This window comes from Trinickia sp. EG282A (assembly GCF_040965455.1).
Taxonomy (GTDB): Bacteria; Pseudomonadota; Gammaproteobacteria; order Burkholderiales; family Burkholderiaceae; genus Trinickia; species Trinickia symbiotica.
In genome coordinates this window covers 346029-403238 of sequence record NZ_JBFRCC010000004.1, presented here as the reverse complement: position 1 = coordinate 403238, position 57210 = coordinate 346029, and the positions used below count along the sequence as shown (strand labels likewise).

The following is a 57210-nucleotide window of genomic DNA, read 5'->3' as shown; positions in this document are numbered from 1 at the left end:
GCGCCGGATCGAGCGGCGCTTGCAAGTCAACGGATTCACCGATTTGCAGCAGTACCGCGACTACCTCCACGTGCATCCCGAGGAAACGGCCGCGCTGCTGCAGGATATGCTCATCAGCGTGACTAACTTTTTCCGCGATAAAGAAGCCTACGAGGCGCTGCGCAAAGAGGTGTTGCCGATCGTCTTTCGAAACCGCACGGCCGAGGAACCGGTACGCGTCTGGGCGGCGGGATGCGCGACTGGAGAAGAAGCCTATTCGATCGCCATGCTGCTGCAGGAGGCGTCGGCGCAGACAGCGGAACATGTGCCGTTCCAGGTGTTCGCCACCGACATCGACGAACGCGCGATCAATATCGCACGGGACGGCCTTTATCCCGAATCGATCGCCGCCGACGTCGACGCCACGCGCATGAAGCAATTCTTCTCCAAGGAAGGCGCGCATTTCCGGATCAAGAAAGAACTCCGCGAGCGCGTGCTGTTCGCATTGCACAACGTGCTCAGCGATCCGCCGTTCTCCCGGCTCGATCTCGTCTGCTGCCGCAATCTGCTGATCTATCTGGATCGCGAAGCGCAGATCGACATCCTGCGCACGTTCCATTTCGCGTTGCGGCCCGGCGGTCATCTCTTCCTGGGCACATCGGAGGCGGCCGATACGGTCGGCGGTCTTTTTGCCGTCGTCGACAAAAAGGCGCGCATCTTCCGCGCGAACGTCGCTGTCCGTACGGACACCCCTTTGCCGATCGCGGCATCGGGTGCGCACGGCGTGCGCCCCACGTTGTCGGTGCTGCAGCCGCCGGGCAAGCGCAAGTTCTCGTTCGGCGACCTCCATCAGCGGCTCGTCGAGCAATACGCGCCGCCGAGCGTACTCGTGAACCGGGACTCGGAGATCGTCCATTTGTCCGACCGCGCGGGCCGGTTCCTTCATTACGCCGGAGGCGAGCCGTCGCACAACATTCTTGCGGCGGTGCGACCCGAGCTCAGGCTCGAGCTCAGGACCGCGATCTATCAGGCGTTGCAGACGCAACGCAGCGTCGAGGCGCGACGCGTGCGGATGGACCGAGAGGGGCGATCTTTCTTCGTCAATATGATCGCGCGACCCGTTCATGACGACGAAGCGAATGCCGATTTCATCCTCGTCCTCTTCGACGAAGTCGAGGACAGCATGGTCGGCTCGAACGGTGCACAAACGGACGATCAGCGCGATCCGATCATCGCCCAGCTCGAGCGCGAACTGCAGCGGACAAAAGAGCAGTTGCAGGCGACGATCGAGCAGTCCGAGACGTCGACAGAGGAACTCAAGGCCTCGAACGAGGAGTTGCAGGCGATCAACGAAGAGCTGCGTTCCGCGACCGAGGAGCTCGAGACGAGCAAGGAGGAGTTGCAGTCCATCAACGAGGAACTGACCACCGTCAACGCCGAGCTCAAAGCAAAAGTGGAAGAAACGAGCAAGATCAACGACGATCTGCAAAATCTCATCACGGCCAACGACATCGGCACGATCTTCGTCGACCGCAACATGAGGATCAAGCGCTTCACGCCACGGGCGACGGACGTTTTCAGCATCATCTCGTCCGACGTCGGACGCTCGCTGCTCGACATCACGCACCGGCTCGAATACGACAGGCTCGCCGACGATGCCGCCGAGGCGTTCGATTCGCTGCGCCTCATCGAACGCGAATTGAAAAGCACTGACGGACGGTGGTACCTCGCGCGCTTCCTGCCCTACCGCACAACGGAGGACCGCATCGACGGCGCCGTGCTCTCGTTCGTCGACATCACCTCGCGCCGCGCCGCCGAGGAGCAGCTACGCGAGGCGGGGCAAGCAGGCCTCGACGAAGTCGAGCGCCGCCGCGATGAGTTTCTCGCCGTTGTTTCGCATGAGCTCAAGCATCCGCTCAATCTGATCAGCGCCAGCGCCGAGCTGATCGCGCGCGCGCCCGATGCGCGGCAGAACAGCGCGATTTCGCGTGCTGCGAACACGATACGACGTACTGTCATGGGGCAAGCGCAGATTATCGACGACCTGCTCGACATGTCGCGGCTGCGCACGGGCAAGCTCTCGATCACGCGCAGCGCCGTCGATCTGAAGGAAGTCGTTCAGCGCATCTCGCACACCGTGCAGGAAGAGGCACAACGCAACAACATCGATTTCCGACTTTCCTTGCCTGACGAGCCAGTCGCGATCAATGCGGACCTCACGCGCATCGAGCAGGTCGTCTGGAATCTCGTCAGCAATGCGATGAAATTCACGGATGCCAACGGCAAGATCTCCGTCGAGCTCACGCTCGATGAGCACGCGGCAAGACTTTCCGTCAGCGATAACGGCATCGGCATTGATGCGAGCATGCTCCCGCAAATTTTCAACATGTTCCAGCAAGGCCGCACGAATACGGCGGCCAAGCGCGGCGGACTCGGCATTGGCCTTTCTCTCGTCAAGGAGCTCGTTGCCGTGCATGGCGGGCGAGTGGACGCGCACTCCGATGGCCTCGGTCTCGGCGCAACGTTCACCGTGGAGTTGCCGCGCATCGTCGGCGCGGCGACGGATGCGGGGGGCGCAGCGTACCCATCTACCTTCCTCAACGGGGCGGACATCCTGCTCGTCGACGACGACACTGAAACGGTTGAGACTTTTAAACTGCTGCTCGAAATGGAGGGCGCGAGTGTCGCCGTCGCGACAAACGGCGCGCAGGCGCTCGAGATGCTCGACAGCACACCGCCCTCATTGATCTTGTCCGATCTCGGCATGCCCGGCATGAGCGGTTTCGAGTTTATCGAGGCCGTGAGGCGGCGCCCCGAGTTGGCCCATATCAAGGCGGTTGCGTTGAGCGGCTTCGGAAGGCAAGGGGATGTGGAAGACGCGCTGCATGCAGGCTTCGATGCGCATCTCACGAAGCCGGTCATGCTCGACGCGCTGCTGAGCACCATTGCTCGGCTGCGCGCGAGATGACGAGACGCGCGGCTGCCCGATGAAAATCCCCGGCGGTTTGTAGGACGAGGCTGACAGAGGTACCACCTGGCCTACGGAAGGTTCAGTGCCGTCTGATTTCCAAAACGTGACGGGCGGCCGATACTGCAGACATGGAGATCTGATTATCCGTTGATTGGGCAGCAAGGCAGCAACGGATGACAGCACCATACCACTGCGCCAAGGAGAGCCGCGATGAGCCACGATCCGAATCTCGATCATGCGACCGACGCCGACCACGTCCTGGCGCTCGCGCGGAGCGCCGGGCTGCTGGTTACGCTCGACGGGCAGATCGGACGAGAGAAATATCAAAGCGTCGCCGGCTCGTTGACCGCGTTCATGCGCTTCGTCGATGCGTTGCGCCAGATCCTGATCGAAGGCGCTGCGGCGTGACTCAATACCGGTAATGCAAGCGATGCGCGCACAGCTGTACGATGCATTTGCGCACGGGATGGACGCCTTGGCCACAGATTGTTTGCTTCACGCTTTAGCCGTTTCTTTTTTAGCGACATCCCTGGGCAACCATTTACACATCACTAGCGCCATCACAGCGAAAGCCAAGGCGGCTCCGAGCTGCGAATCCGCACCACGCTCGCTTAATAACCCCCCCAGTGTTGCGCCGGCGGGATATCCAGCTAAGTTGATACTTGATGAGACGGCTAACGTGCCAGTTGCTCGAACCTTGGGCAGTACCGCCTGACGCAGAGTCAGCAAACCGACATCCAGCAGACCGACTGCAATGCCAAGTGGCACAAACGCCGCGATCAGCCCGGGGACGTTGGTAAATGTGAATAGTCCGACAAGGCCTATCACGGTCAGCACTGCGCCCGCGAACATTAAGCGTCGTTCGACGCCTGACGTTACGTAGTGACCGGCCACCAGGGAGGCGATAATGCCTGCCGCGCCGGCTACGGACCAGCTAATGCCGACCCAAGAAACGTCCAAGTTATATCGGGCGGTAATGAGTAGGGGTGATGCAACCACGAGAATGCCGATTGCTACTTGATAGAAGAAGTACACACCGGAGAGTTGACGCAAAACAGGCTGTACCCACACTTCTCGCATCGCGTTTACAACATCGCGAAGCTGCATGCCACCACCCGGTTCGTGAATCGAGCGTCCACAGCTCAACGCGACGACTGCTGCAAACATCAGTACGGCGCCGACTGCGGCCACGCTCATTCGGCCTCCGAACACGATTACGGCCAATCCGGCGAGGGCTGGGCCGGCCATATCGGACACTGCGGACAGGGTGGAATCCAGACCGTTGGCACGGCCGCGCAACCTTGCCGCGAGGGCGAACGAAATATAGCTACGCATGGCGACGTTGCCAAACGCACTCGTAATCGACGATAGGAGCGCCAGCCCATAAAGCAACCAGAGGCCCGATGGTCCTGTTGACGCGGCCAAACCAATACCCATTGCGGCGAGACCCTTGATTGCATAGTCGGCCGCCATCCAGCCCGTGACATTGCGGCCCTGGAGAAAAGACCCGCTAAAAGGGCTCAGTACCAAGCCCGGTAGCGTCGCAAGCAGCACTGCCACGCCAGCCGCCGAAGGCTCACGTAGGTCCGCAACGATGAAGATGACAAGCGTGACATCAAACATCACTTGTCCAACGCGCCCAACGAGCGTCGATACGGCAAGGCGGGCAAACCGCTGGTCTTTGAGAACATCCCAATAACTCATCTCGACGTGGCTTCCTCGATTATGCTGGCGAGCAGCGTGCGAACCCTCTCCGGATTTCGAGCCAGGGAACATGGCCGACGCCCCAAGCGACGCCTATCGACGCGCAATGGACGTCTGGCTGCGCAAAATGCCTCGACGCCATGAATAACGCCGTTGACCGCACTCAGCCGATCCGAGGATGAATTTTCGGACGAACTGAAGGCAAGAAACGGCGCATCAATTCCGAGATGGGCTCGAGGCCGGGTTTCGGGAACAGTTCTCACTCGTCGCGCCGTAGGCCCGCCAGCCAGCCGGGGAGCTGTTTGGCTTCGAGCGCCCCGGGGCTATTCTTTTATTCGCGGCCGGGAATTCACCGAAGAAAACATTCAATCGCTTGATGTTGCCGAACGATCCGTGCGATGGTGCCGTTATCGAGAATCAATTTCGGCCTTCAATCGAAACCGTTCGACATGAAAACCCTGACCGACCAGCTCTCGCACTACGCGGCCTACCATCGCGATCGGCGCAACATCGCCACGCATTTCATCGGCATTCCGATGATCGTGCTCGCGGTGGCAATACTGCTGAGCCGCCCTTCATCGACCTTCGGCGTGCTGCCGTTCGTCGTCTCGCCGGCTTGGGCACTGTTCATCGGAGCGACGCTTTATTACCTGCGGCTCGACATTTCGCTGGGCCTCGCCATGGCGGTATTCTCGGCCGTCTGCGTTTCGATCGGCGAATGGGCTACACATGGCTCGTTCGCGCTCTGGCTCGCCTCGGGCACGGCGCTCTTCGTCGTCGGCTGGGTCTTTCAGTTCGTCGGCCACGCCGCCTATGAGCACAGGAAGCCCGCGTTCGCCGACGACCTGATCGGCCTTCTGATCGGCCCGCTTTTCGTGCTCGCCGAAGCATTGTTCGGGCTCGGATGGAGGCCCGGACTGCGTGCCGCGATCGAAAAGCATAGCGGCCCGACCGTCGTCAATGCGCGGCGCGGCCAAGCCGATTGAGACACAGAATGAACGAGCCAAACTCGCACGCCCAAGCGGTCAGAGAAGACCGCATTCTTGGTGCGACTCCTTACGGTGTGGGCCGCCATGCTTCGCGGGTCGCCTCAGCGCGGCGTCATCGTATTGACATACAACGATGAGTGAGTCGCTTAATGCTGCTCGAAACGGGCAAAACGCTTCTCCACTGCCTGCTCTTCACTCGCGAAATCGGTCACGCGCGCCGCGGGCGGACCACGGCGCAGCCATTCCAGCATTCGGTCGACTTGATTGGCGGACCCTTGCACCATCGCCTCCACGGATCCGTCGGGGAGGTTCGCCACCCAGCCTGTAATGCCGAGCTCGTGGGCACGTCGCACCGTAGCGTGCCGGAACCCGACGCCTTGCACGGCACCGCGCAGATGCACATAGTAAGTTTCGATCCTCGTATTCAAATCGGGGGCTGTCATAGCCAACGCTCCAATGCTTTCGCTCCAAGCGGGCATTTTAGACGCCGTCGACGCTGGCGTTCGGCAACCGGGCGATTCATGCGCGCGCAATACGTCTAAAGAAAGCGGACGCGAGCGCCGTTAATGCACTGATTGCGTAAGCGCGATCACTCATTAACGCGAGAGGAGACCCTACGGTGAGTCAGCGACGCCGCGCAGCAAACGTAAAGATCAGTCGCGAGAAAGTCATCGGTCGGCGCCTGGAGGCACGAGCTCGCGCGCCTGTCGCCAGCGAACAAGGGGGCGCGTTCTTTCGCCGCTATTTCGAAGGCCATCCCCTTCCGATGCTGGTCTACGATGTTGCGACCCGCACCGTCGCCGCCGCAAACAAGGCGGCGATACGCCTATATGGCTACTCGCGCGAAGAGTTCGCTGGCTTGCCGATCACCGAACTGCGTCCGCCCGAAGACCGCGCGCCCTTTCTCGAAGACTTCGATGCGCTCGTTTCCCGCGATGGCCCGGCCAGCGGTACAAGGGGCGTGCGCCGGCATATCCGCAAGGACGGCACGCTGTTCAGCGTCGAGCCCACGTATCACATGATGAGGTACGCAGGCCGCCGCAGCTGTTTCGTCGTCGTCATCGACGTCACCGAAAAAGAGCAGTCGCGCGAATTGCTGAGTCGGCAGGCCGACGTGGACTCGCTTACGTCGTTGCCGAACCGCAAACGTTTCAATGAACGGCTCGAACAGGCGATCGACGACGCGCGACGCAACAACACGGGCGTGGCGCTCGTGTTCATGGACGTCGATCACTTCAAGGACGTCAACGACAGCTTGGGGCATGGCGTCGGAGACCGTCTGCTTCAGGAGATTGCCTCGCGGCTCTCGTCATGCGTCGGCCCGTCCGATACCGTCGCGCGCTATGGCGGCGACGAGTTTGTCATGGTCGTGCTCGAAAACGGCGCAAATAGCGATAGTGTGGCTGGCGGTGCTTGCCAATGCGACCGTCAGAGCGAGGTCATCGCGCACGTCATGCGCGTGTTCGCTGCTCCCATCGCGATCGACGATACGGAGTTCCATGTCGAAACGAGCATCGGGGTCGCCTGCTTCCCTGCCGACGGCGACGATGCCGAGACCTTGCTGCGCCGCGCCGATCTCGCGATGTTCCGCGCTAAATCCAACGGGCGCAACGGTCTGCAGCGCTTCACGCCCGCGCTCGGCAAGCAGGCAGACGAAAGGCTTTCGCTTTCTCGACGCATGCGCGTCGCGCTTTCGAACGGCGAATTCAGGCTCGACTATCAACCGCAGGTCGATCTGCAAACACACCGCGTGACCGGCGTCGAAGCGCTGCTGCGCTGGCACGATGCTGAGCACGGCTCCGTCAGTCCGGCCACGTTCATTCCGATCGCGGAGGAAAATGGACTCATCGCGCCGATCGGCGAATGGGTCGTGCAACAGGCCTGCTTTCAAGCACAGGCGTGGCAGGAAAGCCTGCCTGGCTTGCGCATGTCGGTCAATCTGTCGCCCCGTCAGCTCGCGCGTGGCGACATCGTGTGCGTGATTCAACGCGCGTTGGCGCGCGCGCAACTCGCGCCGCAACTGCTCGAAGTCGAGATCACGGAAGGGGCGCTCCTCAATGCCGGGTCAGCGGAACTCCTCGAAACGCTACGCGCGATGAACGTCGACATCGCCATCGACGATTTCGGCACCGGCTATTCGAGTCTCTCCCGGCTGCGCCGATTCCGGGCCGAGCGCCTGAAGCTCGACATGTCGTTCGTGCGCGGCATCGGCGTGCATCGCGAAGACGAGGTCATTACGCGCGCCATCCTGTCGCTCGGGCGTGAGCTCGGCTTCAGCGTCGTCGCGGAGGGCGTCGAGACCGACCTGCAGCTCGCGTTCTTGCGCCGCCACGGTTGCGACGTCGTGCAGGGTTACCGCTTCGCTCGACCGATGCCCGCGGTGGACGCGTACACGTTCATCCACCGCTTCAACGCGGGCTCGCTCGTGCCAAGCTGAAACACCGCTCTCGTTCCCGCTTCCTACCAACGCCGTGCGCGTCCGCGTTTAGAATCGCAACACGCTTGGAATCGCCAGCGATGCGATAGGTGCGTCGCATCGGTTTGCAACGGATAAGGAACCCCTCAGATGACCGCCACATCACGCGATCTCGTGCTCGTCACGGGCGCATCGGGCTTCGTCGGCTCGGCCGTCGCGCGCGCAGCGCTCGCGCGCGGCTTCGCCGTGCGCGTGCTGGTGCGTGCGACGAGCCCGCGCACAAATCTTGAATCGCTCGATGCGCAAGTCGTCGTCGGCGATATGCGCGACGAGGCCTCTATGCGAGTTGCCTTGCGCGGCGTGCGCTATCTGCTTCATGTGGCCGCGGATTACCGCCTCTGGGCGCCCAACCCGAGCGAGATCGAGCGCGCGAACCTCGAAGGCGCCGAGGCGACGATGCGGGCCGCACTCGCCGAAGGCGTGGAGCGCATCGTCTACACGAGCAGCGTCGCCACGCTGAAAGTCACGAGCGAAGGCCGTGTCGCCGACGAAACGATGCCACTCGCGCCGGAACAAGCCATCGGCGTCTACAAGCGCAGCAAAGTGCTCGCCGAGCGCGCCGTCGAGCGCATGATCGCCGAAAAGCACCTGCCGGCCGTCATCGTCAATCCGTCCACGCCGATCGGTCCGCGCGACGTGCGACCGACGCCGACCGGACGCATCATCGTGGAAGCGGCGCTCGGCAAAATTCCCGCGTTCGTCGACACGGGACTCAATCTCGTGCACGTCGACGACGTCGCCGCGGGCCACTTGCTCGCGCTCGAGCGCGGGCGCATCGGCGAGCGTTACATCCTCGGCGGCGAAAACCTGCCGCTGCAGCAAATGCTCGCCGACATCGCGACGCGAACCGGCCGCAAACCGCCCACCATCAGCCTGCCGCGCTTGCCGCTCTATCCCATCGCATTCGGCGCCGAATGCGTCGCCAAGATCACGAAGCGCGAACCGTTCGTGACCATCGACGGACTCAAAATGGCGAAGAACAAGATGTATTTCAGTTCGGCAAAGGCAGAGCGCGAGCTGGGGTATCGCTCGCGCCCATATCGGGAAGGGCTGCACGACGCGCTCGACTGGTTCCGCGAGGCCGGCTATTTGAAAGCTTGAGGCTGAGAGATAGAGGCGCAGGCGAAGCGAAGGGCCGCCTCGTGCATTTTGTTACAACCTTGATCGGCATCGCGCGGGAAATGCGTCCGCGCGCCGTTAAAATCGCGGACTCTTCTCGCGAACGAGAACGCGCATGAACCTTCACGAACAGATCGGGGCGCTTGAAGCAAGCATCGATCAGATCAATGAGCTCAACCGGGCCGCCCAAGCGGCGCTCGCGGCGGCCGCACAGCGTGAACCCGAGAAGGCTGATGCGGCCGCCTCGACGGCCCAGATGCCCGGAATCCCCGAAACGCCAGGCACTCACGACGAAAGACCTACGCTGCGCGTTGGCCGGCCATCGCAAAACGAGTTGACGCTCACGATCGGCTCGCAGAGCGTCACGCTGCGCCCCGAGCAGATCGGTCAACTCGTCGAAGAGCTCGCCAATGCGCGAGCATCGATGTTGCCCGAGGTGCCGACGACGATTGCGCAGGGATGGCAATTCGTATCGACGAAAAACCCGATCGTCGCCGTGCAAAAACAGGCGAACGGCGACCGGTTGCTCGTCGCTCGCCACACCGGGCACGGCTGGGTGCCGTTTACGTTCTCGCCCGATATGGTCATCCAGCTCTATATGATGCTGTCGAAGTAGCGGCCGGGGCTCGCCCCCTCATTCATTCGCCCGCCTCTGCCGCAGCGCTTGCGCCTTCGCAGCGTAGGTGCGAGCCATGAAACGAGGCAACGTCAACGATCTTGCACGGGCGCCTGCACGCGTGCCTTCCATTGGCCGCCCTTGCCGCGCCAATAGCGGATGGCGGACGCCAACGTCGCCCCGACGTAAAAGAGCGCGACGAGCGGCAGCGCCGGCGCCCAATACGGCGAACGACCGTAATAACGAAGCATCGGCGTGTAGGCGCAGCACATCGCGGCCCATGCGATCCAGGCTGGCCACCCCGGCGCGCCGAGCACGAGCGCGACGACGGGAGGCACAAGATAGATCACCGTCATGCCCGCGAGCGTGCCCGCGAGCAGCCACGGCGAATAGTGCAGCTGCGTGAAAGCCGTGCGCGCGATCATGTTCCAGATCTCGCGCGGGCTATCGTACGGACGCAGCGAGACGCTCTCGGCCGCGACGTCGAGCCGAATCGAATGGCCGCCCGAGCCGCGATGCTTGATGCGCGCGGCGAGGCTGCAATCGTCGATGAGTTCCGCGCGGATCGATTCGATCCCGCCGGCCTCCTCCAGCGCCGAACGCTTCACGAGCATGCATCCACCCGCCGCGGCGGCCGTCTTGTTGCGCGCATCGTTGACCCAGGCGAACGGATACAGCTTCGCGAAGAAGAACACGAACGCGGGGATCAGCGCTTTTTCCCAGAACGAGTCACAGCGCAGCCGCACCATCAGTGAGACCAGGTCGCGCTCTTCGTTCGTTGCGCGCGCAACGAGTTGCGGCACGGCGTCGGCCGGATGACCGATATCGGCGTCGGTCAGCAACAAGTAGTCGGCTTCGAGACCGAGCGAGGCCACTGCCGCGATGCCTTGCGATTGCGCCCATACTTTGCCCGACCATCCCGCGGGGAGAGGCTTCGCCGCCACGACGCTGAGCCGCTCGGCGCGCCCGAGCGCGAGCGCCGCGGCGCGCGCTGCATCGGCCGTCCCATCGGTGCTGTGATCGTCGACGACGATCACGTGGAAGCGGCCCGCGTAGTCCTGGGCGAGCAGCGATGCGAGCGCGTCGCCGATCACGTCGGCTTCGTTGCGCGCGGGGACGACCGCCACGACCGCGGGCCACGTGAGTCTCGGCTCGAAGACGACGGGCACCGGCGGCCGCGCGCGCCAGAAGCCGCCGCGCGCGAAGAGCAGCACGCACCAGACGATGAGCGAGAGGAGAGACACGCTGAAAAGCAGGGTCGTCACCATACGCGCGTCCTCGCCTGCATGAAAAAGGCATCGCGGCCGCCGGCGCGCGAATGCTCGGAGCAATCGAGGTTAATCCTGCTGACCAGGGAACGAAACGAAAGGGACGAGCGCATCCGGTAATAAAAATGTAAGGTTGACGGCGACGAGACCGGTAGTTTAATGGGGTTTACCGCGAAGGCGGCGCGAGCGCACCGGTGCGCAATTCGCGGCTCACGGGCACGCGCAATGCGCAAGCCCAATAGCAGCGCTATTGCCCTGTCTGCAACGCTCGAAAGCCGCTTTGAAGCGCTTGCGGCCCGATCGCGATAGAATGCGCGTTTGGATTCAGTCTGCCGGCTTCACGCCCGCTTTTAATAATAGTTGGATCAGGGCGATCAACGAGCCGCAACAAGTCGGCTTATTCGATACCCCGATCCAGTCGGAGTTCGCCAGAACATGCGAGTCATCCTTGCTCAGCCGCGCGGTTTTTGTGCGGGAGTCGTCCGCGCGATCGAGATCGTCGATCGCGCGTTGCAGCGGCACGGCGCACCGGTCTATGTGCGCCATGAGATCGTGCACAACCGCCACGTCGTCGAGAATTTGCGCAGCAAGGGAGCGCGTTTCGTCGAAGAGCTCAACGAAGTGCCGCACGGGGCCGTGACCGTGTTCAGCGCGCATGGCGTCGCTCAAAGCGTCGAGCGCGACGCGCAAGAGCGCGGCCTCGACGTGCTCGATGCCACCTGCCCGCTCGTGACGAAAGTCCATGTGCAGGGGCGCCAGTACGTGGCCGCCGGCCGCACGCTGATCCTGATCGGTCATGCGGGGCACCCCGAAGTCGAAGGCACGATCGGCCAGATTCCAGGCGAAGTGCTGCTCGTGCAGAGCGAAGCGGAAGTCGCGCAACTCGATCTGCCCGACGATACGCCGCTCGCCTATGTCACGCAGACGACCCTCTCGGTCGACGACACGCGCGGCATCATCGATGCGCTCATGCGGCGCTTCTCCGACATCGTCGGTCCCGACACGCGCGACATCTGCTACGCGACGCAAAACCGCCAGGCGGCGGTGCGCGAGTTGAGCGAGCATGTCGATGTGCTGCTGGTCGTCGGTGCGACGAACAGCTCGAACTCGAACCGCCTGCGCGAGATCGGCGCCGAAAGCGGCGTGCCCAGCTATCTCGTCGCGGACGGTTCCGAAGTGAAGCGCGAATGGTTCGCCAATGCGCAGACCGTCGGCATCACGGCGGGCGCGTCGGCGCCTGAGGAAATGGTCGAAAACGTCATCGACGCGCTGCGCGCGCTCGGTCCCGTCGAAGTCGAGACGATGGCCGGCCGCGAGGAGAAAGTCGAATTCAAGCTGCCGTCGAAGCTCGCCGAGCCCGTCGCTGCACGATAAGTTCAAGGAGGACGCTTTGTCGATCCCACTGTTGCAGAAAGTCCGTGTCGGCGCCTATATCGCGCGCCAACACTTCTCGGGTAATAAACGCTATCCGCTCGCGCTGATGCTCGAGCCGCTCTTTCGCTGCAACCTTGCATGCAATGGCTGCGGCAAGATCGATTACCCGGACCCGATCCTGAATCAGCGCCTTTCCGTCGAAGAGTGCCTCGGCGCCGTCGATGAGTGCGGTGCACCCGTCGTCTCGATCGCGGGCGGCGAGCCGCTGCTGCACAAAGAGATGCCCGAGATCGTGCGCGGCATCATCAAGCGCAAGCGCTTCGTCTATCTCTGCACGAACGCGCTCCTGATGGAAAAGAAGATGGACGACTACGAGCCGAGCCCGTACTTCGTCTGGTCGGTCCATCTCGATGGCGACAAGGCGATGCACGACCACTCGGTGTCGCAGGACGGCGTCTATGACAAGGCTGTCGCCGCGATTCGCGAAGCGAAGCGCCGCGGCTTCCGCGTCAACATCAACTGCACGCTCTTCAACGATGCGCAACCGGAGCGCGTCGCGGCGTTCTTCGATACGCTGCACCCGATGGGCGTCGATGGCATCACCGTCTCGCCGGGCTACGCCTATGAGCGCGCGCCGGACCAGCAGCACTTCCTCAATCGCGACAAGACGAAGCAGCTCTTCCGCGAAATCTTCAAGCGCGGCGCGCGCGGCAAGAACTGGTCGTTCAGCCAATCCGCGCTGTTCCTCGACTTCCTGGCCGGCAACCAAACCTACCATTGCACGCCGTGGGGCAATCCCGCGCGTACCGTGTTCGGTTGGCAGCGCCCCTGCTATCTCGTCGGCGAAGGCTATGCGAAGACCTTCAAGGAACTGATGGAAGAGACCGACTGGGACGCTTACGGAACCGGCAATTACGAAAAGTGCGCCGATTGCATGGTGCATAGCGGCTTCGAAGCGACGGCCGTGATGGATACGGTCGCGCATCCGCTGAAGGCGCTCGGCGTCAGCATGCGCGGGCCGAAGATCGAAGGGGCATTCGCGAAGGACATCCCGCTCGACAAGCAACGTCCGGCCGAATATGTCTTCTCGCGCCACGTCGAAATCAAGCTCGAGGAAATCAAGCGCTCGGGCGGCGGGAACAAGACGCGGACGGCTGCCGCGCACTGAGCGGCTGATTTCGGCAGTCCATTCGTTCGAACGACCAAAGAAAGCGCGGCGAAGCGATTCGTCGCGCTTTCGCTTTGAAGAGCAGAGGCGCGGCAGTCCGTCGACATGAAGCTCAAGACGAAAATCTTTCTGCTTGCGGTCGTGCCGTTCCTCGTTGCCATCGCGGGAATCGGCATCGGCGTGCGCCTGCAGGCGACAGCGCTCGCAAAGGCGCAGCATGCGAGCGTCGAAGCAGCCTACATGTCGAGCAAGCAACTCGAGCTCAAGCACTATGTCGAGCTGGCGACCAGCGCCATCGCGCCGCTTTACGCGGCGAGCGCCGATCCCGCGAGCGACGATGCGGCGCTGCGTCGCCAGGCGCTGGCCGTGCTCGAGAAGATGGATTTCGGCCCCGACGGCTACTTCTTCGTCTACGACATGCACGGCAATTCGCTGATGCATCCGCGCGAACCCGATCTCGTCGGCCGCAATCTGTGGTCGTTGCGCGACCCCGAAGGAGCGCTCCCGATTCAGGAGCTCATCGCGGCCGCGGCGAGAGGCGGCGGCTACGTCCGCTACGTCTGGCATCGGCCGTCGACGAACCAGCTCGAAGCGAAGCTCGGCTATGTGGTGCCGCTGCCGCGCTGGGGCTGGATGATGGGCACGGGCATCTATCTGGACGGCGTCCATGAAGCGCTCGCGCACATCGACGAAAGCGCGTCCTCGAATATCGGCCGGACGCTGACGTGGATCGGCGCCATTGCCTTGGCCGGTTTCGTCGTCATTGCCGCTTGCGCGCTGATCGTCAACGTCACTGAGCATCGCAGCGCCGACGCGAAGTTGAAGCGGCTCGCGCAGCAGGTCGTCGAATCGCAGGAGGAGGAGCGCGCGCGGCTTTCGCGAGAGTTGCACGACGGCATCTGCCAGAAGATGGTGTCGGTCAAGCTGCTGCTCGAATCGGCGCTGGCGCGGCTCGAATCGGCCGGTGGGCGCGATGCGCGAGTGCCGAGCGCGGAAGCGGCGCTTTCGACGGGCCTAGCCCGCCTCTCGGACGCATTGCGCGAGGTACGCGGCATCTCGCATGCGCTGCGCCCGGCGATGCTGGACGATCTCGGCCTTGCCGCCGCGCTGGAGCAACTGGCGCACGAGCTGGGCGACGAGACAGGCCTCGAAGTCGTATTCACGCGCCACGCGCACGGACCCGCGCGCATGCTGCCCGATGCGCTCAACACTGCCCTTTTCAGAATCGCGCAAGAAGCGCTGACGAACATCGTGCACCACGCACATGCCGCGCATGCGACGCTCGAGCTTCGTCTATCCAAACATGCGGTAACGCTATCGATCACCGATGACGGTTGCGGTTTCAACATCGAGCGTGTGCAGGCCGACGCGCGCCGCGGCATCGGCCTGCGCAATATGCGCGAGCGGCTCGACGCGCTCGGTGGTACGCTCTTGCTCGCATCGCAGCCGGGCCGCACCGTGGTCACCGCGCACGTCCCGCTTGCGAGCAGCATCGAACCCAAGGCGCCTATCCAACCGGAGCAACAGGCTCGCAGCGCATGAGTACGCCCTTACCCGCCCCTCGGCCCGCCAAAATTATCCTCGTCGATGATCATCCGCTCGTGCGGGACGGCCTGCGCCTGCGCCTCGAAGGCGTGCCGGGGCTCGAAGTCGCCGGCGAAGCGGGCAATGCGGAGGAGGCGCTCGCGCTTGCCGAGAAGCTCGGCCCCGACCTCGCGCTGATGGACGTCGGCATGAACGGCATGAACGGCATTGCGCTCGCCGGCATCTTTCATGAGCGCTTTCCGGCGGTGCGAGTCCTGATGCTATCGATGCACGACAACATCGAGTATGTGACGCAAGCCGTGCGCGCAGGTGCGAGCGGCTATGTGCTCAAGGACTCGCCCGCCACCGAAATCGTTCACGCGATAGCGGCCGTTCTCGAGAACCGGACGTTCTTCAGTGCCGACATCGCGGCGCGAATGATTCAGGCGAGCGGACTGCAGACGCCTGCCGAGCGGCTGACGCCGCGCGAGCTCGAAATCCTCGATGCGCTCGCCGACGGCTTGTCGAGCAAGCAAATCGCCGAGCGTTACGGGCTATCCGTGCGGACCGTGGAGACGCACCGGCTCAATCTCAAGCGCAAGCTCGATATCGAAGGCCAGGCGGAACTGATCAAGTTTGCCGTGGAGCGACGGCATCGCTGAAGGGCCGGCGCCGGGTGAGTCCGGCACCATAGGCGGTCACAGGCGGTAGCCGACTCTGGCCCCTCATTCGGCGCGCGCGTTGTGCTTCTTGAGGTAATCGATGAGCGCAGGCACGCCGCCTTGCTGCAGTTGAGCCTTGAACTGCCCCTGATAGACCTGGATCAGCCAGGCGCCCGACATGTCGATGTCGTAGATCTTCCAATCGCTGCCGACCTTGCCGAGCCGATAGCCGACTGTCTGACTATCGCCGGGCGTGGTGACGGTCGACATGACGAGCGCGTCGTTGGCCGTCGCCGTTCCTTCCTTGAACGCGAACCTCGCGTCTTGCGAGCCGAGTTGCGCAAGCGAGGCGGCGTAGGTGCGCGTCATCAGCGTGCTGAACTGGTCGGTCAACTCCTTTTGCTGCTCGGGGGTCGCCTGATTGAAAGCGGCCTGGCCGACGGCAATGCGCACCGTGCGCTCGAAGTTCGTCGAGGGAATGAAGTCCTCGTGCACGATCTGCGTGATCTTCGTCAAATCGCCGGTGCGCGCGCCGGGGTCTTTCTTCATCGCGTCCACGGTGCCGACGACCGCGTGCTTGACGACGTCGACGGGCGTGGTCTGCGCATGGGCGGCAACGCCGATGAACGAGGCCAAGAGAAAAGCGAACAGTTGACGTTTCATGAATTACGCTTCGAGTGAAAAAAGTGCCGACCGGCAAGTCCGGCGTCCCGCGGCAGACCGTTTACACGGCCAGATCGCCAAGCAGCCGCTGGCAGTATACCGACCATTGGCCCCGTGGCATCTTGTTTGATACAGACGCTTTCAATCCGATACTGCCGCCGGCGCCGCGCCTTCCCGCCGTCCGCTCCCTGGAAGCGCACATGGGAGAGCACCCGCCCATGCGTCGCGCATGGTACGTGCCCACGAAGGACATCCGGGCGCATCCCCCAAAGCCGCATCCGTGGCCCGCGATTTGCCGTACATGCAATCCGGGTGTCGCTCGCGCAGCCGGTATACTTAGACTCTTTTTGCTTATCCCGTACCCGTTGCCAACCCTCTCATGCTGACGTCCCTAATCGTCCGACTCGTCGACTGGTCGGTGCGCCGCCCGATCTGGGTCGTCGCGCTCGCGTTGGCGCTGGCTGCGGCAAGCGGCGTCTACGTCGCGCGACACTTCCAGATCAATACGGATGTAAGCAAGCTGATCGAGAACGAGCCCCAGTGGGCAGCGCTCGGCGCGGCGCTCGACCGTGCCTTTCCGCAGCGCGACCAGACGATCCTCGCCGTTGTCGAGGCCCCGGCGCCGGAGCTCGCCGATGCAGCGGCCGATGCGCTCGCCGCCAGTCTTAAAACGCCCGTTTACGCGAGTGAGATCGGCGACGTCACACAGCCCGCCGGCGGCCCGCTCTTCGAGCACAACGGTTTACTCTTCCTGTCGACGCGCGAGGTGGCCGGCACGACGTCGCAACTGGCAAGCGCGAAGCCGCTCATCAACGCCCTCGCTCACGATCCGAGCTTGACGGGCCTTGCCACGACGCTATCGACGATGCTCGGGTTGCCGTTGCAATCAGGGCAAGTCGCACTGCCGAGCCTCGCGACGCTATTCTCGCGCAGCGCCGATACCGTCGACGCGGTGCTGGCGGGCAAGCCGGCGGCGTTCTCATGGCGCGCGCTCGTCGACGCCGACGCGGCCCGCCAGCCGGCACGTGCGTTCGTCACCGTGACGCCCGTGCTCCACTTTGGAGCATTGCAGGCTGGCGCGAAGGCATCGGCGGCGATCCGCGCCGCCGCCGTCTCGCTCGACTTGCAAAAACGATTCGGCGCGGTGGTCCGGCTGACCGGACAGCAGCCGCTCGCCGACGAGGAATTCGCCTCCGTCGAAGACGGAGCGGCCGTCAACGGCATCATCACGCTGCTGGTCGTGCTCGCGATCCTCTGGCTCGCGCTGCGCTCGATGCGCATCATCGGCGCGGTTTTCGTCACGCTTGCCGTGGGGCTGCCGATTACGACGGCGCTGGGGCTCCTGATGGTCGGCTCGCTGAACATGATTTCGGTCGCGTTCATGGTGCTCTTCATCGGGCTCGGCGCGGACTTCGCGATCCAGTACGGCGTCAAATATCGGGAAGAGCATTTTCGCGATGCTCGGCTCGATCATGCGCTCGTCGGCGCCGTGCACTCGATGGGTCTGCCCCTGACGCTCGCGGCCGCAGCCGTGGCAACGAGCTTCTTTTCGTTCCTGCCGACGGCCTACCGCGGCGTCTCCGAGCTCGGCCTCATTGCCGGCGTCGGCATGATCGTGGCTTACCTCAGCACGATGACTGTATTGCCGGCGTTGCTGAAACTGCTCGCGCCTCCCGGTGAGCCGGCGAGCCCGGGCTTTCCCCGGCTGGCACCCATCGACGATTTTCTTCAGGCCCACCGCAAACCGATATTGATCGGCACGCTTGCCGTCATCGTCTGCGGGCTGCCCCTGCTTGCGCATCTGCAGTTCGACTTCAACCCGTTGCATCTAAAGGACCCGACGACGGAATCGATGGCCACGTTGCTTTCGCTGAAGGATTCGCCGGAGGCGGGCGTCAACGATGTGGTCGTGCTCGCGCCGTCGCTTGCCGCCGCCGATGCCACGGCGCAGCGTCTCGGCCGGCTACCGGAGGTGGGGAGCGCCACGACGCTGTCGACGTTCGTTCCCGCCGATCAGCCCGAGAAGCTCACGTCGATCAAGCAGGCCGCCGATGCGCTGCTGCCCGCGCTGACACAGCCGACTGCCCCGCCGGCCACGGACGCTCAGCGCGTCGCCGCGCTCAAGCGCGCGTCGAACCTGCTCGAATACGCGGCCGAGGATCATCCGGGGCCGGGCGCGAGCGAGGCGCGACGCCTGTCGGCATCGATTTCGAAACTGGCCTCGGCGGCTCCCACGGCGCGCGACCGTGCCGAGGCGGCGTTCTCGACGCCGCTTCGACTCGCGCTTCGGCAACTGACGATGCTGCTGCAGCCGTCCACGATTACGCGCGAAGGGCTGCCGCCCGGATTGGTTCGCCAATGGGTCGCCCCAGGCGGCGCCGCGCTCGTGCAGATCGCGCCGCGCGTGCCGCCCGGCGTCGATCCCAATGACGACGCGATGTTGCGCCGCTTCGCCAACGCGGTGAAACACGCGGATCCGGCAGCGATCGGTGGGCCGATTTCGATCCTCTATTCGGCGCGCGTAATCATCAAGGCATTCCTGCAGGCCGCCGTGCTCGCCGTGATCTCGATCACGGTCTTGCTGTGGCTTGCGCTCGGCCGCTTCGGCGACGTGCTGCGAACGATGATTCCGCTGCTGGCCTCGGCCCTCGTCACGCTCGAGCTTTGCGTGATCTTCGGCATGCCGCTCAACTTCGCCAATATCATCGCGCTGCCTTTGATGCTTGGCGTCGGCGTAGCATTCAAGGTGTATTTCGTGATGGCATGGCGAGCCGGTCAGACTAGCCTGCTTTCGTCCAGTCTCACTCACGCAGTGCTGTTCAGTGCCGCAACGACGGCAACCGCGTTCGGCAGCCTTTGGCTCTCGCATCATCCGGGCACCGCCAGCATGGGACGGCTGCTCGCACTCGCGCTTTCATGCACGCTCGTCGGAGCGGTCGTTTTTCAGCCGATATTGATGGGCAAGCCGCGTAAAGCACAAGCGCCCCGCAAAGAACTAGAAGGAATCGATAGATAAGATGCGAACCTTTGCTGCCACTCTCGCTGCCGCGGCAATGCTCGCGGGCTGCGCAACAGGTGCGAACCGCACGCCAGGCGACCCGCTCGAGCCGATGAACCGCACGATCTTCAGGTTCAACGACGCCGTGGACCACGCCATTGCGATACCGGTTGCGAAGGGCTATCAGAAAGTGACGCCGCACCCGTTGCGCACGGCGATCAGCAACTTCTTCTCGAATCTCGGCGATCTCAGCAATATCGCCAACGAGTTGCTGCAGTTGAAGATCACCGATGCGACGTCGGACATGATCCGCTTCTCGATGAACACGGTGTTCGGCATCGGCGGCCTCATCGATTTCGCGACGCTTGCGAGACTGCCCAAACACCATCAGGACTTCGGGCTCACCCTCGGGCGCTGGGGCGTGCCTTCGGGGCCTTACCTCGTGCTGCCGGTTTTCGGACCGAGCACGTTCCGGGACGGCGTCGGGCTCGCCGTCGATGTCCGCTTCAATCCGCTGAACTATGCGGAGCCGTCCACGCGCACGCAGCTCTATGTCCTGCAATTCGTCAGCGCGCGCTCAGACCTGCTGGGGGCAACGAATATCCTCGAGCAAGCGGCGCTCGACAAATACTCGTTCGTCCGGGACGCCTACTTGCAGCAGCGGCGCTCGCGCTTGGGCGCCGAGACGGGCACGGCGCCCGCGCTGCCGAACTATGGCGACGAAGAAAGCTCAGGTGCGGCGCCGGCGGCGCCCGCGAGCGGGGTCGAGCCGGCGACGACCACGCCGACCAGCCCTCCGGTGCCGACGGCACCCCTGCCCGCTCCCGCGCCCGCTACGCCGGCCGCGCCGGCAAGTTCGGCCGCCGGCAAGTAGCCCTGCGCGGGCCTATGCCGGCCTACGCCGGCAATCCGAACGCGCGACCCAGTACGCGTCGCGCGCCGGTCAGCGTTGCGCGAGCGGCGCTCGCGTCGGCCGCAAGCCGAATCATCGCCGCGAGTTGCCAGGGCGCCTTCAGAAGCTCCTTGAGAATCGGCATCAGCGCAGTCGTGCCGTCGTCGCGCAGACCGGCCGTCGCCGCGCTCGGCAACGAGCGCCAGGCGGGATCGACGATGGCCCGGCAGGCCACGAACGGCAGGCCGCGCGCCTCGGCCATCGCAGCGGCGATATGTGATTCCATGTCGACCGCAAGCGCTCCTGCGCCGAGATGCAATGCAGCCTTTTGCTCGACGGTGACGAGCGGAGCCGTCACGGCAGCGAGCGTACCGAACCGGACACGCGGCGCAAGCGGCGACGCGGCGAGCGACGCGGCGATCCGCGCGCTCCACGACGAATCCGTGCGCGCGCGGCCAAACGGACCTTCAATTGCGTCGGCGACGATCAGCGTCCCGGGCTTCAGGTCGGCGTCGAGTCCGCCTGCCGTTCCGAAGCTGACGACGCCCGAAGCGCCGCGCGCGAGCGCCTCGGCAAGCGCATGCTCGAGCAAATCGGCGCGGGCGGCGAATACCGCCTCGACACCTTCGCCGCGCGCGATGCGGGCTTCGAAAGCCATGCCCGTGACCGCGACGACCGGTGCCGTCGCCCCCTGCCCCATCGTCACATGCCGACCGCAATGCGCGTCTCGCCGTCGCGCATCATGTTTCGATAGCGAGCGAGCGCCCATAGCGGGAAGAACTTTCGATAGCCGTGATAGCGCAAATAGAAGACGCGCGGAAAGCCCGTTGCCGTAAACCGCGTCTCATCCCATAGCCCATGCGCGCACTGCGTGCGCGTCAGATAGGCGATGCCGCGCTCGACGGCCGGATGATCGACGATGCCGCACGCCATCAGGCCGAGCAGAGCCCAGGCCGTTTGCGACGCGGTGCTCGGCGCGCGCTCGTATCCGCGGTAGTCGAGCTTGTAGCTCGTGCCGTCCTCGCCCCAGCCGCCATCGTCGTTCTGTATCGAGATCAGCCACTGCGCGGCGCGGCGGATTCTCGGATCGTCATGCGGCATCCCTACCGCATTCAACGCGCACAGGGCCGACCAGGTGCCATAGATGTAGTTCATCCCCCAACGCCCATACCAGCTACCGTCGGTCTCCTGCTCGTTGAGCAGATAGTCGTACGCGCGACGAGCCGGCTCGCTATTGCGGGGCAGTTCGCCGAGTTGCGCGAGCATCGAAAGGCAGCGGCCGGAGACGTCGGCCGTCGGGGGATCGAGCAACGCGCCGTGGTCAGAGAACGGAATGTTGTTGAGGTGGTAATGCGTGTTTTCGGGCTCGAATGCGCCCCACCCGCCATCGCTGCTTTGCATGCCGACGATCCATTCGCGCGCGCGGGCGATCGCCTCGCGATCGACGTTCGAGCCCGTGAGTCGAGCCGCACGGTCCATCGCCATCGCAACGACGGCCGTATCGTCGACGTCGGGGTAATGGGGATTCGCGTACTGAAACGCCCAACCGCCGGGGCGCACGTCGGGGCGACGCGAAATCCAGTCTCCGCGAACGTCGAGGATCTGCAGTGGGCGCAGCCAATGAAGCCCCCTGCCGGCAGCCTGCTCCGCGCGCGGCAAGCGCGTTTCGAGCAGCGCATGAGCCGCCAGCGACGTATCCCACACGGGCGAGAGGCACGGCTGGCAATAAGCTTCCTCGTCGCCCACTACGAGCAGCTTGTCGATCGATGCGCGCGCGATCGCGCGGTTCGGATGATCGGGCGCGTAACCGAGCGTGTCGTACATCATCACGGAGTTCGCCATCGCCGGAAAAATCGCGCCGAGCCCGTCTTCACCGTTCAGGCGCTCATCGACAAAGGCGACGGCGGCCTCGATCGCGCGCTCGCGCGTCGCCTTCGGAAAGAGGCCGTCGAGCGCGCGCAGCACGATATCCGCGACGCGAAAAAGCGTGAACCAACCGCGGCTTTGATGCGGCGCGCGCGGCAGCATTCTCGCCTCGGAAGGCTTGCCCAGGAACAACTCGTCGATGCGCACCCCGCGCGGATTCCTCGCCACGGGCCGCCGTGCATTAAGCACCAGCAGCGGCACGATGACCGTGCGCGCCCAATAGGACACCTTGGACAGATGGAACGGAAACCATGCCGGCAACAGCGTGATTTCGACGGGCATCATCGGCACGGCCCGCCACGGAATGATCCCGTAGAGCGCAAGCAGAATCCGCGTGAATACGTTGGCGGCTTCGGCGCCGCCGGCCTCGATGATCGCGCGGCGGGCGCGCACCATGTGCTCGGCATTCTCGGAATCGCCGATCATCTTCAACGCGAAGTACGCCTTGACGCTCGCGCTCACATCGAGCGCTCCATCCGCGAAAAGCGGCCAGCCGCCACCTGGCAACTGAATGCGGCGCAGGTAGCGGCCGATTTTCTGTTCCAGCTCGACATTGGGCGACTCACCGAGATAGTGAACGAGCAGCACGTATTCGGCTGGGATCGTCGAATCGGCCTCGAGCTCGTATACCCAGTGTCCATCGGGACGTTGCGCGGCGAGAATGGCGTCGGTCGCGCGAGCGATGGACGCGTCCAGCGCGGCGTCCATCGCATGGGATTCGCTCGTGTCGGAAGCCGCCGCAAGCGCGGCGGAGGGTGCGGAGAAATCGTTCATTTTTTTCTGGGCTCAGAAGAGCGCATAGCGCGCGACGATCCACAAAAGGCGCGCGCGCGGCTTGGGCGTAGGTGTGCGAGGCAAATCGAACCCGCGTTCGAGCGTACGCTCGAGCAGGCACCGATAAACGCCCGACATGATGCGGGGCGCGCGCACTGCCTTTCTGGGCGAGGCGTCCATGATCGCGTCGGCTTCACGGAAATGCTTCATCGCCCGCTCAGCAAGCGTCGCGCAAACGCGCGGCAACGATGGGTCGTCCGCGATCGTCACCGGGTTCGTCGCGGCAATGCCTTCGCGGGCAAGCAATTCGCGCGGCAGATACGAACGGTTGATCGCCGCGTCTTCGTCGATATCGCGCAGAATATTCGTCAACTGCAGGGCCCGGCCGAGGTGATGGGCGAGCCGCCTGCCCGGCTCTTCCTCCATCCCGAAGATTCTCACCGATAGGCGGCCCGCCGAACTCGCGACGCGGTCGCAATACAAATCGAGCGTCGCTTCGTCCGGCGCGCAGATATCCTCGGCCACGTCCATTGCCATTCCATCGATCATGGCGTGAAAATCTTCGCGCTTCAGATCGAACGTGCGGATATGACGAGCAAGGGCCGCAAGCGCCGGCCGTGGCGTGCCGCCATAGCAAGCGTCGATGTCCTCACGCCAGCGGTCGAGCGCCGCGCCGCGCTCGGCGCGTGGCGCATCGCTGTCGGCAATGTCGTCCACGGCTCGGCAAAACGCGTAGATTCGAAACATCGCGTCGCGTTGAGCCGCAGGCAATATGCGCATTGCCAGATAGAACGAGCTGCCGGAAGTCACGGCTGCAGCGTCGATATCGGGTTCGTCTGCGACGGGATTTGAAACGGACAAAGCGAACTCCGCTGTGGCGCCCATAGCGGGCGAATGAAAATCGATACTCTCCAGGCGGCGTGCCGCAAGCGCGCCGCATCGACTCGCCGCGCCCGTCTTCCCGGGCGCGGTCCGCCGGCGGCGCCGGAAACCGGCAAAAGTATAGCAATCTTTTAATCGGTGCCACAGCAAGGGCCGCGCCAGCCGTCAAGCGTCAGGCGCAAGCGCGACCCTCGGCGATGCGAGAGGCGGAAAACGCGAGGCGCGTCAGGTCAGCGCGACGCAGCGATTGCGTCCTTGGCGCTTGGCGCTGTAGAGGGCGGCGTCCGCCTCATTGATCAGCACCTCGTAGGTCGGCAGGCCGATCCGTGCGGCCGCGCAGCCAACGCTCGCCGTCACGGGTACGCGTACACCCTCCGCTTCGACAGGCGTATCGCCGATCGTCGTGCGGATCTTCTCGGCAACGACCATGGCATCGGCAAGCGGCGTGCAAGGCAGCAGCAACGCGAATTCCTCGCCGCCGAAGCGGCCGAAGATGTCTTGCACGCGAACCGCCTCGGCCACGCGCTGCGCCATGACGCGCAGGACGGTATCGCCGACCGCATGGCCGAAACGATCGTTGATGTTCTTGAAGTGATCGAGATCGAAGAGGAGCACCGACAATTCGCCGCCGTAACGTTCCCAGCGCGAAAACTCGTCGCGCAGGCGCCCTTCGAAATACCGACGGTTGGCGATGCCTGTGAGGCCGTCGCGGTTCGCGTATTCGCGCAGCTTCACGACGGCTTCCTCGCGCTCGCGCTGCACGACGCTCACGTGCGTCACATCGGAGATCGTCACGCACACGGCAATGACGTCTCGCTCGCGCGTGAGCGGCATGAACGTGCAATCCTGCTGCATGAAGTCGACGCCGCCCGTGATGGGCCTGTCGTGATCGAACTTGAACAGGTAAGGCCGCTGCTCCCACGAGCTGAACGCGAAGCTGCCGAGCTGAAAGACACTTTCGACCTTGCGCGTGAGCCAGACGCGCGGCAACTCGGGAAAGCTTTCGAAGATCGACTTGCCAACGACCTGCTGCGCGGTAAGTCCGCTGTGGTCCTGCATGAAGCGATTCCACATCAAGACCTTCATCGAGCGGTCGAGCACGAAAATGCCGAAGCCGACTCGTTCGAGCACCAAATCACTAAGAGACTGCTCCATCGACTGATTCATAAACTCGACAACAGCGCGTTGAGCGCGTCATGCACGCGGCGGATCGAATCCTCGGCCATCAGCATCACCAGATGCGCGCGGAACGTCTGATCCTCCAGCGCGAAGTTGACTTCGAGCAAGAGCGCCAATTTCCACGCCAGCACATCCGCCTGGAAAACGTCTTCGAGTGCGATCTTCTCGCCGAGCAGTCCCGGCGCGGAAAAGATGGGCGTACGGTCGAGCTGGTTCATGATGCACGACACGCAGGCGCCGGTGAGGACGTTCGCGACGTCGAACATCAGCTCGGTCTGGCTCACGGATTCGTAAGCCGAATGAATGTACGGATCATTGACGAGCGAGCAGAGATTGCCGACGCCGCTGCTGCGGCAGATGACGAGCGCTTCGCCCTTGATGTCCGACCGAAAACCTTGTCGCACCGCCGTGACGGTTTCGTCGATGCCCGTCATCTCGCGCAGTGCCTGAGCGGCTTCTTCGACACGCACGACGCGCACCCGCGGCACCGACAGCTCGATGAAAGTATCGAGCAGACGGGCGAGCCGTGTCGCGGCCTGCCCCATCGCCAGGTTGGCGATCTCCTGCAAGGCGTCGCGCTGGTCTTCGTTCAGGACGTGATCACGCATACAACCCGTACTCCTTGAGGATGGGCAGCAATGCCTCGGTAGTCACGGGCTTGGGGACGAAGGCGGCGGCGCCAAGGGCGCGCACACGCTCTTGCGCGAGGGGTTGGATGTCGGCCGATACGACGATCACGAAGGTATTGAGATCCTCATGTTGCAGCGCCTCGAGAACCTGATAGCCGTTCATGTCGGGCATCGTCAAATCGAGGAACATCACCGAGGCCTTACCGGCGCGATACAGCGCGAGCGCCTCTCGTCCGTTCGACGCATATGCGACGTCGACGTCCCAGTCCTGCGGCAAGGCTTTCGTCAAAACCTTGCGGGCAAGCAGGGAGTCATCGGCGATCACAATCGGCAAAGGCATGGCAAGCGTGACGAAGAACGAAACAATCTATGCCGAGTTAACGGCGGCCCGAAACCCTTTCTTTAGCGAGAAGCGAGCTTGTGTCGACAGACTACGGCCGCTTTGGAGGCGGTCGCCCTCAAGGTGCATCAGGGGACAGACGCAAGGCGCGGCGCGCGCATCGTCTCGTCGTGAAGCCTGCGCTTCACGGTGCGCCCGGAGACTGGTGGGCACATCTTTCGCGTAGAAGTGGAGCAAAATTCTGTTGGCAAACAGGCGAAAAATCAACTCCTCAATTTTCCGTCATGGGATAAGACATCATTCCATCGTGAGATATGAGGAAATAAAACCGTTTTCTTTGCGTCTAACGTGGAAGATTATTCTTTTGTGTACGTTTGCGCTTCCGATTTCGTCGCTGTTTTGCATCGACATATGAGCACCGCGCGGAAACCGGGGCCATTTCACAGGGTTCGGCTTCGGGGGAACCCGGCGTCAAGCGGAGCGACAAGTCGCTTATGATTGTGCCTGCCCACCGTACCCTCATTGGACCAGAATCGACATGACGCGCCACCGGGTGGACCGGCCCGCAGAGAACGACGCTCCTGGCAGCTGGCACGAAGAGCCGTCGTACCCGGCCGTACCGGAGCCCGATTTCGCGGTGCGTCGCGCGACGTTGATCGTGTTGTTGGCCGCGGCGATCGTGCTGCCTTTCATCTATGCGGCGACGATGGCCTACTCGGATTTTCGAGCGCGCGTCGCCGCCGCGTCCGACGTGACCGTGCGCACCGTGCGCATTGCCGACGAACATGCGCTGAAAGTATTCGACCTGAACGAAACGCTGAACGCGCGCGTCGACGATCTGGTGCGCGGCCTCGACGACAGTCGGATACGGGCTCGAGAAGCCGATATCCACGATAAGCTGCAGGAGATCGGCGGCGGCTACCCGCAGGTCGCGTCGATTTCGATTTTCGGTGCGGGCGGCATGCTTCTCGCGAACAGCCGCTACTTTCCCGCGCCGCACGCCTCGATCGCCGACCGGGAGGATTTCATCGGAATTCGCGGGGGCCGCATACTCGAGCACGTTTCAAGAACGATGACATGGCACGCCGGCGCCGGCGAAGCGATCTTCAACACAGGGGCCGCCCGGCGCAACGCGGACGGTTCGTTCGCCGGCCTCGTTTCCATCGCGCTGCGGCGCTCGTATTTCGAGTCGTTCTATCGCGAGCTGCTCGGTCAGGAAAGCCGCGCCATGACGATTTCGCTGATGCGCGCGGACGGCGCCGTGCTCGCCTCGTACCCGCCGAAGCCCGGCGGCGAGCAAGCGCTGCCACCCGCATTGTCGTCAGCGCTCGCGGCCAATGCGACCGCCGGCGTGCTGCGCATCGGCTCGTCGCCCGAAACGGGACGGGGTGAGATCCTGGCCTATCGGCGCGTCGGCTCATATCCGGTCTACGTCTCGTGCGCGTACAGCGGGGCCGTGATCTGGGGAGACTGGTATCGCCGGGCGACGGTACTCGTCGTCTCGATGTTCGCGCCGTCGATCGTGCTCTGGATCGTGCTCGCCTTGTCGTTGAAGCGCCTCGCCGCCGAGCAGCAAGCCTGGTCGCGCTGGCAGGTGGAGGCTTCGATGCGCCGCTCGATCGAAACGGCGTACCGGCAGTCGCGCAAGATGGAGGCGCTCGGCAACCTCGTCGGCAGCGTCGCGCACGACTTCAACAACCTGTTGATGATCATCGCGACGAACATCCAGATCGCGCGTCGCCGCGGCGCATCGAATTTCGAGCGTGAACTCGGCGCCGTCGAGCGCGCGGTAAAAAGCGGGCAGTCGCTGACGCGTCAGTTGCTGGGCGTTGCGCGCAAGCAGCCGCTGCGCAACGAGACGATCGATCTCGCCCGCTGGATGGCGGCCAGCCGGGAGCTCCTGAACGCTTCGCTGGGAGCGAAGGCCAGTCTCAGCCTCGACGTGGGGCCGGAGGTATGGCCCATCGAAGTCGACATCGCGGAGCTCGAGCTCGCCCTCATCAATATCGCGGTCAATGCGCGCGACGCGATGCCCAATGGCGGACGATTCACCCTTCGCGCAAGCAACGTCAAGCTCGAGCGAGCGAGCGGCTTCGCACTGGCCGGCGAATTCGTCCAGATCTCGTTGGAAGATACCGGCGCCGGCATGCCGCCCGACGTGCTCGCGCATGCATTCGAACCGCTTTACACCACGAAGGCGAAGGGCATGGGCACGGGCCTCGGCCTGCCGCAGGTCTACGCGTTCTGCGAACGCTCGGGGGGACTGGCCACGATCGAAAGCAAGGTCGGCGAAGGCACGGCGGTGCGGCTCTACCTGCCCCGCTCGAGCGCCGCGCCTTCCGAAGCGCCAGCAGTCGAACGCAAGCCCGAAGCGATCGCAATGATGAGCGGCTTACGTGTACTGCTCGTCGAGGACAACGACGAAGTCGCCGCCGGCACGGAAGCGCTGCTGCGGATGATGGGCCATGAAGTCAGCTGCGTGTACAACGCCGACGCGGCGATACCTCTGCTTTTCGACACGGCTCCGCCGCCGTTCGATGTCGTCATTTCGGACATTCACATGCCCGGCGCGAAGAACGGCATCGATCTGGCGGAAGCCGCGCAGGCCCTTACGACGCCGTTACCCGTGATCCTCATCACCGGTTATGCGCAGGAATTGGAGCGCGCAAGGAATGTCAAGGTGCGCGTGCTGTCAAAACCTTTTGACATCGCATTGCTGGAGACCATGCTGGAGGGGATCCAGCGAGAGCGCGAGCAACGCGCCCAGGCTGCAGGCAGACCCAGCTGACAAAAGCCGGCGCGCCGCTTGCGGCGCAGCCAGACGAAGCAGAACGAGAGTAAGGGGACAGCATCATGCAACATACGGTTATCGCATTTTTCGATACGTACGATGCGGCCGAACGGGCACGGGACATGCTAATCGCCGCGGGGCTCACGACCGAATCCATTTCGCTGCAGACACGGTGCGAGCCGACCTATGCGACCGACGCGACGACGGTCGCCGGAAAGGCTCATGAGGACGAGGGGCTGCTCGCGAGCATCGAGCGATTCTTCGAATCTCTGTTTACGACGCAGCCGCCACGCTGTGAAACAGCGCAATACGCGGAGGCTATAAGGCGCGGCGCTGTCATGCTGAGCGTCGATGCGGCGACCGATGCTCAATGCCAACTTGCAAAGACCACGCTCGAGCGGACGAGTCCCATCGACATCGAGGAACGGGCGTCGACCTGGTCCGCTCCGAGCGAGCAAGCGCTACACGAGCGCTCGCCCCTCGAGGAGCTAGGCCTGCGCCGCAGTGCCCCGAAGGCACAGCCGGGCGGACCGGTGCGCAGCTTCGCCCATACTAGCGCGGAACCGGCAGGGCGGAAAACGCCGGCGGAACCTCCGCGCATGCCGCCCAAGGCGGTTCCCGACGAATATCTCCAAGACGAAGAGGAATTCGAGGACAAAGCCCATCGCAACGGAAGCAACCGCCCGTGACGCGCCGGCGTCGGGCGATTTCTCATATTCCCGGTGCGGCGGGAAACCAGGTATGAGGATTGACTGCCCTCACTTCTTGGCGACGTGCCGCTCGACCCAGGCCTCATAGCGGCCAATGAAGCCTTGCAGGAACTTGCGCGTGTCTTCGCTCGCGATGGCGCCCTGCTCATCGAAGAAGCCGTCGCTGTACTTGAGAAAGATTTCGGGTTGACCGAGGGTCGGCACGTCGAGGTATGCCAGCACGTTGCGCAAATGTTGCTGGGCCAATGCCGTCCCGGTCGCACCCAGCGAAATTCCGCATACACCAGCCGGCTTGTCCTTCCACGAGTTCGCACCCCATGGCCGGGAACCCCAATCGAGCGCATTCTTCAAAACGCCCGGCATCGATCGGTTGTACTCGGGCGTGACGAACAGCAGGCCGTCGGCGCTTTCTATTTGCTGCTTGAATTTTCGTGCGACTTCGGGAAAGTCGGGATCATAGTCCTGGCTGTAAAGAGGCAGTACGCCGATATCCACGAACGAGAAGTTGAAGTCCGCGCTCGCAAGCTTCGTCAGGGCGTGCGCCAGTTGCTTGTTGAACGAATCGCGGCGCAGGCTGCCGACGACCACTTCGATTTGATAGGCCATTGCTGTCGCTCCTATTCGCTGAGAACTGTTTGACGACATGTGCTGCCCTTCGATCATAGTCCGAAGGCGATCCGCACCTGCGGCCCTTTTCGCGCTCAAACCAGTCCGGCGTCGGCCCGTCGCGGGTTTTGATCCGACTTTCCACAAGCTTTTCCACAGAAACTGTGGATAACTTGTCGCCTGCTGTTGGCGCTTACCAATGGTCACATGTGTGTCATTGCCTTGACAGTACGGCTGCAAGGCGCAATGAGCGTACCCATCTTGCCCGCACGGCGGCGCGGATCGATGCCCATGTGCGCGTCTCTGTACGAGGGGCGCGCGACCGCTTCAATCGAGCAACGCTCGGATTGCCTCCGGAGGGCGACCGATCACCGCTCGCCCATCGCGAACGACAATCGGGCGCTGCAGCAGAATCGGATGCTTGGCGATCGCCTCATAGAGCGCGGCGTCCGACAAGGCGGGGTCGACAAGGCCCAGCTCTTGGTATACCGACTCAGTGTCTCGCATCATGTCGCGCACCGGACCACCGAGCATGCGATGCAGTTGCTCGAGGTCGTCGACGGTCGGCGGCTCTTTGAGATATTCGACGATACGGACGGATTCGCCGGGTCCGGCTAGCGCATCGCGGACGAGATCGCATGCCGCTCTCGACTTCGAACAGCGGGCGTTGTGATAAATCGTGATCATCGTATTGCGGTTCTTGGAGGTTTGCTTCGATGTTCGAGCAACTCGATTCTAGGGGCTATAAGGGATCGGAGAAAGCCACGATGCGCGTGACGACGGGTTCGAGAAAGCGCGCCGATTCTCTTGGCCGGCGTAACGGCGAACCAGCGTCGCGCGACAAATCCATTTCACTTTTTGCCGTTCGCCTATCGCGCGCTGCAATTGATGGCATTGGTAGCGGAGATATAAAGCGTGTAATCTGTTTTGCTCTTCAATTTTCAATGTTGGCCAGTAGTGCAATTTGATGGTTAGCATGCGATTCGCGCCTCCGTTGGCATTGGCAAGTTGCCACGTGACGAAATGATCGCTCCGAGCTATCCCGGTCACCTCGGCGACTAGTCCTGACGCCGCTGCAATGATACTGGCCCGGTGGCGTGTCCATGCGGTTGCCGCAGCATCTTTATGCGCATAAACCAGCGCAACGCGCAGCCCCCTCCAAGAGCAGATCACCGAGGGACGCATCCGCTGCATGATCTTGCTTAGAGCCCCCCATGAGGCAAATACGAACGCTAGGCGCTCTCGCGTCGCACGCCCCCGTCCACGAACTGTGCGTCCGGACCCCTACCGGCAAGTTACCGCGCCAAGGTGCGGTTAGTTCGATGATCTCGCTGCGGTGAGCGCGTGTCGTCGATGAACCTCATCCTAAGACTGACCGGGGTTCACAATCCCGTAATCGAAACGGCGAGCCGGGGCTCGACTCTCGATGCCTGTCGCGAGTCGTTGCCGTTGGATGGTGATTCGCATCGTATCGACCAAGAGCGGCTATCGAAGTGCCCGCCGGCCACACAGCGCTCCATCGCCCTCGATTTATGCGCATAAACCACTGCCGAATGGCCAAGTGTCGTCAGCTCGCCACACAAAAACGTTGAAATAGAAATCCTTCAAGGTAGAATTCCTCGACCTCTTAAGGAGTGAATAAATTGGCAGCGGAAATCGTCGCGGTAACTCAACAAAAGGGCGGAGTCGGGAAGAGTACGATCGCCATGCACCTCGGCGCGGCCTTCCACGAAAAAGGGAAGCGGGTTCTCGTGGTCGATGCCGATGGTCAAAACACGCTGATCCACTGGGCCAGCGCATCGAATGACGGAGAAGCGGGCATTCCGTTTCCCGTCGTCAATCTCTCCGAAGCCGGCGGGCAGATCCATCGCGAGATCAAGAAGTTCATCGGCGACTACGACGTCATCGTCGTTGACTGCCCGCCCTCCATTACCGAGAAAGTCTCCGGCGTCGTTTTGTTGGCGGCTTCGATTGCAGTGATCCCTACGTCGTCATCGCCGGCTGATTACTGGTCGAGCGTCGGCCTCGTCAAGCTCGTTCAGCAAGCAAAGGTGATGAACGAGGATCTGCGCGCCGTTTTCCTCCTCAACAAGACGGAAGAAAAGCGAATGCTGACGCGCGAGTTGAAGCGCGCGCTCGAGGACCTCGGATTCCCGCTGTTGAAAACACAGATTCCAACCCGCGAAGCCTACAAGCAGGCGATGGCGCTTGGACAAACCGTGCTGCAAATGAGCGACCGAGGTGCGAAACTCGCCGCCGCCGAAATTCGCGCGTGCGCCGACGAGATCGCCGCCTTGCTCCCATGAGTTTATGCGCATAAAGGACGACACCCTCATGAAACCTTCCCAGTTCGCCAAAGGCTTTCAAACGCGCCCCGACACGACGAGTAGCGAGAAGCGAACCGCACTCGATCGCCTTAATGCCATCGACAACTTGGTGAAGAGCGATGCGCCTGCGGTAACCAAGCCGGCGGCGTCTCTGCATGAAGTGCCGATCGCGCCCGCCGCCGATGACGAACAAGCCTCGAACGAATCGCCCGAATACCGCGCGTGGCGCCGGGCACATGGATATAGGCCCGGTCAAATCATCGAGCTGGATCTCAAAGCGATCAAACCAAGCCCGTTCAACCCGCGGCATTTCTATCTGAAATCGTCGATCGCCGAGCTCGCCGTCAATCTCGCCAAGCAGGGCCAGCAGCAGGCAATACATGTCATTCCCGATTACGCCAACCCGGGGACCTACTTCGTCAGTGACGGTGGCCGACGTGTCCGAGCACTGAAAGAAGCCAACAAGGAGACGGTAAAAGCTGTCGTCGTCGATATTTCAGTCGGCATCGAAAGCTACAAGCTCGGCTACGATCTCAACGTTCAGCGTGATTCGCAGACGGTGTTCGACAATGCCGTCGTCTGGCGACGCTTCCTCGACGAAAAGCACTTCCAGAGCCAGAAGGAACTCGCCGAACATCTCGGACTCGACGAGTCGACGGTGGCGGTGGCGCTTTCACTATCGAAGCTGCCGGAGACGATCATGCAGGAAATGGTGGCGAGACCCGATCGCTTCGGCTCGAACATGGCCTACCAGGTCGGCCGGTATCATTCGGCCCGAGGCGTCGATGCGACGCTTCGCTTGATCAACAAAATTGTGTCGGACGACTTGAGTACGCGCCAGGTGGCCGACATCGTCAAAGGACGCACGGGTCCGCAGGAGAGTGCGAAGCCCGCGACCCGTCAGCGCTACGCGCAGCGAATGGAAATCAAGCTCGACGGCGTCTCGGTCGGCGACCTGAAATCATATGGCGACGATCGGCTCGAGTTGCGGTTACGCGGACTATCGCGCGAAAAGCGCGACGACATTCTTCGGCAAATCGAACTGATCCTGCAATCCGAGCGGAAATAACCGTATGCGGGTCGTGCCTCTTTGGCACGATTCGCCGTCTGCGTCTGCGTCTGCGTCTGCGTCCGCGAGCGGGAAGGGGAGGGGAGCGCAGCGCGCCGAAAACTTGCGACGAGTGTGCGTCTCAGGCCGCCCGCGATTGGCTCAGCGTGAAAGCTAACAGATCGCCGTCGGTCGGCTCGCCCCACGTTTTGCGAGCGAGCCAGTCAAAAAACGCTGTTTCGACGAGTTTCGAATTCAGTCCTCGGCGACGCCAATCCTCGCGCAGATGCGGCCCGAGCGCCGGCAAGGCGTCTTCCTCGAACGACCGCCGCGCGAGTTCCTGCTCCGACTCGCCTTGCTCCTCGTAGAGAGCCCTCGCTTCATTGCGGCGATATGCGGCGTACTCGTCGAGCAGGCGGGCCTTCAATTCGTCGGCCGGTGCGGCAATGGCCGGGCCCTTCGCGGCGTTGCCGCCGGACTGGACGACTTCGACCGCAGGCGCGTAGCCCTTCTTCAAGGCATCCTTGAATAAGGCGGCCGCGCTGCGCACGGGGGGCAGCGTCGTACTACGCATACGCTGCTCGGTCATCTGAAGCGCGGCGCGAATCCGGTTCTCCTCGCTATCCGCATAGATCGTTTGCGCTTCCTTGAGCGGAATGCCGATCTTCACCATGCGATCGACGAGCGTGCTGTCGAATACGTTCGGGTGTTCGTCGAGCGCCAGCATCGGCTGCTTGCGCTCGGTGACACGGAACTGAATCTCAGCGACACGCCGCCCTTCGCGATGCTCGATCAATTCGACGAAGATGTTCGTGACCGCGTTCACCTCAGCGATTGCCGGCCGCAGGTAATCGCGCTTGAAATATTTGTATTCGCGCTTCGCTTCGTCTCCGGCTTCGTTATCGGGCGTGCCCGAGAGGATCGGCCGCCACCAGGCCCACGACTCACGCATCGTCAGGTGGCTCGGATTCGTCAAATAGCGTACGCAGATTTCGTAGAGCGCCAGACCCGCGCTGCTGCGCAGCTGACTTTGGAACTGAAGGCTCAGGCGTGCATACTGCACCGGGTCCAGCAACTTCTTCTTGATCTTCGGCGCAAACGAGAATTCCACCCACACGCGGCGCGTAGCCGGATCCTCGAGAATTTCCGCATCGGCGATCAGCGTCGAAATGCCCCACTTGCGGCCCGGCTTCTGGCTCGACGTCCCTTGGCTCCATTCGACCTGGACGGACACCATGCGTCGCAGATGCTCTTTGACGAGCGCGGTATCGTTCGAATCGAACGCGGAATTGGCGACGATATCCGACAACAGCGCGCGGTAGGTATCGCCGGACTCGTCCGCCTGCTGGGCCACGGCCAGCAACACATTGAACAACTTGCGTGTGAGCAGCGTGATCTTGCCGCTCTTCGGCTGGATTGCAATCGCTTCGACGGCCTTGCGCAGTTCCGCGGAGCTTGGACCCACGACATCGGTTTTCTTTGCGCGCTTCGTTACCATGCATCGGATCCGGAAGGGATTTTCGCAAGAGGATACCGAGTGCGGTGAAGCACGTCTATAGCGGCACTCTCACCGTTTCCGGGTGATCGTCGTTTCTCGGCGCGGACTCACCTGCAGCGCTCCCGGAAAGGCTCACCTGAGAGCCCGCACCCCACCGGTCCGCATTCGTTGTCTATCGTGGAATCCATCTTCGAATCGGCCGGCAAGCGTGTCGTCGAACGCGTCGCATCGGCTCCCGAACTCCCTCACCGCGGGGTGCTGTCGCAATTTCGCGACGAATGGAGTGGCAGTCAGCGAGTCCGCGTTCTCATCGGCCAGCCGCAGGCAGGTGCCTGTCCCGTAACTTCTTTGGGAAATGAAATTGTCGAGATGGTCGTGAGGCAAGGAGGGAGGCGGCGCCATAGCCCTAGCTATGGCAACGACGAGCGAGGCCGTCCCCCAAGGGGATTTCCTCTGGGCGCATGGCGGCCATCTGGGCGATTCCATATCAAACGAACTTGCGGGACAGGGCACGCTATACGGCTGGCGCAGTCAGGCAACCGCGAGGTTCCGAAAGGCGATGTGCGCAGGGCGATGCAGCGGCGACCACGAGCCCACGCGTTCCGCAGCGCGGACCGCTCAGCCCGCCGCTGGATACGAAGATGGCCAAAGACGGCACCTCGCTCCCGAAAAGCCTCACCCGAGAAGTCCCCGAACCGCAGACGGCATACGGTAGCTCCATCATGATGCGCACGGTTGCCCCTCTGACGGCTCCCGCAGAGGCTCACCATTGCTTTTCAGCGACGCGCATACGACCGCCCAAGCATCCTCGCAATGGATTCACGAAAACACTCACCGCAACTTGGCTCTCGTCGCAAAATTCGCTGTTGCTTCGGCCACTTACGTCGAGAATCTCGTGCATCACTTACGTTGCAGTATGCTCCCGAAGAGCCTCACCTTTATCGGAGAGGAGAGTTTCACGGACCCGCCATATCTCACCGATCGGAGTCCCCTGAAAAACCTCACCTTGGGCAGCGATCGATATACGTTCGACTACTCACCTTACAACGCAGATGCGTCATTCAGCGAAAGTAATGACTAACTTACCGAGGTGATTCGCAACGGTACTTCGCGAGATGTCCCGAAAGCGCTCACCTTAAGCTGACGGGCTTCCTTCCCGCAAAGCTGCACCGATGCCCAACAGCCGGTCCCCGAATAACCTCACCTTTGACGCCGCGACCAAGATCCTCGGGGCCGACCGAGAGGTCATCGCCGCTCCAGGCCAACTGTGTTCCCGGATAACCTCACCTTTGGGCCGAATGCCCGCGCCGGCCGGCTCGGCGCCCGCAAAAGCTCACCGACATCGGGCTTTGGCTCCCGAATGCTTTCACCATGTCGAGCAAACAGGCCGAATTGGCACTGCGACAGCCCGTTCCGAGAAGTCCCGCAAAATCTCACCGATGACAAATCGAAGCAACTCAGGACAGGTCGGTTGACATAAGCCTGCCAGCGCTCACTATTCCCGAAGTCGCTCACCTCGCCACCCAACCAGATCGGCGACGAGTCCTGAATCCGCTCACGTCCTGTCCCGCAAACGCTCACGCGCATCCCTGAACCTCATCACTGATGCGTCCCGCAAATGCTCACGATCTTTCCCGGAAGGCTTCACCTTGGCGCCGGCAAACCCTTATCCAGCAAGCCTCAGCGCAGTCGTTAACTTCTTTTAACAAGGTTCAAGGGTGTTTACTTCAATGACTCTCAAGGGCAAGGCCGTGTGTCTTCCAAAAAAGGTGTTCCACTGCTTGCGAATGCATCCGTGAAACAAGTGAACGAACAGCCACAGCCACGTAAATTCCTTATACAACAAGGCACTGGACGCGCTTGTTAGTTTTGTTTCACGAAGTTGGCGCTCGTGCTTTGTCGAAAGCCGCCCCGGTAGTGCTCGACGACAATAGATTCGTCAAAACGCAACAACAATGCTCCGAACCGTAACGGACAGCACGTAATCCGTTATGATCAACACGGTTCACATCGCCGAGGTACATCTCCTTGACTATAGACGACGAGCGGCGGGCGATTCGCCTGGAACTTGAATCGATGAAAGCAGGCGGCGCTCATCGGCGGGACCTTTCGCTGCACGCTTGCAAACGGCTCTTTTTCGATCTTGGCATACGACCGTCGATGGCGGCTGTCCGAGACTTGACGCAAACGGGCAGTGCTAGCGATATCCCGAAAGACATCGACCACTTCTGGGAACGAATTCGCGAAGCGTCGAAGGTCCGAATCGGATCGGGCGCTATCCCGCCCGCTCTCGAGGAAAAGGCGGGCGAACTGCTTGGCGAGCTTTTCCGCGAAGCAATGATCGTTGCTCGGGATTCCCTCGAATCGGAACGCCGGGATTTGCATGCCCTGAAGGACGACACCGAGCGGCGCCTGCGCGAAGCGGAAATTCGCCGTCAGGCGTCAGACGAAGCTCTGCAGCGCAGCGAAGCGCGAGCGGAGGCAGCTTGGGCACGCATTCGCGAGCTGGAAGCCGAACTGGCCTCCTCGGCCACGCGACGCGCCTCGACTCATGAGACGTTGCAGGCCGCACTGATGCGGCTCGAAGCCGACAATGAGAAGCTGACCGAGCATCTGAAGACAGAAACGGCCGCGAATGCCGCGCTGCGCGAACGCATCGACGGGCTTCATGCGGAGATGCGGCAGAACGCCGAACACTATGCCGCCCAGATCAAAGATGCGATTGCCGAAGCGGAGCGTCGCGTCAAGCCGATGCTCGTCGAGCTCGATTCGCTGCGCGGCATGGCATCGACTTATCAGGCGGGCATTCGCGATGCGAGCCGCAAGGAATTCGACTTCATCCAGCAGCTGAGCGCCGCCAAAACCCGCTCCGACCGACTGGACGCCCAGGTTCGCGACCAATCCGACGAGATCGACGCGTTGACACGCGAGCTCAACGCGTTGCGAGCGCGAAGCACGGTATCCCCGGAGGTTGCCTCCGTTGTCTGGGCGCTGGCTCGCTCCGGCCGGCTCGGCGCACAGGATTTCGATGAACTTGGCACGGCCCTCGACAATCATGTCGACGTTCCTTCGCGTTGCCCCAAATGCGGCGATGGAGAACCCGAGCTCGCTCAGGTCGATGGGCGATACGAACTGTCGTGTCCCGAATGCGAGCACAGCTCGGGCATGGGCTGCTCGCGGCTCCAGGCGGTTGCACGCTTCCTGAATGCGGCGGGCGCCTCACCTGCCTGAGGCAATCCGGAGGACTTGCCGCTGTCCCGGCGACTCCGCCTCGTCTAATGGTGAGTTTTTCCGGGATCGGAAAAGTGAGCCTTTTCAGGAGCGGGGGATAGTGTGAACAGTGTCGCAGGCGGGCCCGGTCCGCTGTTTCCGCGATGCGGCGTGCCCGGCCGCGCGCCGCTTAGCCGCGTCGCCTAGCTGCGTCGCTCCGGTCTCCGCACGAGTCGATGCGGGCGTTCGGCGGCATGGCGCGATTGCTCGGCTCGCTCGGCCTCCTCGTAGGCGGACACGACGAATGCAAATGTCGCGGGTAAAGCATTGGATCGTCCGAACGTCGCCGGGTCGTCCGTTTCCGGATAGCTCATGTCGGCCGGACGTTTGAAAAGCTCGGCAATGAACGCGTCGTGCCGGCTGGCGAAGCCGAGGTCGGCGAGCGCCTCGGCTTCGATGGCGTGCAGCAGGCGCCATGTCAACGGCACGCCCTGCACGATGTACCGCGCCGCGATGTTCCGGACGATGTGCTCGAGGTCGCGCGCCGCGGCTTGAAAGCGCAGCGCGGCAAGGTCTTGTTCTTTCATGGCCCGCGCCTATTTTTGAGATGAAGTACTGTACAAATATACAGCATCTCGGGCGGTTGGCAAACCTCGGTTTTGTGCGCCGGATCAGCCGTGGATGACGACGAGCAGCGCTTTCGCGTCGCCTTTGCCGGCGTTGCGAATGGCATGCGGCACGTCGGCGACGTACCGTGCCGTATCGGCCGTCTTGAGACGTTTCGCAATGCCGTTCGCTTCGACTTCGACCGTCCCCTGCAACACCGTCAGGTGCTCACGCGTCCCCGGTTCGTGCGCATTCGAGACGAGCGCACCGCCGGCCTGCAGCGTCAGCTCATACCATTCGAATTTCCCGGCGAGCTCGATGGGTCCCCACACGCGAAGTTGATATTTGGCGTCGTGACCATCGAGTGTCGGAATGTCGTGCGGCCCCGCCACGCTGATCGTCTCAGGCGCCCTTTGCGCCGCGAACAGTTGATCGAGGCTCACCCCCAGCGCATTCGTCAGCCGCCACGCGACGGCGATCGTCGGATTCGCCTTGTCGCGTTCGATTTCCGAAAGCATCGACTTCGAGACGCCGGCTGACCGCGAGAGATCGTCGAGTGTCATGTTGCGCTCGGTGCGCAGCCGCTGGATCTGTTCGCCGACGCGCGGTGGCGCGGCGAGTGCCGACGTAGGCGACATAGTGGGCGGCGACGACGGCGCGCGCGGGCCACGCCGGCTGGCGGTGCTTGCCATTTGGTTTCCGATCGCTTAAAGTTGTTCGATATATCGAACCTGCGTTCGACAAAACGAAATTGTCCGCTGGATGCGATAAACGACTATAACAGCAACAGGGCCGCCTTTCGCCGGAGACCCCGGTGAGCGACGCGGTGCAATCCGACTCTTACAGGAGCCATCGATGCGCGAAAGCTATCTCACCCATCTACGCAGTACGATCGATCAGATTCGCGCAGACGGCTTTTACAAATCCGAACGCGTGATTGCGAGCCCACAATCGGCCGCGGTGCGCCTCGCGAGCGGCGCGGATTTGCTGAACTTCTGTGCGAACAACTATCTGGGCCTCGCGGATGACGCGAGGCTGATCGCCGCGGCGAAAGAAGGGCTCGACACGGACGGGTTCGGCATGGCATCGGTGCGCTTCATTTGCGGCACGCAGACTGTGCACAAACAACTCGAGCACGCGCTGGCAGCGTTTCTCGGCACCGACGACTCGATTCTTTATTCGAGCTGTTTCGACGCGAACGGCGGCCTTTTCGAGACGTTGACCGATGAAAACGACGCGATCATCAGCGACGAGCTCAACCATGCGAGCATCATCGACGGCGTCCGGCTCTCGAAAGCGAAGCGCTATCGCTACAAGAACAACGATCTCGCCGACCTCGAGGCGAAGCTGCGTGAAGCGGATGCCGCCGGTGCGCGTTTTAAGCTGATCGCGACGGACGGCGTCTTCTCGATGGACGGCATCATCGCAAACCTTGCCGGAATCTGCGATCTCGCCGATCGCTATGGCGCGCTCGTGATGGTCGACGATTCGCACGCCGTCGGCTTCGTCGGCGAGCATGGCCGAGGCACGCCGGAATATTGCGGCGTCGAAGGGCGTATCGACATACTGACGGGAACCCTTGGGAAAGCGCTGGGGGGCGCATCCGGCGGATATGTCGCCGCGCGTCGCGAGATCGTCGAGCTGTTGCGCCAGCGCTCGCGGCCCTATCTCTTCTCGAATACGCTCGCGCCGAGCATCGCCGCCGCTTCCCTCAAAGTGCTCGAGCTTTTGCAAAGCGAAGAAGGCGCGCATCTGCGCAAGCGTGTCCGCGCCAACGGTGAGCGTTTTCGGGAGGCGATGACCGCCGCCGGTTTTACGCTCGTACCGGGCGAGCACCCGATCATTCCAGTGATGCTCGGCGATGCGCTCGTCGCCTCACGCATGGCCGACGCGTTGCTGCACGAGGGCATTTATGTGATTGGCTTCTCGTATCCGGTCGTCCCCAAGGGACGTGCGCGCATTCGCACGCAAATGAGCGCGGCGCATACGCCGGAGCAGATCGACGTCGCAGTCGACGCATTCAAGCGTGTCGGCGCGGCGCTCGGCGTCGTCTGATCGAACGAGGATCCTGACAATGAAAGCACTTGCAAAGCTCGAACGCGCGCCAGGCCTCACACTGACCGACGTGGCGAAGCCCGAAGTCGGCCACAACGATGTCATGATCCGCATCACGAAGACGGCGATTTGCGGTACCGACATTCATATCTGGAAGTGGGACGACTGGGCGCAAAAGACGATTCCCGTGCCGATGCACGTCGGCCACGAGTATGTCGGCGAGATCGTCGAAATGGGACAGGAGGTGCGGGGCTTTTCGATCGGCGACCGCGTGTCGGGCGAAGGGCATATCACTTGCGGCTTTTGCCGGAACTGCCGCGCGGGGCGGCGCCACCTATGCCGCAACACGGTGGGCGTCGGCGTCAATCGCGAGGGCGCGTTCGCCGAATATCTGGTCATTCCCGCGTTCAACGCATTCAGGATTCCTGACGAAATTTCGGACGACCTCGCCTCGATCTTCGATCCGTTCGGCAACGCGACGCATACGGCCCTGTCGTTCAATCTCGTCGGCGAGGATGTGCTGATCACAGGGGCCGGGCCAATCGGCATCATGGCGGCGGCGATCGCGAAGCACGTCGGTGCGCGCAACATCGTCATCACGGACATCAATGATTACCGGCTCGCGCTTGCGCGCAAAATGGGAGCGACGCGCGCCGTCAACGTCGCGCGTGAATCGCTCCGCGATGTGATGAGCGATCTCCATATGACGGAAGGCTTCGACGTCGGCCTCGAAATGTCGGGCGTGCCGACCGCATTTACGAGCCTGCTTGAAGCGATGAACCACGGCGGCAAGGTTGCGCTACTCGGGATTCCGCCAGCCCAAACGGCGATCGATTGGAATCAGGTTATCTTCAAGGGTCTCGAAATCAAGGGCATTTATGGGCGCGAGATGTTCGAGACCTGGTACAAGATGGTCGCCATGCTGCAAAGCGGACTCGACTTGTCGCCGATACTGACGCATCGCTTCCCGGTCGACGAGTATCAGACGGCGTTCTCGACGATGCTCTCGGGCGAGAGCGGCAAGGTCATCCTCGACTGGACTGCCGCCTGATCGCCGGGCAGCTACGCCGAAACGCGGCGCAGGCGGTCACTGCGCGTTGCTGTCCGCCTGCGCCGAGCCCGCCTTCTTTTTCGCAAACTCGGCTTCGATCCTCACGCGCACTTCGTCGCCGACCGCGGGGTACCAGGTCGAGAGGCCGAACTGCGCGCGGCTGAATCTGCCGCTGGCCGAAAACCCGAGCGTGTCGTCCTTCGTCAGCGGGTTGGGCCCATAGCCATTGAAAGTCACGTCCAGCGTGACGGGACGCGTGACGCCTCGGATAGTCAAGTCTCCTGCCAATTTGCCTGCGGCGGCCCCGGTGCGCGTAAAGCGCGTGCTGACGAAGCGGATCGTCGGATAAGTGTCGGCGTCGAACATGTCCTTGCCTTTCACGAGCTTGTCGAGCAAAGGCACATTCGTGTCGACGCTCGAGGCGTCGATCGAAGCATCGACAGTGCTTGCCGCAAGCCCGCCTTTTTTCCAGACGAGCATGGCATGCGCCCGATCGAATCGAATCACGAAACGCGAGTACTTCAGATGGTCGACATCGAAGATGACGCTCCAGTGGTGAGCGTCCAATGAATATTGCCCGGGCGGTACGCGCGCTTCGTCAGTCCCGACGGTATGGGTGACGACGCGCAGCGGCGTGCAGGCGGGCATGAGCGCCGCCGTCGCGGCGACAGTTAGCGCAAGAAGGGCGCGCGGAATCAGTCTCTTCACCGTGCAATGCATTCTCATGTAAGCGCCAGAAAGTTGTGCAAAACGTAGCTTATACGTGCGCTCTCCGACGATAAAGCGCCGATCGCGGCGAACGGTCGCGGAATGAATGAGACGGCACGAGAAGATGCAGGGAACGACCGTTCTACATTAAGCTTGACTCGTGAGAATGATCGTTGAAGATCTGACCGACCACGCCCACTCGCAAGGAGCTGCCGATGTCCACGACAAACCAGCAAGAGCAAGTCCGCCCACCGTTACCGCCGTTCACGCGCGAAACCGCGATGCAGAAAGTTCGTGCAGCCGAAGACGGATGGAATACTCGCGACCCCGAGCGCGTTGCATTGGCCTATACGCCGCAAAGCGTCTGGCGCAATCGAGCCGAATTCGTCACGGGGCGTCCCGAGATCGTCGCATTCCTTCGCCGCAAATGGGCGAAGGAGCTCGATTATCGACTCATCAAAGAACTATGGGCGCATGATGGCAATCGCATTGCCGTTCGGTTCGCCTACGAGTGGCACGACGATTCGGGCAATTGGTTTCGCTCGTACGGCAACGAGAACTGGGAATTCGACGATCATGGCTTGATGGCGCGTCGCTTCGCCTCCATCAACGATCTTCCGATACGAGAAAGCGAGCGTCTCTATCACTGGCCGCTCGGTCGCCGTCCCGACGATCATCCAGGGCTGTCGGATCTGGGGCTCTGAGCGATCCCGCGCCGTTGGCGGTATCCATTCAGCGTCGCGCCAGCCCGCTTCGCTGCGACCTACTTGTCCGTCCGAGAATTTCCTCCTCGCATGATGCGCCGTCATTGAGGTACAGTGCGCGGCGAGCGGCGCTGAGCCGCGAGGGAAACGACAGATAGCCGGCGTGGCGCCGGTGGGCGGAGCGGATATGCGTCTTTCGTGGATGGGTACGGGGAATCGGTATGGGAAAGCGGTGCGTGCCGCGTCGCTGCTGCTCGCGACCTTATCGGGCATGAGCGCTTCGACGAGCGCTCGCGCCGATTGGTGCAGCGGCGGGCTGTGGGTCGACGCGATGCTCGGCTCGTATCATATCCATCCGAAAGAATCGTTCGAGGACTTCAACCCCGGGCTCGGCGTGGAGTGCTGGCTCAACGGCCAATGGGCCTTGACGGCGGGTGGGTTTCGCAATTCACTTGCGCATCCGTCCTGGTATGGCGGCGGCGTATGGGCGCCTGAATTCGCGCACTGGGGATTCGTGCGCCTGGCTGTGATGGGCGGGCTTATTTCCGTGTACAACTACGGACGTTGGGGCTTCGGACATGACCATTCGATCGGTCCCGTTGCCGCGCCAATCCTGATGACGAGCTACAAGCGTGTGGGCGTCAATTTCATCCTGGTACCGCCGATTCCCTCGGACAACCTGCCCTTTACCGTCGGATTCCAGTTGAGAGTGCGGTACTAGTGCGCTGACGCAAGAATCGCTCGACGGTGAGTGTTTTCGGGAGCCACAACCGGCTCTCAGTGCTCGTCCCGCGCAGGCCAAAATCTTCTCTATTGCCGCGTATCGAGGCGCTTTCCTTGCCGGGAGGTGAATGTTTTCGGGAGCTTCGAATTCGCAAACTCCGCCCGCATCGATCCTCAGCGACGCTCAACTCGACCCTGGTCCCGTAAAAGCTCACCTCGGTAAGCTACGGTGAGGATTTTCGGGATCACCTATCGCGCCGCGGCCCGCACAGGAATAGGTGAGCCTTTTCGGGGGCGCACCATAGAGCCGATGTGCGGATCGGGAGCGGCACGTTATGCCCCATTCTGTTGTCGACGATGGATGCGAGAGGTCCCAACGCGGGGCTCAACGGTGAGTGTTTTCGGGATCTTCCGAACCCGCGTAGTTGCCGCCATGCTATCCGCGGTGGGCAAAAGGTGAGCCTTTCCGGGAACAGCCGGATCGATCTCGTCGGACAAGAATCGTCGACTCAGTGGGTAGCCGTATTCGAGCTGCCACGATGCCCATACCGTGCGCCATTCATTTTCAGCCGCAACGGTGAGCATTTGCGGGAGCGCTCCGCGGCAAAAGGTGAGTGTTTGCGGGAAAGTCGGCGGCGGCACGTTGGGCATCGCCATAGGCGTAAGGGCCCATAAGTAAAGTGACGTTCGACTATATTGCATGTCCAGCGTCCCTTCCCCGTTGACACTCCCCCGCTCAGGTTAGTCTGCGTTCGTTGGAACGCGGCCGTTCGCAGGACTCCCGAAAAGTCTCACTATTACCGCTTGCTGGCACCGAAGGTGAGCTTCTTCGGGAGCTATCGGCAAGGCTGCAGGCACCGTTCGGATGCGGCGGTGTTGCGTGATCTTTTCGATCATTTATATTTGATACGAAACGCCCATTAAAGAACGCCCCCAAAGAATGCTCATGTTGTCTTTACCGACAATATGCCGGCGCAAACAGTAAAAATTCCGGTCGACGTCGTTTGCCTTCGGGGAGATGCCGCTCGTGCGATGTGGTAAGCCGTTCTCACGGGCGCCAACCAGCCGCATCCCGCGTCGGGAGGGCATGCGCGAGCGTCCGCACTCGCGCTTGCCGCGTTCGGTCAGGTACGCGCGGGCAGCCTTCCGCATTCAATGCTTGGGCGGCCGACGGCGCGTTGAAAATCGATATGCGCGCCACGCCTCTCTTATGGTTTCTCATATTTTGCTTTTTCGAGATTTTGTATCGATAATTGGAGTTGGCAGCATGAAACACGATCTGGCGAGGGTTCATTCGGACCCCGCCGCCGGGCGGTTGCGACCGCTCATCGCCGCGAGTCGAGTATGATTCGGCTCGGGTCCAACAGGGGAGCTCGAACTCCCGCATCAACCACAACCGGAATCATCGATGGAACAGCTTGAAGGAGAGGCTCGCGAACGGTTAATTCGCTGGCTCCGGCGCCGCATGGACGAATACGGAATTACGTTGCAGGCCGTAGCCGAATCGATTTCGGCCGATCGGCAACCCGAGCGGCCGGTGCTCTATCGCGATGCAATGGGCAACACGTGGGACGGCTATGGCGATATGCCCGATTGGTTGCGCCGGGCCGTCGCCGCGGGACAGCAAATCGATTTCTACCGTTGCGCGGAGCACTGACGCGCGCACGCACGAGAGGCGTTTCTGCCTTTCGTCGAACCGAGAGAGACCTCGAACGCGCCGGCGCCGCGGCGCCACCAAGCCGCGGCCAGGCGCTGCTACTTATCGTTTGGCCTCCACATCGGCTTCCGATCGAGCAACGTACGACGTGACCACTTCGGGCAGATTCTCGATCAGCCACTTCGCCATTGCGACCTCTTGCGGAAGGATCGTTTCGCAACATCGTTGAGTTTCCGCGTCTCCCGCCGCTTTCGCGGCGGCGATGAGCGTCGTGTACGAGGCGATTTCGACATGCTCGAAGACGTACCCGGCGAGACCGCCTTTGACGACCTCATCCGTCATCGTCATGCCGCCCATCGCCTGCCCGAACGCCGCGATGCGCGCCGTGAGATCCTTGATCGTGGACGGGCCGCTGCCCAGCTGCTCGAGGCGTTGTTCGAGCAGCTTTTGCTGCGACAACGTTTCGTCGATGTGTTGCTCGATGCGCTGCTTGAGCGTTGGATAGTGCTCGAGCCGGGACGCTTGCGCTTTGAGCATGGATTCGGCTTGCTTTTCCATCGCATAGGCATCCCGCAACCAATCTACGAGGTGTTCCTGGGCTTTCGTCATCGCATTCTCCTCGACCGCATTCGGATCGCGGTCAGATCGCCGGCACCATGCTCGGCATCTCTTGAACTTTGCAACGGCTGTTCCAGCATGGGGAGGGGCGCGATCAAGAAGGCGGGTATGCTCGTTGCGCGAATCCAATTAGTCGCTTCGAGCTTTCCAACTCGATTCAACGGAGGACTGCCATGACATCGAAGAAGTCCAGCAACAACGCTCCGAGCAATCCGCGCCAGAGCGATCGCGGCGCGCCGCAACAGGGACAGCAACAGCAAAACCAACAGAAGATGCCGCGCCACCAAGGCGGGCAGCGTCAGCCTTGAGTTTCAGTGAGGGTCATTTGTGCAGCGTCTGCCGCAGGCTGTTGACGTCGTTGCCGCTGATCGGCTGCGCGTCGTTGCCCCAGGCGCTGCGCACGTAGGTCAGCACTTGGCCGATTTGCGCATCGACGAGCGTACCCGCAAAGCCCGGCATGCGTTGGCGCGGCGGCCCTGACTGCGTGGCGGGGCTGTTGCCGCCTTCGACGAGCAGCCGGATCAGCGACGTCGTGTCTTTGGCCAGCACCGACGGATTGCCGGCGAGCGCCGGGAAGACGTTCGGTATGCCCTTGCCGTCTTCACCGTGGCACCGCGCGCAAAAGGACCGGTACACATTGAAGCCCACGGATTGCGGATCGCGCACGCGGTTGCCGTTCGTCTGCGCCTGCGCCGTCTGATTGTCCGGCTCGTAGCTGCCGGACGCTTCGCGCGCCGGCAGCGACTTCAGGTAGTGCGCAATCGCTTGCAAATCCTCATCCGACATGTACTGCGTGCTGTCTTCGATCTGTTCGACCATGCTGCCGTAGGCGATGTTGCCGGCCGCGTGGCCCGTCTTCAGAAAGCGTGCAATATCGGCCTCGCCGAGCCGGCCCAGTCCCGACCCTGCTTCACCCGTCAGGTTGGGCGCGAACCAGTTGTCGTTGATGCCGCCCGTCAAGTAGCGCGGCGACGATTCGTCGTAGCCGCGCTCTTGGTATCCGAAGCCACGTGGCGTATGGCATGCGCCGCAGTGCCCGAGCGATTGCACCAGATAGGCGCCGCGGTTCCACTGCTCATCGCGATCAGGATGAGCTCGAAACGGCTTCGGCATGAAGACGACCTGCCAGAAGCGCAGTGCCCAACGCTGGTTGAACGGAAACGCAACGTCGGAGGGCGCGTTCGGCTTCGCGACCGGCGCAACGCCGTGCATGAGGAACGCGTAAAGCGCGCGCAGGTCCTCGTCGGACATCTTCGAGAATTCCGGATACGGCATGGCGGGATAGAGCCTGGTGCCTCCCGGCGCGATGCCGTGCCGAATCGCACGCTCGAAATCGCCGAGGTCATATCGGCCGATCCCGTAGCGCGGATCCGGCGTGATATTGCTGCTGACGATCGTGCCGAACGGCGAACCCATGCCAAGGCCACCCGCGTATGGCGCACCGCCACCGGGCGCCGTGTGGCAGCCTGCGCAGTCGGCCGCTTTAGCTACATATTCGCCGCGTTGGAGCAACGCGGCACTCGGCGCGGTGTCGCCGGCCGATGATGGCCTCGTGGTGTCCGCGGGCGAGGAGCCGGCATTCGCGCCCAGCACCCACTCACCGACTGCCGCCACCGCCACGACTGCGGGCAGCGCCAGCAGCAACAGGTGCCTCGTCAGGCGTCGTGAATTCATGGCGATGCGTCCGGAACCGAAGGGGCGCCCGAGCCGCTGGAACGGCTTTCGGTCACTGCGATGGGGCGCGGCGTCGCGGACAGTGCGCGGCCGCGAGTGAGCCAGCGCCCGGCGACGCCCAGCGCGGCAAGGAGATAGGCAAGCGCCGCCGGCACCCACATGATCAGTCCGCCGAGCTGCTGATCGTGGAGCGGGTCGAAGCCGAGCGCACTCGCGGGCTCGATGTACGACGGGTACCACAGCCCCGGTGCCAGGGTGATCAGTGCGCCGAGAGCGCCTGTGTGAGCCATCGTCGTGAAGAGCGAGAGCATCGCATGACCGCTGCGGCGCCGCGTGGCGCCGTCGCCGACGATGCTCCACCAGAACAGCAGTGCGGTGATGAGAAAGCTCGCATGTTGCAGCGTATGGATGAGCGGATTCGCCAGTGCGGCTTCAAAGAGCGCTGGCGCGTGCCACACCCAAAGCGCGGTTGCGTGCAGAATCCAAGCCGGTACCGGCGACACGATCCATCGCCAGAAAGCGCGCCAAGGGCGCGACTGGAAGACGCGGCCAACGCCGCTGCGCGCGCGCCGCGGCAGCGCCCAGACCCAGAGGCCGAGCGGCCGCCCTGCCACGAGCAGTGGCGCAGCGACGATCATCATCGATTCGTGCTGCACCATGTGCGCGGAGAAAAGCGCTTCGCTCAACGAATCGAGTGGAGAGACCAGTGCGGCGGCGAGAACCAACCAACCCGCGGCGAACGCAATCAAATGCGCATCGCGCTTTGCGCGCCCAGCGTTGCCGCGGCTGCGCAGGCGAGCGTACCCGATCCAGTAAGCGGCGAGACTGACGGCGAGCAACGGCGTTACCCACGGTGTGAATTCCCAGCCGAAGGTCGGAGGTATCGAGCGTTCGGCGGGGGGCAAGGGATGCGCGAGCGCGGACGGCGCCGCGACGCAGGCCGCGAATGCCGTCGCGGCCGCCCACGCGCGAGGCCTGCGGCACGGTCTCATCGGCATGGCGAAAGCAGCCATTGGGGAAACCACATCATCAGTTGAATCAACGCGCTCAGTGCACCAAGGATCGTCGCGGCGAATGCAAGGCATGCCGCGCGTGCGGCACGCGCGTCGTAGCTCGCCGGAAACGGCGCCGCCGTCGTGCGCCATTTGCGGTATGCGAGCGTCGTGGCGAACAATGAAACAGCGAATGCGACTGCGCTCACGATGTTGAGTGAGACGATGCTATGCCGCGCGCAGGCGAGCTGGACGAGCGCATAGTCGATGCTCTGCACGGCGAGCACCAGTGCCGGAGCGGCGAGCAGTCCGAGCCAGGTTTTCATCGTGCCGGTTTTTCCTCTTCCCTTTCGTTGCCGTTACCGCGCCTCGCCGCTAGTGCGGCAGACGCGGGGCCAGATAAATGACCGCATAGATCGGCGGCCAACTTAGGACAACGAAATACCAGTACAGCGCGTTTTCGCTGACGTCGACGAACCGCCGCCCCTCGAGCGGCCCCGTGAAGAGCAACACGCCGAGAACGGCCGTGTCGATCGTGTCGGTGACGAGGTGCGTTGTATGGAGGCCGAGCAGGAACCAGACGATCGAGCCATATGCATTGGCATACCACTTGACGTTGAGCGTGGCGAACTCGAAGCCGCGCACCACGAGGAATGCGAGCGCGAAGGCGAGACAGGCGACGAACCATATTTGGCATGCGCGCAGATCGAGCCGTTGCGCCGCGCGTTTGGCGAGCTCATTCGGAACAAGGCTCGCAATGAGGATCGCGAGGTTCAGCGTTCCCCATAGCAGCTTCGGCGGTGGCGCCGTCAGCGGCCACGCCACGTTGACATCGCGAAGATAGAAGTACATCGCCACGGCGATCGCGAACGCCGTGCCTTCGATCAGCATGAGCCCTGCCGTGCCCCACCACATGAGGCTTCGATGACTGAAGGCGAACGTCGGCAGCTTCGTCACGTCGAGCGCGGTCGGCGCCATGTCGGCGCGCGTTCCGGTGACGGTTTCGCCGTTCACGGCCTGCGCTCCAGCGCGAGTGCTCGCGCATGATGACGCCGGGTCGGCCAGAACCAGATCGTCAGCGTGATGACGACAGGAATCGAACCCCAAACGATCGCCCACGGCGTGAAGACCGAGCCGATGAACAGCACGGTCGTTGCGACGGCGCTCAAGAATGGCCAGATCGACGGTGCCGGAAAGAGCGAGCGCAGATCTGGGTTGGCATCGAGCACCGTGGTGAGCAGCACTTCGCGCGCATCGGCGGCAAGGCCGCTCACGAATGCCGGTTCGCCTGGCGGATCCCAGAGCGGATCGCGACCGTGCACGACGGGGATCGCATCGAAGTTGTGCGGTGGGGGCGGACTCGTCGTGGCCCATTCGAGCGTGCCCGCACCCCACGGATTCGCGCCCGCCGGGTTGCCATGCCGCCACGAGCGCGCAACGTTGACGAGAAAGAGCAGTACGCTCGCCGCGATCGTCCATGCGCCCACGGTCGCGACCAAATTCATCGTCGACCACCCCATGCCGGCCGGATAGGTCCACACGCGACGCGGCATACCGTGCAAGCCGAGCAGATGCATGGGAAAGAACGCGACGTTGAAGCCGACGAAGAAGAGCCCGAACTGCCAGTGGCCGGTGCGCTCGTCGAGCATGCGCCCGGTGACTTTCGGGAACCAGTAGTAGAACGCGCCGAACAGCGGAAAGATGGCGCCGCCGAGCAGCACGTAGTGCAGATGGGCGACGACGAAGTAGCTATCGTGCAATTGCAGGTCGAGCGCGACGGAGCCGAGCATGATGCCCGTCATGCCGCCTATCACGAGAATGAAGAAGAAGGCGAGCACGAAAAGCAGCGGCGTCTTGACGTTCAGGCGCCCGGTGACGAGCGTGGCGATCCAGCAATAGATCTGCATGCCCGAGGGAATGGCGATCATCACGCTGGCAGCCGTAAAGAAGCTCTTGCCGAGCTGCGGCACGCTCGTCGCGAACATATGGTGCACCCATAGGCCGAACGAGAGAAACGCGGTGGCGATCAGCGCAAGCACGACGGCGGTGTAGCCGAACATCGGCCGGCGCGCGAACGTAGGTATGATCGACGAGATGAAGCCGAGGGCGGGCACGAAGATCAGGTAGACCTCCGGATGGCCGAAAAACCAGAAGAGGTGCTGCCAAAGGAGCACGTCGCCGCCGAGCGCGGGATTGTAGAACGACGTTCCGACGAGCCGGTCGAGGATCAACGCCGTGCTCGCGAGCATGATCGCGGGCATCGCGAAGATGACCATGAACTGCGTGGCGAGCGTTGCCCATGCGAAGATCGGCAGCCGGTTCAACGACATGCCGGGCGCGCGCATCTTCAGGATCGTCGTAATCAGCACGATCGCTTCGAGCAAAGCGGAGAGTTCCGTGAACGTGATCATCTGCGCCCACATGTCCGAGCCTTTGCCCAACCCATAGTCGGGGCCGGCGAGCGGCACATAGCTGAACCAGCCCGAGCGCGGGCCGCTGCCCAGCGCGAACGCGGCGTAAAGCATGATGCCGCCGAACAGGTACACCCAATAGGCGTAGGCGTTCATGCGCGGAAACGCGATGCTGCGCGCACCGACCATGAGAGGAATCAGATAGCCGGCCACCGCCTGCATGACCGGTACGGCGAAGAGAAACATCATCGTCGTACCGTGCATCGTAAAGAACGTGTCGTAGACGTCGGGGCCGAGCAGCCGGTTGTCCGGCCGCGCGAGTTGCAGCCGCATGGCGAGCGCGAGCATGCCGGCGAGCAGAAAGAACACGAACGTCGTGGCGACGAAGCGGCGCGCGATCGTCTTGTGATTGACGGCCGCGAGCGCGCCCAGCCAGCCCGGTGGATCACGCCACGTTTGCGCGAGTGCGAGCCGCACGTTGTCGGGTGCGGCGGGCCCGTCGAGCAGGAGGCCCGCGGCGGGGGAGCGGGAAGCGTCGGCGCGATCGCTCATCGGAGTGTGCCCAGCCAGGCGACGAGTGCCCGAAGGTCCGGGCCGGATAGGTTGGCGGGCGGCATCATCGCGCCCGGCTTGAACGCCCCGGGATCGCGAATCCACGCGGCCAGGTTCGCGGGATCGTTGACGAGCCGCCCCGCCGCGATCGTCTGCCGGCTCATCAAATGCGTGAGGTCGGGTGCCAGCGCGCCCGCGGCTCGTGTGCCGCGCACGGTATGGCAGCTCGCGCAGGCCGACTGCTCGAAGACCTGTTTGCCGCGTTGCGCGAGCGTATCGGCCGAATCGTCGGCGTTCGCACGCTGAGCGGCGGCCCAGGCCGCATAGCGGTCGGGCGGGTCCGCGACGACGGCAAGCGCCATCAGCGCGTGCTCGGTCCCGCAGAATTGAGCACATTGGCCTCGATAGATGCCGGGCTTGTCCGCACGGAACTCAACCGTCGATCGGATGCCGGGAAGCAGGTCTTTTTTCCCGTGCAGATTGGGTACCCAGAAGCTATGAATCACATCCCCGGCGGTGAGCGAAACGACGATGGGGCGGCCGACCGGGATGTGCAATTCGTTGGCGGTGGCGAAGCCGGGCGAGTCGCCGTCGGGAGCATAGTTCGCCTGCCACCACCAGTCCCAACCGACGAGCTCGATATGCAATGCGCGCGCGACAGGCAACTGCGAGAGGGCGCGGTCGGTCAGCGCGTCGGCAACGACGAGACCGACGAGCGCGACGACGGAGACCACCGTCGCGGCAACGACGGTGCGCCGCACGCCGCGTTCGGGCCGCGTATTGCCCGAGAGATCGGGCGGCGTCGCGACGTCGGCCCGCTTTCGGCGCAGCAGAGCGACGAGAACCCCGGCCAGCACCGCGGCGAAGAAGACGGCGCACACGATCAGTGTGAGGTTCCACAGCCGCAAGATGTGAGCGGCTTGGATACCGGCGGGCTCGAGCGCGTCCTGATTAGGTAGCGCATAGGCGAGCGTCGTCACGCAAATCGAACCCGCCGTTGCGCAATGCCACGGCAGAACGAAGCGACGCGGGATCCGCGCGTTATTGCGCCGGCGGACCGGCAACGCACCCAAGCGACTTTTCATTCGGGAACGGGCATCGTGAAACGAACGCTGTCGACTCAGCAGGTTTCATTCCTGCGGATCGGCGGAAGAGTGAAAAAGGGGCGGTTCCAGCGGGCAGTTGACCGATGGAGCCGTCGGCCGGCATACGCGTTGCTCCGTCGAGAAGGCTACACTCAAGCTATCGATCATGGGCGTCGGACTGGCGCGATGCCCGGTGCCTCTCGCCTCTCGCCTCTCGCGTGTGCAGCCTATGTCGTTTGAACCCGAACGAAGCAGTGCGACGGACGAGTCGGCGATGCCCGAACGCCGGAGGAATCTCAGCGCCCAAACGGCGTCGGATGTCCGCGAGGTGCTTGACGGCCGCCGCCGCGGCCTCAGAATTCTCCTGCCGTTTGCCGGGCCGGCCGTCGTCGTCTCGGTGGCTTATATCGACCCCGGCAACATCGCGACGAACCTGCAGGCGGGCGCAGGCTACGGCTATGGCCTGCTCTGGGTGGTGCTGTTCGCGAACCTCGTCGCCATGCTGTTCCAGGCGATCTCGGCGCGTGTGGGGCTCGTCACCGGCGCGAGCCTCGCCAAGATATGCGCACGCAGCTTGCCGAAGCCGGTCGCCGCCGCGATGTGGATCGTCAGCGAGATCGCCGCGATGGCGACGGATCTGGCGGAATTCCTCGGCGGCGCCATCGGGCTCGCGCTGCTCGCGCATTTGCCGCTCATCGCCGGCATGGGCATCACGGCCGCGCTCAGTTGGGCGTTGCTTTTGCTGCAAGGGCGCGGCTTTCGGCCGATCGAGCTGACGGTCGGCGCGCTTGTCGGCGTCATCGCGATCGCTTATCTCGCCGAGCTGATACTCGTACCGATCGATTGGCGATCGGTGGCGCGCGGAACGTTCGTGCCGAGACTGGCCGACAGCCAGGCGCTGCTCGTCGCCGTCGGCATCATCGGGGCGACCGTCATGCCGCACGCGCTTTTTCTTCACTCGGGGCTAACGGGCGAGCGCATCAAGCCGGCGACCGAAGAGGACCGGCGCAAGCTGCTTCGTTACTCGAACGTCGAGGTCGTCATTGCGCTCGGCGTGGCGGGAATCGTCAACATGGCGATGGTTGCGATGGCCGCGGGCGCATTTCACCAAGGGCATCCTCAGATCGCCGAGATCGGCGACGCGTATCGAACATTGACGCCGCTTTTCGGCGCCACGGCCGCCGGTTTCTACTTGACGTCGCTGATGGCATCGGGCATCTCGAGTTCGGCCGTCGGAACGATGGCGGGTCAGCTCATCATGCGTGACTTTCTCGGCTTTGCCGTGCCGCTATGGCTGCGCCGTCTCGCTACGATGGTGCCGAGCTTCGTCGTCGTCGGGCTCGGTGTCGATGCGACGCGCGCGCTGGTAGCGAGTCAGGTCGTGCTGAGCCTCGCTGTGCCGGTGCCGATGGCCGCGCTGATCGCGTTCGCGTGCCGCCGGCAAACGATGGGCCCCTACCGGCTCGGCCGTCCGATGGCAGCGCTTGCGATCGCTTCCGCGCTTATTGTCATCGCGCTGAACATCGTGCTCGTCGTCGATGCGCTGTCGTGATCACCCAACATTCGTTCGACATCGAGCCGATGTACGCTGGATCATCGCGAAGCCGGCGATCGGTCGCGGAAAGCGCGAGCGGTCCGAGGTGAGCGTTTCCGGGATCGCTTCGAGGATGAGTAAGATGGCGGGCGTCTGCTTGCCGCGAGCGATCGGAATTCGGCTCAGTCTCAGCGCGTGAGACCCGCCCGGCGAGCCTTTGCGGTCAGTCATCGGTGAACGGACGGCCGTTTGCTTTGTTCACCGTCGATGCATCGCTCGCCCCAATGGTGAGCTTTTTCGGGATTTAGATATCTACCAAGGAGATTGATGATGCAGATCACAGGAGAGATGTTGATCGGTGCCGAAGCGGTGCGTGGCAAGGCTGGAACGTTGCGCGCGTTCGACCCCGTGCGGAATGTCGAAATCGATCCGGAATTCGGTGCGGGCGATGCGAACGATGTCGACCGCGCCTGCGGGCTGGCGCGCGAGGCGTTCGATTCGTTCCGGCACGCGCCGCTCGAGCAGCGCGCGCGTTTGCTGGAGTCGATTGGCGAACGGATCATGGCGCTCGGCGATACGCTCATCGAGCGAGCGCACGTCGAAACGGCGCTGCCGAAGGCGCGACTCGAGGGCGAGCGCGCCCGCACGGTCGGACAGCTCAAGCTCTTTGCCGCGCTCGTTCGCGATGGCCGCTGGCTCGGCGCGACGCTCGATTCGGCGCTGCCCGAGCGCAAGCCGCTGCCGCGCCCCGACTTGCGCATGCGAAAGATTCCCGTCGGTCCCGCCGCCGTATTCGGCGCAAGCAACTTCCCGCTCGCGTTTTCGGTCGCCGGCGGGGACACCGCGTCGGCGCTCGCGGCGGGCTGTCCGGTCGTCGTGAAGGCGCATCCGGCGCATCTGGGCACGTCCGAGCTCGTTGGCCGGGCTGTTCAACAGGCCGTGTCCGAATCCGGCTTGCCGTCCGGTGTCTTTTCGCTCGTGGTCGGCGCCGGCAACGCGATCGGCGAAGCGCTCGTCGCGCATCCTGCGATCAAGGCGGTCGGTTTTACGGGATCGCGCGCGGGCGGTCTTGCGCTCTCGACTATCGCGGCGCGGCGCCGGGAGCCGATTCCGGTTTTCGCGGAAATGAGCAGCGTCAATCCCAGCTTCGTGCTACCGGGCGCGCTCGCGACGCGCGGCGAGACGATCGCGAACGGATTCGTCGAATCGCTGACGCTCGGCGTCGGCCAGTTTTGCACGAACCCCGGGCTGATCGTCGTGCTCCAGGGGCCGCACCTGCAGTCGTTCGTCGATGCAGCGGCGAGGGCGCTCGAGAAAAAAGGCGCACAAACCATGCTGACTGCCGGCATCGCTTCGGCCTATCGCGACGGCGTCAAACGGCGCACGGGCGTGAACGGCGTCAAGCAGATTGCCGAAGGGGCGGCGAGCGAAGCCGCGCATGCGGCGCTGCCCGTGCTCTTCGGCGCCTCGAAACAGACGTTCCTTTCGGAGCCGCCGCTCGAGGACGAAATCTTCGGCCCGACGTCATTGATCGTCACGTGTTCCAACATCGACGAGATGATCGATCTGGCCGAGCATCTCGAAGGTCAGTTGACCGCGACGCTGCATGTCGAATCGGACGATTTCGAGCTGGCGAGCAAGCTGCTGCCTACGCTCGAACGCAAGGCCGGGCGGATTCTCGCCAACGGTTATCCGACGGGGGTCGAGGTGTCTCATGCGATGGTGCATGGCGGCCCGTTCCCGGCGACGTCCGATCCGCGCGCGACGTCCGTCGGCACATTGGCGATCGAACGCTTTCTGCGGCCTGTCTGCTACCAGGACTTGCCGGCAGCCCTGCTGCCCGAGGCGTTGAGAGACGACAACCCGCTCGGGCTCTGGCGGCTGCGCGACGGCGCGTTCGAACGCCGCTGAAGCGCGGAGCGCGCTTCCGTGCGGCAGGCGGGACGGTCCCGCGTGCCGCATGGGATCGGCTCGTCATCCGCCGACGCGATAGACGCGTCCGGTCTGCGCTCCTTCGACGCTGCGGCAGAATGCAAGCGCCGCGCGTTGAGCGGTCACGGGCTCGAACCCGCGAAAATATGCGCCGTAGGCACCCATCGATTCCTCGAGCACCGTCGGACTCACGAGGTTGATCCGAATGCCGCGCGGCAATTCGATCGCCGCTCCGCGCACGAAGCCTTCGAGCGCGAGATTGACCGTCGTTGCGTTGACGCCGTCGCGGATGGGTTCCTCGGCGAGGATGCCGCTCGTCAGCGTGAACGAGCCACCGTCGTTGAGTTGATGTTGCGCGGCGAGCACGACGTTGACTTGTCCCATGAGCTTGTCGCGCAAGCCGATCCAGAACTGATCAGCCGTCATGTCGCGAAACGGTCCGAAGTGCAGTTTGCCGATCGTCGTCACGACTGCGTCGACGCGGCCGATTTCGTGAAAGAGGCGTTCGACGCTCGGCAGGTTCGTCGCATCGACATGATGGTCGCCGTGCGATGCCCCGACTTCGATCACTTCGTGCCGCGTCTT

General features: G+C 63.1%; 50 protein-coding genes (2 of these 50 running past the window's edge). 26 read left to right on the top strand and 24 right to left on the bottom strand.

Annotated features, from left to right (window positions below; genetic code table 11):
* Positions 1-2947, top strand: partial view of a CheR family methyltransferase gene (locus tag AB4Y31_RS21025; protein ID WP_368675613.1) — the 3' portion only. The gene continues 761 nt to the left of window position 1, outside the view; 2947 of the gene's 3708 nt are visible here — the last part of the coding sequence; its start codon lies beyond the left edge, outside the window; it ends in the stop codon at positions 2945-2947.
* Positions 2948-3160: 213 nt separating this feature from the next.
* Positions 3161-3358 carry a hypothetical protein gene (locus AB4Y31_RS21020; protein WP_368675962.1) on the top strand — a complete coding sequence of 66 codons (198 nt, stop codon included), beginning with the start codon at positions 3161-3163 and terminating at the stop codon, positions 3356-3358.
* 87 nt (positions 3359-3445) lie between these two features.
* On the opposite strand, the gene AB4Y31_RS21015 is transcribed toward AB4Y31_RS21020, so the two are convergent.
* A complete protein-coding gene (locus AB4Y31_RS21015; protein WP_368675612.1) occupies positions 3446-4654 on the bottom strand; it encodes an MFS transporter in 1209 nt (402 codons plus the stop codon).
* 449 nt (positions 4655-5103) lie between these two features.
* Between AB4Y31_RS21015 and AB4Y31_RS21010 the strand changes: the two genes are divergently transcribed.
* On the top strand, positions 5104-5640 hold the full coding sequence (locus AB4Y31_RS21010; RefSeq protein WP_368675611.1) for a DUF962 domain-containing protein: 537 nt from the start codon (positions 5104-5106) through the stop codon (positions 5638-5640).
* A gap of 149 nt (positions 5641-5789) precedes the next feature.
* Here the strand turns inward: AB4Y31_RS21010 and AB4Y31_RS21005 are convergent, their stop codons facing one another.
* Positions 5790-6086, bottom strand: coding sequence for an acylphosphatase (locus AB4Y31_RS21005; protein WP_368675610.1), 297 nt, complete (start codon positions 6084-6086; stop codon positions 5790-5792).
* A gap of 176 nt (positions 6087-6262) precedes the next feature.
* Here AB4Y31_RS21005 and AB4Y31_RS21000 point away from each other — a divergent pair, with 176 nt between their 5' ends.
* From AB4Y31_RS21000 to AB4Y31_RS20990, 3 genes are all read left to right on the top strand, one after another.
* The gene (locus tag AB4Y31_RS21000) at positions 6263-8080 is read left to right on the top strand and encodes a putative bifunctional diguanylate cyclase/phosphodiesterase (protein ID WP_368675609.1); all 1818 of its coding nucleotides are present in this window, start codon (positions 6263-6265) and stop codon (positions 8078-8080) included.
* A gap of 129 nt (positions 8081-8209) precedes the next feature.
* Positions 8210-9220 (top strand): hopanoid-associated sugar epimerase, encoded by a 1011-nt coding sequence (hpnA, locus tag AB4Y31_RS20995; protein WP_368675608.1) that lies wholly within the window; start codon positions 8210-8212, stop codon positions 9218-9220.
* A gap of 133 nt (positions 9221-9353) precedes the next feature.
* Positions 9354-9854, top strand: coding sequence for a hypothetical protein (locus AB4Y31_RS20990; protein WP_368675607.1), 501 nt, complete (start codon positions 9354-9356; stop codon positions 9852-9854).
* A 92-nt stretch (positions 9855-9946) separates the two neighbouring features.
* Here AB4Y31_RS20990 and AB4Y31_RS20985 read toward each other — a convergent pair whose 3' ends face one another.
* Positions 9947-11122 (bottom strand): glycosyltransferase, encoded by a 1176-nt coding sequence (locus tag AB4Y31_RS20985; RefSeq protein WP_368675606.1) that lies wholly within the window; start codon positions 11120-11122, stop codon positions 9947-9949.
* A 435-nt stretch (positions 11123-11557) separates the two neighbouring features.
* Between AB4Y31_RS20985 and ispH the strand changes: the two genes are divergently transcribed.
* The 4 genes from ispH (at position 11558) to AB4Y31_RS20965 (ending at position 15850) form a co-directional block, all read left to right on the top strand.
* Positions 11558-12496 carry a 4-hydroxy-3-methylbut-2-enyl diphosphate reductase gene (gene ispH, locus AB4Y31_RS20980; protein ID WP_368675605.1) on the top strand — a complete coding sequence of 313 codons (939 nt, stop codon included), beginning with the start codon at positions 11558-11560 and terminating at the stop codon, positions 12494-12496.
* A 16-nt stretch (positions 12497-12512) separates the two neighbouring features.
* A complete protein-coding gene (gene hpnH / locus AB4Y31_RS20975) occupies positions 12513-13664 on the top strand; it encodes an adenosyl-hopene transferase HpnH (RefSeq protein WP_368675604.1) in 1152 nt (383 codons plus the stop codon).
* Positions 13665-13769: 105 nt separating this feature from the next.
* Positions 13770-15206, top strand: coding sequence for a cache domain-containing protein (locus AB4Y31_RS20970; RefSeq protein WP_368675603.1), 1437 nt, complete (start codon positions 13770-13772; stop codon positions 15204-15206).
* The gene (locus tag AB4Y31_RS20965; RefSeq protein WP_368675602.1) at positions 15203-15850 is read left to right on the top strand and encodes a response regulator; all 648 of its coding nucleotides are present in this window, start codon (positions 15203-15205) and stop codon (positions 15848-15850) included. Before AB4Y31_RS20970 ends, AB4Y31_RS20965 begins: the two co-directional genes overlap by 4 nt.
* A gap of 63 nt (positions 15851-15913) precedes the next feature.
* Here AB4Y31_RS20965 and AB4Y31_RS20960 read toward each other — a convergent pair whose 3' ends face one another.
* Positions 15914-16513 (bottom strand): phospholipid-binding protein MlaC, encoded by a 600-nt coding sequence (locus AB4Y31_RS20960; RefSeq protein WP_368675601.1) that lies wholly within the window; start codon positions 16511-16513, stop codon positions 15914-15916.
* Positions 16514-16892: 379 nt separating this feature from the next.
* Here AB4Y31_RS20960 and AB4Y31_RS20955 point away from each other — a divergent pair, with 379 nt between their 5' ends.
* Together AB4Y31_RS20955 and AB4Y31_RS20950 are read left to right on the top strand one after the other, a co-directional pair.
* A complete protein-coding gene (locus AB4Y31_RS20955; RefSeq protein ID WP_368675600.1) occupies positions 16893-19529 on the top strand; it encodes an MMPL family transporter in 2637 nt (878 codons plus the stop codon).
* A 1-nt stretch (position 19530) separates the two neighbouring features.
* Positions 19531-20385, top strand: coding sequence for a VacJ family lipoprotein (locus AB4Y31_RS20950; RefSeq protein WP_368675599.1), 855 nt, complete (start codon positions 19531-19533; stop codon positions 20383-20385).
* Positions 20386-20407: 22 nt separating this feature from the next.
* Here the strand turns inward: AB4Y31_RS20950 and AB4Y31_RS20945 are convergent, their stop codons facing one another.
* The 6 genes from AB4Y31_RS20945 to AB4Y31_RS20920 all read right to left on the bottom strand — a co-directional run bounded on the left by AB4Y31_RS20945 (position 20408) and on the right by AB4Y31_RS20920 (position 26133).
* The gene (locus AB4Y31_RS20945) at positions 20408-21103 is read right to left on the bottom strand and encodes a phosphorylase (RefSeq protein ID WP_368675934.1); all 696 of its coding nucleotides are present in this window, start codon (positions 21101-21103) and stop codon (positions 20408-20410) included.
* Positions 21104-21105: 2 nt separating this feature from the next.
* Positions 21106-23103, bottom strand: coding sequence for a squalene--hopene cyclase (gene shc / locus AB4Y31_RS20940; RefSeq protein ID WP_368675598.1), 1998 nt, complete (start codon positions 23101-23103; stop codon positions 21106-21108).
* Positions 23104-23115: 12 nt separating this feature from the next.
* Positions 23116-23964, bottom strand: a complete 849-nt coding sequence (hpnD, locus tag AB4Y31_RS20935) for a presqualene diphosphate synthase HpnD (RefSeq protein ID WP_368675597.1) — start codon at positions 23962-23964, stop codon at positions 23116-23118.
* 246 nt (positions 23965-24210) lie between these two features.
* Positions 24211-25152, bottom strand: coding sequence for a diguanylate cyclase (locus AB4Y31_RS20930; protein ID WP_368675596.1), 942 nt, complete (start codon positions 25150-25152; stop codon positions 24211-24213).
* Entirely contained in the window at positions 25149-25772 is a 624-nt protein-coding gene (locus AB4Y31_RS20925) for a chemotaxis protein CheC (protein ID WP_368675595.1), read from the bottom strand. The genes AB4Y31_RS20930 and AB4Y31_RS20925 overlap by 4 nt, the downstream gene beginning before the upstream one ends.
* Positions 25765-26133, bottom strand: a complete 369-nt coding sequence (locus AB4Y31_RS20920; RefSeq protein ID WP_018444392.1) for a response regulator — start codon at positions 26131-26133, stop codon at positions 25765-25767. Before AB4Y31_RS20920 ends, AB4Y31_RS20925 begins: the two co-directional genes overlap by 8 nt.
* Before the next feature lie 538 nt (positions 26134-26671).
* Here AB4Y31_RS20920 and AB4Y31_RS20915 point away from each other — a divergent pair.
* Together AB4Y31_RS20915 and AB4Y31_RS20910 are read left to right on the top strand one after the other, a co-directional pair.
* Positions 26672-28921 carry an ATP-binding protein gene (locus tag AB4Y31_RS20915; RefSeq protein WP_368675594.1) on the top strand — a complete coding sequence of 750 codons (2250 nt, stop codon included), beginning with the start codon at positions 26672-26674 and terminating at the stop codon, positions 28919-28921.
* A 65-nt stretch (positions 28922-28986) separates the two neighbouring features.
* Complete coding sequence (locus tag AB4Y31_RS20910) at positions 28987-29613, top strand: hypothetical protein (protein ID WP_368675593.1); 627 nt, start codon at positions 28987-28989, stop codon at positions 29611-29613.
* A gap of 69 nt (positions 29614-29682) precedes the next feature.
* Here the strand turns inward: AB4Y31_RS20910 and AB4Y31_RS20905 are convergent, their stop codons facing one another.
* Both AB4Y31_RS20905 and arsC read right to left on the bottom strand, forming a co-directional pair.
* Positions 29683-30240, bottom strand: a complete 558-nt coding sequence (locus AB4Y31_RS20905; RefSeq protein WP_368675592.1) for an NADPH-dependent FMN reductase — start codon at positions 30238-30240, stop codon at positions 29683-29685.
* A gap of 327 nt (positions 30241-30567) precedes the next feature.
* Complete coding sequence (gene arsC / locus AB4Y31_RS20900) at positions 30568-30927, bottom strand: arsenate reductase (glutaredoxin) (protein ID WP_368675591.1); 360 nt, start codon at positions 30925-30927, stop codon at positions 30568-30570.
* A gap of 29 nt (positions 30928-30956) precedes the next feature.
* On the opposite strand from arsC, the gene AB4Y31_RS20895 reads away from it, so the two are divergent.
* The 3 genes from AB4Y31_RS20895 (at position 30957) to AB4Y31_RS20885 (ending at position 33636) form a co-directional block, all read left to right on the top strand.
* On the top strand, positions 30957-31208 hold the full coding sequence (locus tag AB4Y31_RS20895; protein WP_368675590.1) for a hypothetical protein: 252 nt from the start codon (positions 30957-30959) through the stop codon (positions 31206-31208).
* 675 nt (positions 31209-31883) lie between these two features.
* On the top strand, positions 31884-32546 hold the full coding sequence (gene parA / locus AB4Y31_RS20890; protein WP_107149033.1) for a ParA family partition ATPase: 663 nt from the start codon (positions 31884-31886) through the stop codon (positions 32544-32546).
* Between the two features lie 28 nt (positions 32547-32574).
* On the top strand, positions 32575-33636 hold the full coding sequence (locus tag AB4Y31_RS20885) for a ParB/RepB/Spo0J family partition protein (protein ID WP_368675589.1): 1062 nt from the start codon (positions 32575-32577) through the stop codon (positions 33634-33636).
* A gap of 121 nt (positions 33637-33757) precedes the next feature.
* On the opposite strand, the gene AB4Y31_RS20880 is transcribed toward AB4Y31_RS20885, so the two are convergent.
* On the bottom strand, positions 33758-35113 hold the full coding sequence (locus AB4Y31_RS20880; protein WP_368675588.1) for a replication initiation protein: 1356 nt from the start codon (positions 35111-35113) through the stop codon (positions 33758-33760).
* A 2028-nt stretch (positions 35114-37141) separates the two neighbouring features.
* Here AB4Y31_RS20880 and AB4Y31_RS20875 point away from each other — a divergent pair.
* Positions 37142-38344 carry a DNA-binding protein gene (locus AB4Y31_RS20875; protein ID WP_368675587.1) on the top strand — a complete coding sequence of 401 codons (1203 nt, stop codon included), beginning with the start codon at positions 37142-37144 and terminating at the stop codon, positions 38342-38344.
* 182 nt (positions 38345-38526) lie between these two features.
* On the opposite strand, the gene AB4Y31_RS20870 is transcribed toward AB4Y31_RS20875, so the two are convergent.
* Together AB4Y31_RS20870 and AB4Y31_RS20865 are read right to left on the bottom strand one after the other, a co-directional pair.
* Complete coding sequence (locus AB4Y31_RS20870) at positions 38527-38910, bottom strand: DUF2471 family protein (RefSeq protein WP_368675586.1); 384 nt, start codon at positions 38908-38910, stop codon at positions 38527-38529.
* Positions 38911-38994: 84 nt separating this feature from the next.
* Positions 38995-39621, bottom strand: a complete 627-nt coding sequence (locus AB4Y31_RS20865; RefSeq protein WP_368675585.1) for a helix-turn-helix domain-containing protein — start codon at positions 39619-39621, stop codon at positions 38995-38997.
* A 163-nt stretch (positions 39622-39784) separates the two neighbouring features.
* On the opposite strand from AB4Y31_RS20865, the gene AB4Y31_RS20860 reads away from it, so the two are divergent.
* Both AB4Y31_RS20860 and tdh read left to right on the top strand, forming a co-directional pair.
* Positions 39785-40984: a glycine C-acetyltransferase gene (locus AB4Y31_RS20860; RefSeq protein ID WP_368675584.1), complete on the top strand. Its 1200-nt coding sequence runs from the start codon at positions 39785-39787 to the stop codon at positions 40982-40984.
* 19 nt (positions 40985-41003) lie between these two features.
* Positions 41004-42035, top strand: a complete 1032-nt coding sequence (gene tdh / locus AB4Y31_RS20855; RefSeq protein WP_368675583.1) for an L-threonine 3-dehydrogenase — start codon at positions 41004-41006, stop codon at positions 42033-42035.
* A 36-nt stretch (positions 42036-42071) separates the two neighbouring features.
* Here the strand turns inward: tdh and AB4Y31_RS20850 are convergent, their stop codons facing one another.
* Entirely contained in the window at positions 42072-42683 is a 612-nt protein-coding gene (locus AB4Y31_RS20850; RefSeq protein WP_368675933.1) for a YceI family protein, read from the bottom strand.
* A 275-nt stretch (positions 42684-42958) separates the two neighbouring features.
* On the opposite strand from AB4Y31_RS20850, the gene AB4Y31_RS20845 reads away from it, so the two are divergent.
* The 3 genes from AB4Y31_RS20845 (at position 42959) to AB4Y31_RS20835 (ending at position 45827) form a co-directional block, all read left to right on the top strand.
* Positions 42959-43447, top strand: coding sequence for a DUF1348 family protein (locus tag AB4Y31_RS20845; RefSeq protein ID WP_368675582.1), 489 nt, complete (start codon positions 42959-42961; stop codon positions 43445-43447).
* A gap of 202 nt (positions 43448-43649) precedes the next feature.
* Positions 43650-44168, top strand: a complete 519-nt coding sequence (locus AB4Y31_RS20840) for a hypothetical protein (RefSeq protein WP_368675932.1) — start codon at positions 43650-43652, stop codon at positions 44166-44168.
* Between the two features lie 1410 nt (positions 44169-45578).
* The gene (locus tag AB4Y31_RS20835; protein ID WP_026230370.1) at positions 45579-45827 is read left to right on the top strand and encodes an H-NS family nucleoid-associated regulatory protein; all 249 of its coding nucleotides are present in this window, start codon (positions 45579-45581) and stop codon (positions 45825-45827) included.
* 102 nt (positions 45828-45929) lie between these two features.
* Here the strand turns inward: AB4Y31_RS20835 and AB4Y31_RS20830 are convergent, their stop codons facing one another.
* Positions 45930-46436 carry a ferritin-like domain-containing protein gene (locus AB4Y31_RS20830; RefSeq protein ID WP_368675581.1) on the bottom strand — a complete coding sequence of 169 codons (507 nt, stop codon included), beginning with the start codon at positions 46434-46436 and terminating at the stop codon, positions 45930-45932.
* A 182-nt stretch (positions 46437-46618) separates the two neighbouring features.
* Between AB4Y31_RS20830 and AB4Y31_RS20825 the strand changes: the two genes are divergently transcribed.
* A complete protein-coding gene (locus AB4Y31_RS20825; protein ID WP_018444413.1) occupies positions 46619-46753 on the top strand; it encodes a hypothetical protein in 135 nt (44 codons plus the stop codon).
* Positions 46754-46766: 13 nt separating this feature from the next.
* Here AB4Y31_RS20825 and AB4Y31_RS20820 read toward each other — a convergent pair whose 3' ends face one another.
* Genes AB4Y31_RS20820 through AB4Y31_RS20795 form a run of 6 tightly spaced genes read right to left on the bottom strand, consistent with a single transcriptional unit; the run spans position 46767 to position 53159 of the window.
* Complete coding sequence (locus AB4Y31_RS20820) at positions 46767-48119, bottom strand: c-type cytochrome (protein WP_368675580.1); 1353 nt, start codon at positions 48117-48119, stop codon at positions 46767-46769.
* Complete coding sequence (locus tag AB4Y31_RS20815; protein ID WP_368675579.1) at positions 48116-49117, bottom strand: cytochrome c oxidase assembly protein; 1002 nt, start codon at positions 49115-49117, stop codon at positions 48116-48118. Before AB4Y31_RS20815 ends, AB4Y31_RS20820 begins: the two co-directional genes overlap by 4 nt.
* On the bottom strand, positions 49108-49437 hold the full coding sequence (locus tag AB4Y31_RS20810) for a hypothetical protein (protein WP_018444416.1): 330 nt from the start codon (positions 49435-49437) through the stop codon (positions 49108-49110). Before AB4Y31_RS20810 ends, AB4Y31_RS20815 begins: the two co-directional genes overlap by 10 nt.
* A gap of 49 nt (positions 49438-49486) precedes the next feature.
* Positions 49487-50089 carry a cytochrome c oxidase subunit 3 gene (locus AB4Y31_RS20805; protein ID WP_368675931.1) on the bottom strand — a complete coding sequence of 201 codons (603 nt, stop codon included), beginning with the start codon at positions 50087-50089 and terminating at the stop codon, positions 49487-49489.
* 32 nt (positions 50090-50121) lie between these two features.
* On the bottom strand, positions 50122-52074 hold the full coding sequence (gene ctaD / locus AB4Y31_RS20800; RefSeq protein ID WP_368675578.1) for a cytochrome c oxidase subunit I: 1953 nt from the start codon (positions 52072-52074) through the stop codon (positions 50122-50124).
* Positions 52071-53159: a c-type cytochrome gene (locus AB4Y31_RS20795; RefSeq protein ID WP_368675577.1), complete on the bottom strand. Its 1089-nt coding sequence runs from the start codon at positions 53157-53159 to the stop codon at positions 52071-52073. Before AB4Y31_RS20795 ends, ctaD begins: the two co-directional genes overlap by 4 nt.
* A 274-nt stretch (positions 53160-53433) precedes the next feature.
* Between AB4Y31_RS20795 and AB4Y31_RS20790 the strand changes: the two genes are divergently transcribed.
* A complete protein-coding gene (locus AB4Y31_RS20790) occupies positions 53434-54711 on the top strand; it encodes an Nramp family divalent metal transporter (RefSeq protein ID WP_368675576.1) in 1278 nt (425 codons plus the stop codon).
* A 312-nt stretch (positions 54712-55023) separates the two neighbouring features.
* Positions 55024-56604: an aldehyde dehydrogenase (NADP(+)) gene (locus AB4Y31_RS20785; RefSeq protein WP_026230373.1), complete on the top strand. Its 1581-nt coding sequence runs from the start codon at positions 55024-55026 to the stop codon at positions 56602-56604.
* A gap of 63 nt (positions 56605-56667) precedes the next feature.
* Here the strand turns inward: AB4Y31_RS20785 and AB4Y31_RS20780 are convergent, their stop codons facing one another.
* Positions 56668-57210, bottom strand: partial view of a short chain dehydrogenase gene (locus tag AB4Y31_RS20780; protein ID WP_018444421.1) — the 3' portion only. Its footprint extends 60 nt past the window's final position; 543 of the gene's 603 nt are visible here — the last part of the coding sequence; the start codon falls outside the window, past its right edge; it ends in the stop codon at positions 56668-56670.

Bases quoted from the DNA above. Each gene is read 5' to 3' on its own strand.
- AB4Y31_RS21020 (WP_368675962.1), top strand. From the start codon at position 3,161: ATGAGCCACGATCCGAATCTCGATCATGCGACCGACGCCGACCACGTC.
- AB4Y31_RS21015 (WP_368675612.1), bottom strand. From the start codon at position 4,654: ATGAGTTATTGGGATGTTCTCAAAGACCAGCGGTTTGCCCGCCTTGCC.
- AB4Y31_RS21010 (WP_368675611.1), top strand. From the start codon at position 5,104: ATGAAAACCCTGACCGACCAGCTCTCGCACTACGCGGCCTACCATCGC.
- AB4Y31_RS21005 (WP_368675610.1), bottom strand. From the start codon at position 6,086: ATGACAGCCCCCGATTTGAATACGAGGATCGAAACTTACTATGTGCAT.
- hpnA (WP_368675608.1), top strand. From the start codon at position 8,210: ATGACCGCCACATCACGCGATCTCGTGCTCGTCACGGGCGCATCGGGC.
- AB4Y31_RS20990 (WP_368675607.1), top strand. From the start codon at position 9,354: ATGAACCTTCACGAACAGATCGGGGCGCTTGAAGCAAGCATCGATCAG.
- AB4Y31_RS20985 (WP_368675606.1), bottom strand. From the start codon at position 11,122: ATGGTGACGACCCTGCTTTTCAGCGTGTCTCTCCTCTCGCTCATCGTC.
- ispH (WP_368675605.1), top strand. From the start codon at position 11,558: ATGCGAGTCATCCTTGCTCAGCCGCGCGGTTTTTGTGCGGGAGTCGTC.
- AB4Y31_RS20970 (WP_368675603.1), top strand. From the start codon at position 13,770: ATGAAGCTCAAGACGAAAATCTTTCTGCTTGCGGTCGTGCCGTTCCTC.
- AB4Y31_RS20965 (WP_368675602.1), top strand. From the start codon at position 15,203: ATGAGTACGCCCTTACCCGCCCCTCGGCCCGCCAAAATTATCCTCGTC.
- AB4Y31_RS20960 (WP_368675601.1), bottom strand. From the start codon at position 16,513: ATGAAACGTCAACTGTTCGCTTTTCTCTTGGCCTCGTTCATCGGCGTT.
- AB4Y31_RS20955 (WP_368675600.1), top strand. From the start codon at position 16,893: ATGCTGACGTCCCTAATCGTCCGACTCGTCGACTGGTCGGTGCGCCGC.
- AB4Y31_RS20950 (WP_368675599.1), top strand. From the start codon at position 19,531: ATGCGAACCTTTGCTGCCACTCTCGCTGCCGCGGCAATGCTCGCGGGC.
- AB4Y31_RS20945 (WP_368675934.1), bottom strand. From the start codon at position 21,103: ATGGGGCAGGGGGCGACGGCACCGGTCGTCGCGGTCACGGGCATGGCT.
- shc (WP_368675598.1), bottom strand. From the start codon at position 23,103: ATGAACGATTTCTCCGCACCCTCCGCCGCGCTTGCGGCGGCTTCCGAC.
- AB4Y31_RS20930 (WP_368675596.1), bottom strand. From the start codon at position 25,152: ATGAATCAGTCGATGGAGCAGTCTCTTAGTGATTTGGTGCTCGAACGA.
- AB4Y31_RS20925 (WP_368675595.1), bottom strand. From the start codon at position 25,772: ATGCGTGATCACGTCCTGAACGAAGACCAGCGCGACGCCTTGCAGGAG.
- AB4Y31_RS20920 (WP_018444392.1), bottom strand. From the start codon at position 26,133: ATGCCTTTGCCGATTGTGATCGCCGATGACTCCCTGCTTGCCCGCAAG.
- AB4Y31_RS20915 (WP_368675594.1), top strand. From the start codon at position 26,672: ATGACGCGCCACCGGGTGGACCGGCCCGCAGAGAACGACGCTCCTGGC.
- AB4Y31_RS20910 (WP_368675593.1), top strand. From the start codon at position 28,987: ATGCAACATACGGTTATCGCATTTTTCGATACGTACGATGCGGCCGAA.
- AB4Y31_RS20905 (WP_368675592.1), bottom strand. From the start codon at position 30,240: ATGGCCTATCAAATCGAAGTGGTCGTCGGCAGCCTGCGCCGCGATTCG.
- arsC (WP_368675591.1), bottom strand. From the start codon at position 30,927: ATGATCACGATTTATCACAACGCCCGCTGTTCGAAGTCGAGAGCGGCA.
- AB4Y31_RS20895 (WP_368675590.1), top strand. From the start codon at position 30,957: ATGTTCGAGCAACTCGATTCTAGGGGCTATAAGGGATCGGAGAAAGCC.
- AB4Y31_RS20885 (WP_368675589.1), top strand. From the start codon at position 32,575: ATGAAACCTTCCCAGTTCGCCAAAGGCTTTCAAACGCGCCCCGACACG.
- AB4Y31_RS20880 (WP_368675588.1), bottom strand. From the start codon at position 35,113: ATGGTAACGAAGCGCGCAAAGAAAACCGATGTCGTGGGTCCAAGCTCC.
- AB4Y31_RS20870 (WP_368675586.1), bottom strand. From the start codon at position 38,910: ATGAAAGAACAAGACCTTGCCGCGCTGCGCTTTCAAGCCGCGGCGCGC.
- AB4Y31_RS20865 (WP_368675585.1), bottom strand. From the start codon at position 39,621: ATGGCAAGCACCGCCAGCCGGCGTGGCCCGCGCGCGCCGTCGTCGCCG.
- AB4Y31_RS20860 (WP_368675584.1), top strand. From the start codon at position 39,785: ATGCGCGAAAGCTATCTCACCCATCTACGCAGTACGATCGATCAGATT.
- tdh (WP_368675583.1), top strand. From the start codon at position 41,004: ATGAAAGCACTTGCAAAGCTCGAACGCGCGCCAGGCCTCACACTGACC.
- AB4Y31_RS20850 (WP_368675933.1), bottom strand. From the start codon at position 42,683: ATGCCCGCCTGCACGCCGCTGCGCGTCGTCACCCATACCGTCGGGACT.
- AB4Y31_RS20845 (WP_368675582.1), top strand. From the start codon at position 42,959: ATGTCCACGACAAACCAGCAAGAGCAAGTCCGCCCACCGTTACCGCCG.
- AB4Y31_RS20840 (WP_368675932.1), top strand. From the start codon at position 43,650: ATGGGTACGGGGAATCGGTATGGGAAAGCGGTGCGTGCCGCGTCGCTG.
- AB4Y31_RS20835 (WP_026230370.1), top strand. From the start codon at position 45,579: ATGGAACAGCTTGAAGGAGAGGCTCGCGAACGGTTAATTCGCTGGCTC.
- AB4Y31_RS20830 (WP_368675581.1), bottom strand. From the start codon at position 46,436: ATGACGAAAGCCCAGGAACACCTCGTAGATTGGTTGCGGGATGCCTAT.
- AB4Y31_RS20825 (WP_018444413.1), top strand. From the start codon at position 46,619: ATGACATCGAAGAAGTCCAGCAACAACGCTCCGAGCAATCCGCGCCAG.
- AB4Y31_RS20820 (WP_368675580.1), bottom strand. From the start codon at position 48,119: ATGAATTCACGACGCCTGACGAGGCACCTGTTGCTGCTGGCGCTGCCC.
- AB4Y31_RS20815 (WP_368675579.1), bottom strand. From the start codon at position 49,117: ATGCCGATGAGACCGTGCCGCAGGCCTCGCGCGTGGGCGGCCGCGACG.
- AB4Y31_RS20810 (WP_018444416.1), bottom strand. From the start codon at position 49,437: ATGAAAACCTGGCTCGGACTGCTCGCCGCTCCGGCACTGGTGCTCGCC.
- AB4Y31_RS20805 (WP_368675931.1), bottom strand. From the start codon at position 50,089: ATGGCGCCGACCGCGCTCGACGTGACGAAGCTGCCGACGTTCGCCTTC.
- ctaD (WP_368675578.1), bottom strand. From the start codon at position 52,074: ATGAGCGATCGCGCCGACGCTTCCCGCTCCCCCGCCGCGGGCCTCCTG.
- AB4Y31_RS20795 (WP_368675577.1), bottom strand. From the start codon at position 53,159: ATGAAAAGTCGCTTGGGTGCGTTGCCGGTCCGCCGGCGCAATAACGCG.
- AB4Y31_RS20790 (WP_368675576.1), top strand. From the start codon at position 53,434: ATGCCCGAACGCCGGAGGAATCTCAGCGCCCAAACGGCGTCGGATGTC.
- AB4Y31_RS20785 (WP_026230373.1), top strand. From the start codon at position 55,024: ATGCAGATCACAGGAGAGATGTTGATCGGTGCCGAAGCGGTGCGTGGC.